General features: G+C 50.3%; 49 protein-coding genes and 15 pseudogenes (2 of these 64 only partly in view). 25 read left to right on the forward strand and 39 right to left on the reverse strand.

What is annotated here, in order from left to right:
• Window positions 1-771 carry the 3' portion of an ISNCY-like element ISKpn21 family transposase gene (locus tag CDA56_RS29360; RefSeq protein WP_004883460.1) on the forward strand. It extends 633 nt beyond the left edge of the window, so only the last 771 of its 1,404 coding nucleotides appear in the window; the start codon falls outside the window, past its left edge; its stop codon occupies window positions 769-771.
• 28 nt (window positions 772-799) lie between these two features.
• On the opposite strand, the gene CDA56_RS29365 is transcribed toward CDA56_RS29360, so the two are convergent.
• A complete protein-coding gene (locus CDA56_RS29365) occupies window positions 800-1,432 on the reverse strand; it encodes a DUF6904 family protein (RefSeq protein WP_004883463.1) in 633 nt (210 codons plus the stop codon).
• A 213-nt stretch (window positions 1,433-1,645) separates the two neighbouring features.
• Here CDA56_RS29365 and CDA56_RS29370 point away from each other — a divergent pair, with 213 nt between their 5' ends.
• On the forward strand, window positions 1,646-2,053 hold the full coding sequence (locus CDA56_RS29370) for a helix-turn-helix domain-containing protein (protein ID WP_101827194.1): 408 nt from the start codon (window positions 1,646-1,648) through the stop codon (window positions 2,051-2,053).
• Window positions 2,054-2,115: 62 nt separating this feature from the next.
• Here CDA56_RS29370 and CDA56_RS29375 read toward each other — a convergent pair whose 3' ends face one another.
• Window positions 2,116-3,084: an IS110 family RNA-guided transposase gene (locus CDA56_RS29375; RefSeq protein WP_064407385.1), complete on the reverse strand. Its 969-nt coding sequence runs from the start codon at window positions 3,082-3,084 to the stop codon at window positions 2,116-2,118.
• A gap of 188 nt (window positions 3,085-3,272) precedes the next feature.
• On the opposite strand from CDA56_RS29375, the pseudogene CDA56_RS29380 reads away from it, so the two are divergent.
• From CDA56_RS29380 to CDA56_RS29400, 4 genes and pseudogenes are all read left to right on the forward strand, one after another.
• A pseudogene (locus CDA56_RS29380) lies at window positions 3,273-4,186 on the forward strand (IS3 family transposase); the annotation flags it as partial.
• Window positions 4,187-4,410: 224 nt separating this feature from the next.
• Window positions 4,411-5,487, forward strand: coding sequence for an IS110 family RNA-guided transposase (locus CDA56_RS29390; protein WP_032448228.1), 1,077 nt, complete (start codon window positions 4,411-4,413; stop codon window positions 5,485-5,487).
• A 16-nt stretch (window positions 5,488-5,503) separates the two neighbouring features.
• Window positions 5,504-5,782, forward strand: a pseudogene (locus tag CDA56_RS29395) (IS3 family transposase); the annotation flags it as partial.
• A 37-nt stretch (window positions 5,783-5,819) separates the two neighbouring features.
• A pseudogene (locus tag CDA56_RS29400) lies at window positions 5,820-6,599 on the forward strand (transposase family protein); the annotation flags it as partial.
• A 70-nt stretch (window positions 6,600-6,669) separates the two neighbouring features.
• Here CDA56_RS29400 and CDA56_RS29405 read toward each other — a convergent pair.
• The 3 genes from CDA56_RS29405 to CDA56_RS29415 form a co-directional block, all read right to left on the reverse strand.
• Complete coding sequence (locus tag CDA56_RS29405) at window positions 6,670-7,488, reverse strand: abortive infection family protein (RefSeq protein ID WP_023307220.1); 819 nt, start codon at window positions 7,486-7,488, stop codon at window positions 6,670-6,672.
• 8 nt (window positions 7,489-7,496) lie between these two features.
• Window positions 7,497-8,069: a recombinase family protein gene (locus tag CDA56_RS29410; protein ID WP_032676095.1), complete on the reverse strand. Its 573-nt coding sequence runs from the start codon at window positions 8,067-8,069 to the stop codon at window positions 7,497-7,499.
• Between the two features lie 287 nt (window positions 8,070-8,356).
• Window positions 8,357-8,776: a hypothetical protein gene (locus tag CDA56_RS29415; RefSeq protein ID WP_224250481.1), complete on the reverse strand. Its 420-nt coding sequence runs from the start codon at window positions 8,774-8,776 to the stop codon at window positions 8,357-8,359.
• Window positions 8,777-8,879: 103 nt separating this feature from the next.
• On the opposite strand from CDA56_RS29415, the gene CDA56_RS29425 reads away from it, so the two are divergent.
• The 5 genes and pseudogenes from CDA56_RS29425 to CDA56_RS29445 form a co-directional block, all read left to right on the forward strand.
• Window positions 8,880-10,000 (forward strand): IS3-like element ISSen4 family transposase gene (locus CDA56_RS29425; protein ID WP_085950818.1). Its coding sequence is split into 2 segments (ribosomal slippage): window positions 8,880-9,138 and window positions 9,138-10,000, totalling 1,122 coding nucleotides; the frame shifts between segments, so codons are not numbered across the junction.
• 28 nt (window positions 10,001-10,028) lie between these two features.
• Window positions 10,029-10,478: pseudogene (locus CDA56_RS29430) on the forward strand (peptidoglycan-binding protein); the annotation flags it as partial.
• Between the two features lie 556 nt (window positions 10,479-11,034).
• Complete coding sequence (gene tnpA, locus CDA56_RS29435; protein WP_004114613.1) at window positions 11,035-11,412, forward strand: IS66-like element accessory protein TnpA; 378 nt, start codon at window positions 11,035-11,037, stop codon at window positions 11,410-11,412.
• Window positions 11,409-11,756 carry an IS66 family insertion sequence element accessory protein TnpB gene (gene tnpB, locus CDA56_RS29440; RefSeq protein WP_080491487.1) on the forward strand — a complete coding sequence of 116 codons (348 nt, stop codon included), beginning with the start codon at window positions 11,409-11,411 and terminating at the stop codon, window positions 11,754-11,756. The genes tnpA and tnpB overlap by 4 nt, the downstream gene beginning before the upstream one ends.
• A 49-nt stretch (window positions 11,757-11,805) precedes the next feature.
• Window positions 11,806-12,064 (forward strand): annotated as a pseudogene (locus tag CDA56_RS29445) (IS66 family transposase); the annotation flags it as partial.
• 22 nt (window positions 12,065-12,086) lie between these two features.
• On the opposite strand, the gene CDA56_RS31620 reads toward CDA56_RS29445, so the two are convergent.
• Complete coding sequence (locus tag CDA56_RS31620) at window positions 12,087-12,515, reverse strand: EAL domain-containing protein (RefSeq protein ID WP_305955006.1); 429 nt, start codon at window positions 12,513-12,515, stop codon at window positions 12,087-12,089.
• A gap of 111 nt (window positions 12,516-12,626) precedes the next feature.
• Entirely contained in the window at window positions 12,627-13,631 is a 1,005-nt protein-coding gene (locus CDA56_RS29455) for an IS110-like element IS4321 family transposase (protein WP_000427623.1), read from the reverse strand.
• A gap of 586 nt (window positions 13,632-14,217) precedes the next feature.
• Between CDA56_RS29455 and lacI the strand changes: the two genes are divergently transcribed.
• From lacI to CDA56_RS29475, 4 genes and pseudogenes are all read left to right on the forward strand, one after another.
• The gene (lacI, locus tag CDA56_RS29460; RefSeq protein WP_004152286.1) at window positions 14,218-15,300 is read left to right on the forward strand and encodes a DNA-binding transcriptional repressor LacI; all 1,083 of its coding nucleotides are present in this window, start codon (window positions 14,218-14,220) and stop codon (window positions 15,298-15,300) included.
• A 121-nt stretch (window positions 15,301-15,421) separates the two neighbouring features.
• Window positions 15,422-18,496, forward strand: a complete 3,075-nt coding sequence (lacZ, locus tag CDA56_RS29465) for a beta-galactosidase (RefSeq protein WP_086817678.1) — start codon at window positions 15,422-15,424, stop codon at window positions 18,494-18,496.
• A gap of 51 nt (window positions 18,497-18,547) precedes the next feature.
• Window positions 18,548-19,801: a lactose permease gene (gene lacY, locus CDA56_RS29470; RefSeq protein WP_023158026.1), complete on the forward strand. Its 1,254-nt coding sequence runs from the start codon at window positions 18,548-18,550 to the stop codon at window positions 19,799-19,801.
• A 65-nt stretch (window positions 19,802-19,866) separates the two neighbouring features.
• Window positions 19,867-20,007, forward strand: a pseudogene (locus CDA56_RS29475) (maltose acetyltransferase domain-containing protein); the annotation flags it as partial.
• Between the two features lie 14 nt (window positions 20,008-20,021).
• Here CDA56_RS29475 and CDA56_RS29480 read toward each other — a convergent pair.
• Window positions 20,022-20,514: pseudogene (locus CDA56_RS29480) on the reverse strand (IS1 family transposase).
• Complete coding sequence (locus CDA56_RS31735; protein ID WP_263974516.1) at window positions 20,433-20,708, reverse strand: IS1-like element transposase; 276 nt, start codon at window positions 20,706-20,708, stop codon at window positions 20,433-20,435. Before CDA56_RS31735 ends, CDA56_RS29480 begins: the two are co-directional and overlap by 82 nt.
• A gap of 92 nt (window positions 20,709-20,800) precedes the next feature.
• On the opposite strand from CDA56_RS31735, the pseudogene CDA56_RS29490 reads away from it, so the two are divergent.
• Both CDA56_RS29490 and CDA56_RS29495 read left to right on the forward strand, forming a co-directional pair.
• A pseudogene (locus CDA56_RS29490) lies at window positions 20,801-21,166 on the forward strand (Tn3 family transposase); the annotation flags it as partial.
• Between the two features lie 78 nt (window positions 21,167-21,244).
• Window positions 21,245-22,249, forward strand: a complete 1,005-nt coding sequence (locus CDA56_RS29495; protein WP_000427623.1) for an IS110-like element IS4321 family transposase — start codon at window positions 21,245-21,247, stop codon at window positions 22,247-22,249.
• 275 nt (window positions 22,250-22,524) lie between these two features.
• Here the strand turns inward: CDA56_RS29495 and CDA56_RS29500 are convergent.
• Window positions 22,525-22,815 (reverse strand): annotated as a pseudogene (locus CDA56_RS29500) (NADPH-dependent FMN reductase); the annotation flags it as partial.
• Complete coding sequence (locus CDA56_RS29505) at window positions 22,812-23,144, reverse strand: ArsR/SmtB family transcription factor (RefSeq protein ID WP_001549890.1); 333 nt, start codon at window positions 23,142-23,144, stop codon at window positions 22,812-22,814. The pseudogene CDA56_RS29500 and the gene CDA56_RS29505, both read right to left, overlap by 4 nt.
• Window positions 23,145-23,397: 253 nt before the next feature.
• On the opposite strand from CDA56_RS29505, the pseudogene CDA56_RS29510 reads away from it, so the two are divergent.
• From CDA56_RS29510 to CDA56_RS29520, 3 genes and pseudogenes are all read left to right on the forward strand, one after another.
• Window positions 23,398-23,859, forward strand: a pseudogene (locus CDA56_RS29510) (amino acid ABC transporter ATP-binding protein); the annotation flags it as partial.
• Window positions 23,859-24,932 carry a Gfo/Idh/MocA family protein gene (locus CDA56_RS29515; protein ID WP_102780043.1) on the forward strand — a complete coding sequence of 358 codons (1,074 nt, stop codon included), beginning with the start codon at window positions 23,859-23,861 and terminating at the stop codon, window positions 24,930-24,932. The pseudogene CDA56_RS29510 and the gene CDA56_RS29515, both read left to right, overlap by 1 nt.
• Before the next feature lie 32 nt (window positions 24,933-24,964).
• Window positions 24,965-26,083 carry an NAD(P)/FAD-dependent oxidoreductase gene (locus CDA56_RS29520; protein ID WP_104011505.1) on the forward strand — a complete coding sequence of 373 codons (1,119 nt, stop codon included), beginning with the start codon at window positions 24,965-24,967 and terminating at the stop codon, window positions 26,081-26,083.
• A gap of 234 nt (window positions 26,084-26,317) precedes the next feature.
• On the opposite strand, the gene CDA56_RS29525 is transcribed toward CDA56_RS29520, so the two are convergent.
• Window positions 26,318-27,465, reverse strand: a protein-coding gene (locus CDA56_RS29525) for an IS3 family transposase (RefSeq protein ID WP_104011506.1) whose coding sequence is annotated in 2 segments (ribosomal slippage) — window positions 26,318-27,228 and window positions 27,228-27,465 — 1,149 coding nt in all. Because the reading frame shifts where the segments join, the coding sequence is not laid out codon by codon here.
• Window positions 27,466-27,502: 37 nt separating this feature from the next.
• Between CDA56_RS29525 and CDA56_RS30805 the strand changes: the two genes are divergently transcribed.
• The gene (locus CDA56_RS30805) at window positions 27,503-27,820 is read left to right on the forward strand and encodes a hypothetical protein (RefSeq protein WP_128320383.1); all 318 of its coding nucleotides are present in this window, start codon (window positions 27,503-27,505) and stop codon (window positions 27,818-27,820) included.
• Window positions 27,821-27,924: 104 nt separating this feature from the next.
• On the opposite strand, the gene CDA56_RS29530 is transcribed toward CDA56_RS30805, so the two are convergent.
• The 10 genes and pseudogenes from CDA56_RS29530 to CDA56_RS29575 form a co-directional block, all read right to left on the reverse strand.
• Window positions 27,925-29,106 carry a restriction endonuclease gene (locus CDA56_RS29530; RefSeq protein WP_101827224.1) on the reverse strand — a complete coding sequence of 394 codons (1,182 nt, stop codon included), beginning with the start codon at window positions 29,104-29,106 and terminating at the stop codon, window positions 27,925-27,927.
• Window positions 29,107-29,210: 104 nt separating this feature from the next.
• Window positions 29,211-30,338 carry a PD-(D/E)XK nuclease family protein gene (locus CDA56_RS29535; RefSeq protein WP_104011507.1) on the reverse strand — a complete coding sequence of 376 codons (1,128 nt, stop codon included), beginning with the start codon at window positions 30,336-30,338 and terminating at the stop codon, window positions 29,211-29,213.
• A gap of 103 nt (window positions 30,339-30,441) precedes the next feature.
• Entirely contained in the window at window positions 30,442-30,801 is a 360-nt protein-coding gene (locus tag CDA56_RS29540) for a hypothetical protein (RefSeq protein WP_029404312.1), read from the reverse strand.
• 173 nt (window positions 30,802-30,974) lie between these two features.
• On the reverse strand, window positions 30,975-31,730 hold the full coding sequence (locus CDA56_RS29545; RefSeq protein WP_101827226.1) for a M48 family metallopeptidase: 756 nt from the start codon (window positions 31,728-31,730) through the stop codon (window positions 30,975-30,977).
• A pseudogene (locus CDA56_RS29550) lies at window positions 31,727-35,010 on the reverse strand (type I restriction endonuclease subunit R). The gene CDA56_RS29545 and the pseudogene CDA56_RS29550 overlap by 4 nt, the downstream one beginning before the upstream one ends.
• Before the next feature lie 69 nt (window positions 35,011-35,079).
• Window positions 35,080-36,927: a cold shock domain-containing protein gene (locus tag CDA56_RS29555; RefSeq protein WP_242446382.1), complete on the reverse strand. Its 1,848-nt coding sequence runs from the start codon at window positions 36,925-36,927 to the stop codon at window positions 35,080-35,082.
• Window positions 36,887-37,570, reverse strand: a complete 684-nt coding sequence (locus CDA56_RS29560) for a YecA/YgfB family protein (RefSeq protein ID WP_071447948.1) — start codon at window positions 37,568-37,570, stop codon at window positions 36,887-36,889. Before CDA56_RS29560 ends, CDA56_RS29555 begins: the two co-directional genes overlap by 41 nt.
• Window positions 37,567-38,808, reverse strand: a complete 1,242-nt coding sequence (locus CDA56_RS29565; RefSeq protein ID WP_104011509.1) for a restriction endonuclease subunit S — start codon at window positions 38,806-38,808, stop codon at window positions 37,567-37,569. The genes CDA56_RS29560 and CDA56_RS29565 overlap by 4 nt, the downstream gene beginning before the upstream one ends.
• Window positions 38,798-40,321: a type I restriction-modification system subunit M gene (locus tag CDA56_RS29570; protein ID WP_021536933.1), complete on the reverse strand. Its 1,524-nt coding sequence runs from the start codon at window positions 40,319-40,321 to the stop codon at window positions 38,798-38,800. Before CDA56_RS29570 ends, CDA56_RS29565 begins: the two co-directional genes overlap by 11 nt.
• A gap of 349 nt (window positions 40,322-40,670) precedes the next feature.
• Window positions 40,671-41,368 (reverse strand): IS1 family transposase gene (locus tag CDA56_RS29575; RefSeq protein WP_228276620.1). Its coding sequence is split into 2 segments (ribosomal slippage): window positions 40,671-41,119 and window positions 41,119-41,368, totalling 699 coding nucleotides; the frame shifts between segments, so codons are not numbered across the junction.
• Between the two features lie 55 nt (window positions 41,369-41,423).
• Here CDA56_RS29575 and CDA56_RS29585 point away from each other — a divergent pair.
• Window positions 41,424-41,621, forward strand: a pseudogene (locus tag CDA56_RS29585) (IS1 family transposase); the annotation flags it as partial.
• 13 nt (window positions 41,622-41,634) lie between these two features.
• Here the strand turns inward: CDA56_RS29585 and CDA56_RS29590 are convergent.
• From CDA56_RS29590 to CDA56_RS29625, 7 genes and pseudogenes are all read right to left on the reverse strand, one after another.
• Window positions 41,635-42,687 (reverse strand): annotated as a pseudogene (locus CDA56_RS29590) (ISL3-like element ISCfr12 family transposase); the annotation flags it as partial.
• A 1,089-nt stretch (window positions 42,688-43,776) separates the two neighbouring features.
• Window positions 43,777-44,649, reverse strand: coding sequence for an incFII family plasmid replication initiator RepA (repA, locus tag CDA56_RS29600; protein WP_009653904.1), 873 nt, complete (start codon window positions 44,647-44,649; stop codon window positions 43,777-43,779).
• Window positions 44,642-44,713: a RepA leader peptide Tap gene (gene tap / locus CDA56_RS31740; protein WP_009653899.1), complete on the reverse strand. Its 72-nt coding sequence runs from the start codon at window positions 44,711-44,713 to the stop codon at window positions 44,642-44,644. The genes repA and tap overlap by 8 nt, the downstream gene beginning before the upstream one ends.
• Before the next feature lie 217 nt (window positions 44,714-44,930).
• On the reverse strand, window positions 44,931-45,200 hold the full coding sequence (locus tag CDA56_RS29615; RefSeq protein ID WP_032736837.1) for a replication regulatory protein RepA: 270 nt from the start codon (window positions 45,198-45,200) through the stop codon (window positions 44,931-44,933).
• 137 nt (window positions 45,201-45,337) lie between these two features.
• On the reverse strand, window positions 45,338-45,880 hold the full coding sequence (locus CDA56_RS29620; protein ID WP_032736899.1) for a phospholipase D family nuclease: 543 nt from the start codon (window positions 45,878-45,880) through the stop codon (window positions 45,338-45,340).
• Between the two features lie 102 nt (window positions 45,881-45,982).
• A pseudogene (locus CDA56_RS31445) lies at window positions 45,983-46,063 on the reverse strand (hypothetical protein); the annotation flags it as partial.
• Between the two features lie 35 nt (window positions 46,064-46,098).
• A pseudogene (locus CDA56_RS29625) lies at window positions 46,099-49,076 on the reverse strand (Tn3 family transposase).
• A 174-nt stretch (window positions 49,077-49,250) separates the two neighbouring features.
• On the opposite strand from CDA56_RS29625, the gene CDA56_RS29630 reads away from it, so the two are divergent.
• From CDA56_RS29630 to CDA56_RS29640, 3 genes are all read left to right on the forward strand, one after another.
• Window positions 49,251-49,649, forward strand: coding sequence for a RepA family replication protein (locus CDA56_RS29630; RefSeq protein WP_001325170.1), 399 nt, complete (start codon window positions 49,251-49,253; stop codon window positions 49,647-49,649).
• Between the two features lie 863 nt (window positions 49,650-50,512).
• Window positions 50,513-50,842 (forward strand): type II toxin-antitoxin system RelE/ParE family toxin, encoded by a 330-nt coding sequence (locus CDA56_RS29635; protein WP_000493286.1) that lies wholly within the window; start codon window positions 50,513-50,515, stop codon window positions 50,840-50,842.
• Window positions 50,823-51,104, forward strand: coding sequence for a helix-turn-helix domain-containing protein (locus CDA56_RS29640; protein ID WP_000780222.1), 282 nt, complete (start codon window positions 50,823-50,825; stop codon window positions 51,102-51,104). Before CDA56_RS29635 ends, CDA56_RS29640 begins: the two co-directional genes overlap by 20 nt.
• A 429-nt stretch (window positions 51,105-51,533) precedes the next feature.
• Here the strand turns inward: CDA56_RS29640 and CDA56_RS29650 are convergent, their stop codons facing one another.
• From CDA56_RS29650 to CDA56_RS29695, 10 genes are all read right to left on the reverse strand, one after another.
• Window positions 51,534-52,238 (reverse strand): IS6-like element IS26 family transposase, encoded by a 705-nt coding sequence (locus CDA56_RS29650; RefSeq protein WP_001067858.1) that lies wholly within the window; start codon window positions 52,236-52,238, stop codon window positions 51,534-51,536.
• A 36-nt stretch (window positions 52,239-52,274) separates the two neighbouring features.
• Window positions 52,275-52,601 carry a hypothetical protein gene (locus CDA56_RS29655; protein ID WP_104011510.1) on the reverse strand — a complete coding sequence of 109 codons (327 nt, stop codon included), beginning with the start codon at window positions 52,599-52,601 and terminating at the stop codon, window positions 52,275-52,277.
• Window positions 52,602-52,653: 52 nt separating this feature from the next.
• Entirely contained in the window at window positions 52,654-52,977 is a 324-nt protein-coding gene (locus CDA56_RS29660; protein WP_009651959.1) for a hypothetical protein, read from the reverse strand.
• Window positions 52,978-52,997: 20 nt separating this feature from the next.
• On the reverse strand, window positions 52,998-53,156 hold the full coding sequence (locus tag CDA56_RS29665) for a hypothetical protein (protein ID WP_223240703.1): 159 nt from the start codon (window positions 53,154-53,156) through the stop codon (window positions 52,998-53,000).
• Between the two features lie 671 nt (window positions 53,157-53,827).
• On the reverse strand, window positions 53,828-53,947 hold the full coding sequence (locus tag CDA56_RS29670; protein WP_223156217.1) for a type I toxin-antitoxin system Hok family toxin: 120 nt from the start codon (window positions 53,945-53,947) through the stop codon (window positions 53,828-53,830).
• On the reverse strand, window positions 53,892-54,044 hold the full coding sequence (locus tag CDA56_RS31450) for a DUF5431 family protein (protein ID WP_269567326.1): 153 nt from the start codon (window positions 54,042-54,044) through the stop codon (window positions 53,892-53,894). The genes CDA56_RS29670 and CDA56_RS31450 overlap by 56 nt, the downstream gene beginning before the upstream one ends.
• A gap of 158 nt (window positions 54,045-54,202) precedes the next feature.
• Complete coding sequence (locus CDA56_RS29680) at window positions 54,203-54,529, reverse strand: hypothetical protein (protein WP_038992719.1); 327 nt, start codon at window positions 54,527-54,529, stop codon at window positions 54,203-54,205.
• The gene (locus tag CDA56_RS29685) at window positions 54,526-55,254 is read right to left on the reverse strand and encodes a plasmid SOS inhibition protein A (protein ID WP_047727561.1); all 729 of its coding nucleotides are present in this window, start codon (window positions 55,252-55,254) and stop codon (window positions 54,526-54,528) included. Before CDA56_RS29685 ends, CDA56_RS29680 begins: the two co-directional genes overlap by 4 nt.
• Window positions 55,251-55,682 carry a conjugation system SOS inhibitor PsiB gene (gene psiB / locus CDA56_RS29690; RefSeq protein ID WP_038992715.1) on the reverse strand — a complete coding sequence of 144 codons (432 nt, stop codon included), beginning with the start codon at window positions 55,680-55,682 and terminating at the stop codon, window positions 55,251-55,253. The genes CDA56_RS29685 and psiB overlap by 4 nt, the downstream gene beginning before the upstream one ends.
• A gap of 44 nt (window positions 55,683-55,726) precedes the next feature.
• On the reverse strand, window positions 55,727-57,671 hold the 3' portion of the coding sequence (locus tag CDA56_RS29695; protein WP_040196882.1) for a ParB/RepB/Spo0J family partition protein. It continues 56 nt past the right edge of the window; the window shows 1,945 of its 2,001 coding nt (coding positions 57-2,001); its start codon lies off the right edge, out of view; its stop codon occupies window positions 55,727-55,729.

Genomic DNA, 57,671 nt, shown 5'->3' on the forward strand with positions numbered 1-57,671 from the left:
AAAGCTGGTGTTTTTCGTGTTAACAATAAACACGCCACAGGCGGAGACGGACATACTCAGTTTGGGCGAGCCATGCATGAACTGAACATCCAGACTATCTGTGCAGAAACCAGCCCCGCCAAAGGGCGTGTAGAACGTGCTCACCTGACTTTACAGGATCGTCTGGTAAAAGAACTGCGGTTACAGGGCATTTGCTCAATGGAGGCTGCAAATGACTTCGCTGAGGCCTATATGGCTGACTATAACCGCCGTTTTGGCAAAGTACCGCGACATGATTTTGACGTACACCGTGCTGTAGAACATGATGAAGACTTGGAGCTTATTTTCACTGTTCGTGAAAAACGTAAAGTCTCAAAATCGTTGACGATACAATATGATAAAATGTTGTACCTGATTGAAGACAGCGAGCTGAGTCGCCGTGCAATAGGTAAATATATCGATGTGTATCACTATCCTGATGGCAGAAAAGAGCTGCGCCTGAACGGTACGTTACTTCCCTACTCTACTTACGACCGACTGTCAGAAATCGACCAGGGCGCGATTGTCGATAACAAGCGTCTTGGCCGAACCCTGGAGTTTATCAGTCTGGTGCAGAGCAAGCGGGATAACACGCGCTCTCAGTCAATTCCCGCTGGTGATGGCCCTTCCCGACGACGGCCAAAGCAGGAAGGGAAGAAATCCCAGCGCTCACTGGATAATGATGACATGCTCGAAGCACTCAAACAGCTTCAGTCACGTTCAGAGGATATTTTTGGTAAAAGAGCCCGCTGATGGTACTCACTGACCGGACGGTTGTTGCTCACCAGTTGATATTGTCCGGCCAGACCCATGATGTATTATTCATTTCGTTCAGCATCTTTATGTCCTGCTTTTCACGGGCATACTTACCCCATAATGAATCAAAAGAGCGAACAATACTGATTAACTGCTTTTTTCTTTGCTCCGGAGATAAGCTGATAAAATAGCAGCACCTGCTGTCAATATTATCCTCAATGAAATTAAAATCAGAGTCTGATGCATATTTTGCTGTTTGCATAATATCATTCGACGTTGTTCGGTCAGACTCTGTTAATGCTGATTCTATCAGGTATTCAAAGGCATACATGACAGACAGCTGGTTTTTGTCTGTCTGAATATAACCCATTGAGTTTCTGAGTATTGAGGACTGAACCAGGACCAGAGGCCATAAAATCTCAACACCATAAAGCTTATATGTATCATGTTGATCATACTGATGTTGCTCAACACGACGATTACCTTCCCGCGCTTTACGAATATCATAGGCAAGGGATAACATAAATCCGTCTTTAACTTTAATCAGTGGGCTTTCATCCACGATGTAATGAACGAGTTCGTGCAATTCATTCAGGGCTTCTGAATCTCCCCACAGTATAAAACCTGCATTGTTCGGCGTTAACTCGTATCGAAGCATGAGATCAATCATCCTGTTGTTTCAGTCGAAGGAAAGTCTATCAGCAAAGAGAATCTGAGATCAAAGTGGACATTTTAATTGAGCCGGATAAAGGACATTTCAATTGAGCTTTGACAGGCTTTGTCAGCACAAAGCGTTATTGTCGTCTCAGCACAATTCACACGCGTCGTGTACGCTAAGCCTTCATTTTGCTCAGCACAGGACCGCGATCTTATGTTGGTGACTATGACAGACAAAGAACTTTACCGGCTTGGCATTATTCAGCGAGTATTTGACCGGGCTTTGCTTCAGCGCGACGCAGCAGACATACTTAAGCTCAGTGTTCGTCAGGTGCAGCGTCTTGTGCGCCTGTACCGGACAGATGGCGCAACCGCGTTTGCATCTTCCCGCCGTGGACGTCCTGCAAACAACCGGATCGATGAAGAAACACGCTGTAAAGCCCTGGATTTGATCCGGTGCCACTATTCAGATTTTGGCCCAACGCTCGCAACCGAAAAACTGGCTGAACGCCATCATATTCATCTCTCTGTTGAAACCGTCCGTAACTGGATGACAGCCGACGGTCTCTGGCGTCCTCATTCCCGCCGGCGAACCCGGGTTTACCAGCCACGCTTGGAGTGACCCCGAGCCCGTAGACAAATCTGCCCTATAGTTTGAGCATAGCAACTGTCTTTCGAGCGCGGCTACGAAGCATGCTGGTGATACATCGGATCCCATGCTTCATTCTTTTTCAGCATTGCGTTCAGGATGGTCAGCAATTTTCTGATGCAGGCCGTCAGTGCAACTTTTTTAGGTTTTCCTGCGGCAACCAGGCGTGTATAGAACTCTTTAATTACAGGGTTGTGCCTCGTCCCAACCAGGGCTGACATATAGAGAGCTGTACGGACTGAAGCTCGCCCTCCGAATACAGTTCGGCGACCGCGCATCGTACCGGAATCCCTGTTTACTGGAGCAACCCCAATAAGGGCACTAATTTCTCGTCGTGACAGTGAGCCAAGTTCTGGGACTTCTGCCAGTAGTACGGCGACTGTCGCAGAGCCAACTCCTTTAACTGCGTTCAGAAGCTCGGATAATTCACTGAAATGCTCCTTGATGTGAATCGCCATTTCACCTTCAATACGCGCCAACTCGCCCTTCAGGGCCGAAATAATTGATTTGATGCTTGCATGGCTCAGAGGATGCGAGGGATGTAATCGGTTTCGTTCGGCTGTAAGCATGATCGTGAGCTGTCTGCGTCTGACCACCATCGCAGCCAGAATCTGCCTGTGGGCATCAGGTAAGGGACGAATGTATCTTTCCCGTTCTGGGTGCTGGTTAATAACTTCCGACATCTGAAGCAATACTCTGGCATCTATACGATCAGTCTTCGCCAGATAGCCCATTGCACGAGCAAAATCTCGAGCCTGGCGGGGATTAATGACGACAACGTCAAACCCTTCTGATTGAAGATAACAAGCTACACATGACTCCAGACCCCCTGTCGCCTCCATGAGGATCAACCTTGTTTCATTTCGCTTTAACTCTCTGAGAACTTGAGTAAAACCGTCAGTTCTATTTGGTACAGTGAACTGGCTGGCAATATTGCTGATTGCAATATCCAGAGTACCTTTTGAAACATCTATGCCTGCACAACGTTGATTTGACACGCTCATCTATACCCCTCCTTGCAAATACGATTTGAAGTTCGGACAACTGTTCGGGCTTCAGATGAACGGCTCAGCCTGTGCGTCAATCGCTATGCTGCGGGCTTTAATAACCCCGGGAGGAATCGGACTACACAGGCCTTGCCAAATCTAAGCCAGATCATAGTAATCCACTTTTGAGATACAAGGAGGAGTCTATGGGCACACCACGTTTTACCCCTGAATTTAAGGAAGAGGCCGTCCGCCAGATCACCGAGCGGGGCTATTCTATTGCTGAAGTATCTGAACGGCTCGGCGTGTCGGCGCACAGCCTATATAAATGGCTCCGGGCTGTTAAGCCTGACAACAGTGGACAGCAGGCACAGGATTTACTGGATGCCAGAACAGAAATTCTCAGGCTGAAAGCACAGCTTAAACGCACTGAGGAAGAGCGGGATATTCTGAAAAAGGCAGCGCGGTACTTTGCAAGGGAGCCCGACTGAAGTATCGCTTTATCAACGATCACCGTGAAATCTGGTCGATCGTTACAATGTGTCGGGTCCTTAAGGTTGCCCGTGCCGGATTTTATGTCTGGCTCCACAACCCTGTATCTGCCGGAGAAAAGGATAACCAGCGACTGCTGGAACTCATCCGCGACTCCTATACGCTGAGTGGTGGAGTTTACGGTTATCGCAGGGTTCATGGCGATCTTCGCGAAATTGGCGAAGTGTGCAGCAGAAACCGGGTTGCCAAAATCATGAGGAAAAACAGGATTCAGGCTATACATGGTTATAAAGTGCCACGCGGGAGTCGGGGACGACCGTCACTGATAGCGCCTAATCACGTGCGGCGTGAATTTACTGTAGTGAAGCCCAATCAGGTGTGGGTCACCGACATCACCTACATCCGCACCTGGCAGGGCTGGCTGTACCTGGCAGTGGTTATCGATCTTTTTGCCCGTAATGTGGTGGGCTGGTCGATGAAGCCGACACTGTCGCGCGAGCTGGCACTGGATGCGCTGCTGATGGCGGTCTGGCGACGTAAACCTGAAGAAAACGTCATTGTGCACAGCGATAGTAATAATGCCGATGTCAGTCTTTACCACCACTTAGTTTGCCGTTTAACCAGATTGGTGTGATTACTGATGCAGTGAAGACCTTCCCGCATCCTGACTCACACAGCGATCGACCTTTTGTGTCCTGCCCTGGACCCGTCGGTTGCCGGAAGCGCCTTCATGCGAGGCATCTCCTCACCGATGCGCGTGACTCAAGAAGGGCCTGACGGCTTGTCTCGTTACTGTCCTGTCCGGGTTATCTGTCTGGAGATTCAACTCTGTTTCCTCACAGGAGCTCTGTCATGGTTGATAAAGTTACCGAAGCTGCCGTTGTGGGTGGCGTGGATACACATAAAGATTTGCACGTTGCCGCTGTCGTAGATCAGAACAATAAAGTCCTTGGGACTCAGTATTTCTCCACAACACGACAAGGTTACCGGCAGATGCTGGCATGGATGACCTCGTTTGGGACATTAAAGCGAATTGGTGTTGAGTGCACAGGTACCTATGGTTCCGGTTTGCTTCGTTATTTTCAGAGCGCCGGGTTAGAAGTTCTTGAGGTGACTGCTCCAGACCGGATGGAGCGACGCAAACGGGGTAAAAGTGACACAATTGATGCTGAATGTGCCGCTCATGCAGCATTCTCAGGCATCAGGACAGTTACTCCCAAAACGCGTGATGGCATGATTGAGTCCCTGCGGGTATTAAAAACTTGCCGAAAAACAGCAATATCAGCCCGCAGAGTCGCTCTCCAGATTATCCATTCAAATATTATCTCTGCCCCGGATGAATTACGTGAACAGCTCAGAAATATGACGCGCATGCAGCTCATCAGGACCCTGGGTTCCTGGAGACCTGATGCCAGTGAATACCGCAATGTAACCAACGTTTATCGCATTTCATTAAAGTCCCTTGCCCGACGCTATCTCGAGTTACATGACGAAATCGCTGATCTGGATGTCATGATTGCGGCAATTGTCGACGAGTTGGCACCTGAGCTGATTAAACGTAATGCTATCGGATACGAAAGCGCTTCACAGTTGCTGATCACTGCCGGAGACAATCCTCAACGGTTAAGATCAGAATCAGGATTTGCGGCACTGTGTGGTGTCAGCCCGGTCCCCGTTTCTTCTGGAAAAACGAACCGTTACCGACTTAATCGTGGTGGAGATCGTGCTGCAAATAGTGCACTTCACATCATCGCCATCGGACGCTTACGAACTGACGCAAAAACAAAGGAATATGTCGCCAGGCGTGTAGCCGAAGGACATACAAAAATGGAAGCGATACGCTGTCTAAAGCGATATATCTCCCGCGAAGTTTACACGTTACTGCGCAATCAAAACAGGCGGATCAACAGTATCCCGATAACAGCTTGACTCTTAGAAGGGCGTCCAGGGCAGTCAGTATGGCAGTGATGACTGGCAGCGGTTCTGCCGGGCCAATAATCTGGTACCGAGCATGAGCCGTCGCGGCAACTGCTGGGATAATGCAGTGGCAGAATCGTTCTTCAGTTCACTCAAAAAAGAGCGCATCAGGAAGCGGATATACAAAACCCGGGACATGGCCCGGGCGGATATTTTCGATTATATTGAAGTGTTCTACAACCGGGCCCGGCGCCACAGTCATCTCGGCGGCGTCAGCCCGGAGGCCTTCGAAAAGGCCTCGCAGTGAGGACAGAAACTGTCTACCGGAGCGTGGTCACTCCAGTGAATATGTTGAGAAACATGGTAAGCCGCTGGCATTTTACAGCGACAAACACGGTATTTTTCGAGTAAATCATGCCGCCGGAAGCAAATCTGGAACTCAATTTGGTCGAGTCCTGCACGATATTGGTGTTGAGCTTATCTGTGCGAACAGCCCTCAGGCAAAAGGTCGTGTTGAGCGTGCCAACAAAACACTTCAGGACAGGCTCATCAAAGAAATGCGCCTCAATAAAATAAGCAGTATCGAAGAAGCCAATGCTTGGCTGGAAACGTTTATCGTAAACTTCAACCAGCGCTTCGCCAAAACGCCCAAATATCCAAAAAACCTTCATCGCCCTGTGGCAGAAACGATTGTGGATCTGGATGATATTTTCTCATGGCAGGAAACCCGTAAACTCTCGAAATCATTAACATTCCGTTATGATAAGATGATATATCTGGTTGAACCCACAGAAGAAAACACCCGAATTGCCGGGGAGAATATTAAGGTCTTTGATTACCCTGATGGCACCCTCGCCTTCAAATACGGCCACCGCGCCCTCTCCTATCAGGTATTCGATAAACTGGACTGTATCGATCAGGGGCAAATTGTCGATAATAAGCGACTCGGTGCAGTGCTCCGATTGGCTCAGGATAAAATGGATGAATTGGATCGTAACGGCAAACGTGAGCGAAGCACAAAGATGCCGAAGCGGCGTGCTCAGGCTCGTATACAGGAACAGTTACGAGCAATTAATCCAGTTCTGGTTAATCCAAAAGAATTTCGTGCGAGCTTGAAAAGATAATCTTATCTAAATTTGTAAAGGCATTATTATATTACAATGCCTTTATAAAAAGATAGAAACTCCAATCTAATTATATTTTATTCGCATGGATAACATCCATAATAAATACAACTAAGGTGTGAGATGCATTGACTGCGAGTCTAGCTTCGGCAACTACGATCTGCGGAGGGTTTTGACCACGCCCATGAGCACTCCCTATATGTGATCTGAATGCACCAATACCGTCAATTATTGATGAAATTCCTTTTAAAATTTTGTGCTGATCATCCGCTAACGTAGCGTCGGCATTAAGGTTCAAGCTCGGCTGCACGGCAGCCCAAAGAGGTGCTACATTCAATTTTTGTGGCATAGGTAAATCGAATTTTTCTATGTAGCATTTTAATGCAGATTCAATTATCGCACATGCTGCGGTGACTGATGCATGCGGATCGGTTTGAATATTCTCTACTGCACGAAGAAACTCATTTTCAATAGATGAGTAGTCGCCAGACTTCAGATAATCCTCTAGCGTTTTAGAAATCGGAGTCGAACCTGATTTAGTGATAAATCCATTGAGTCTGTAGACTAATTGGTTCTTAGATAAAGCATCGATTATTCTTTTTTGCCCATATTCGACAGTAGATCCAGCTCCAGCCCTAGAGTATGAATTCGGAGGTAAATCCATGTAATTCTGGATGATACTGCCTAATACTGAAATTGCATCTATCGAGTCGTCTTCATTGCAAATTTTCAGCCAATTACTGCATTTGGTTTCACAGTTTCCCATTGGCACCTCACCAGGTGCGCCTGATTCCATAAACAGCGAATTTAAAGACGTATGGCTAAAATAATGTTCACTAAGTACTGAAGACACCGCGCCAATGACATTGTTAGGTATTTTATTATTCATTTTATTCCTTAGTTATTATTCGATTGCTGATTTTTAATGTATTTTTTTAACCGAAAGTAAGTGGCCCGCGAAATGCCTGTTTTTTCCATAACCACTCTGGCTGGTTGTTTCTGATCAATAAGCGCCATGGCCGAGTCCGATTTCAGGTGGGGCTTACGTCCGAATTTCACACCGGACGCCATAGCAATCAACCGTCCCTCGTTGGTACGTTCCAGAATACGCTCCCGTTCAGCCTCAGCCACAGCAGCCAAAATCTGAATCACCATTTTCCCCATTGTCCCTTCGGTACTCAGGCCATTTTCAAGAAAACGGATGGCAATCCCCTTTTTATAGCAGGCATCAACGATATGGATCATATCTGCGGTATTGCGCCCTAGCCGGTCCATTTTGGTACAAATGATAATGTCGTCTTTTTCCGCCCGGGCAAGCAGCTGCTGCAACCCTGCGCGGTCGTCCGTGGCTCCCGACATCATGTCAGTAAAAATTCTGTCATCTCTAACGCCAATTGATTTCAGCTCTGTAATTTGCACTGTCAGCTTCTGATGGCTGGTTGATACCCTTGCATATCCCAGTAATGCCATAATGGTCTCACAAATCGATATTGATACTATGAAGTATCATTAGACATAAATCACGATTTCTGATACTACATTTGAAGTCGTTTTGAGGAGTCTCACAATTTATAACATTTGAGACGAAGGTATTGTTCGAAAATGAGCATGAAGCCGGTGCGTAGCAAGAAGATGGCTAAAAGACGAGCGCAAGCCGGGCTCAGGAACAACTCAGGGCCATTAACCAAGTGCTGGTGAATCCGGCAGAGTTCAGGGCCAGCCTGAAACGTTAACAACCCCCTATCCTACTTATCCTGTTAGAAATGGCTCTGACAGGCATGGCAATATTTGCTGCCGAAATGGGCATTAATCCCTGTGGCTTGCATCACTGAGGAAAGTTTTTTGGGAGAGCCTTCGTAGCACTTAGGACAGAAAGGACCATTTGGCTTTCCATCAACAGATGTAGTTCTGTAATAAAAACCATCCCGGAATTCTAATTCATCAACTGTACTGAGTTGGGCTTTGAGAGATGAGATTTCCCCCTGCAGAGAACTTATCTCCTGTTGAGCTTCAGCGAGATTCATTCTGGCATCGCTCAGGCTTAAGTATAACTCGCTGAGTTTTAATCGAAACTCTGCTTCATTGAACGCTGCGGTTGCATCCTTAAGGTCTTTTGCAATATTGAAAGCCAGCTTTACTGCATTTAGCCCTGCTGTAATTGAAGCCATATCAGCCATTTATCTTTCCTTTTGATTAAATTCACAGCACCTGACCTGCTCCCCGTTGATTAGTACACCCCGATGTTAGTAATGTCTTCATAAGCCACATGAGGACATCCCCATGAAGAAGCGTTTTTCCGACGAACAGATCATCAGTATTCTCCGCGAAGCCGAAGCTGGGGTACCCGCCCGTGAACTCTGCCGCAAGCATGCCATTTCCGATGCCACGTTTTACACCTGGCGTAAGAAGTATGGCGGTATGGAGGTGCCTGAAGTTAAGCGCCTGAAGTCGCTTGAGGAAGAGAACACCAGACTCAAGAAGCTGCTTGCCGAAGCCATGCTGGATAAAGAGGCGCTTCAGGTGGCTCTTGGGCGAAAGTACTGACGACAGACCAGAAGCGGGAAGCCGTGATGTTGATGTGTGATGCGACCGGTCTGTCGCAACGTCGTGCCTGCAGGCTTACAGGTTTATCCCTGTCGACCTGCCGCTATGAGGCTCACCGTCCGGCTGCTGATGCGCATTTATCAGGGCGCATCACTGAGCTGGCACTGGAGCGCAGGCGTTTTGGCTACCGTCGTATTTGGCAGTTGCTGCGCCGTGAAGGGCTTCATGTTAATCATAAGCGCGTGTACCGGCTTTATCACCTCAGTGGCCTGGGCGTAAAACGCAGAAGACGTCGTAAAGGGCTGGCAACAGAACGTCTGCCGCTGCTCCGTCCGGCGGCGCCCAATCTGACCTGGTCGATGGATTTCGTCATGGACGCACTTTCCACCGGTCGCAGGATCAAGTGTCTTACCTGCGTCGATGATTTCACAAAGGAATGCCTGACGGTCACTGTTGCCTTTGGGATTTCAGGCGTTCAGGTCACGCGTATTCTGGACAGCATTGCACTGTTTCGAGGCTATCCGGCGACGATAAGAACTGACCAGGGGCCGGAGTTCACTTGCCGTGCACTGGATCAATGGGCCTTTGAGCATGGTGTTGAGTTGCGCTTAATCCAGCCGGGCAAGCCAACGCAGAACGGATTTATTGAGAGCTTTAACGGACGATTTCGCGATGAATGTTTGAATGAGCACTGGTTCAGCGATATCGTTCATGCCAGGAAAATTATTAATGACTGGCGGCAGGATTATAACGAATGCCGCCCGCACTCCACGCTGAATTATCAGACACCGTCTGAATTTGCAGCGGGCTGGAGAAAGGGTCATTCTGAGAATGAAGATTCCGACGTTACTAACTGAGTGTTGTATCTAATCGTGGGGGCAGGTCACCCATCGAAGCCATAGTTCTCACCGATCATCATCAGGTGGCGGGTACTATGGTGGCAGCACTCCTTATTATCCAAAAACATACAGCTCACCAAGCTCATCTGAGTCTTCAAGTTCAGGAACAAGTTCCTCATCGTCCTCTTCCTCTGTGCGTTCGCTTCGTTCTAACGACAATAACAACTCTACTACTACGAATTCTGTTGGAACTACAGAAGCTAACCGTGCAAGTAATGGGCTGACTTCTGGTACAGAGAAGCGTAAGCGCTTAATCATGCGGGTTCAATTCGCTTTGCTGGACAAAGGTTATTACAACGGGAATATTGACGGCATAATGGGGCCTTCCACAAGGCAGTCCATAAAAAATTATCGCATTGCGAACGGACTACCAACACCTGCAACTGAAACGCTGGATACTCAATTATTGAACTCGTTAAATATTTTGGCTCGTTAAATCTCAGTGGGGCATAAAATGAAAAGTAATAAATTGCATTAGTCGCGTGCACACTATTGGTCACTAAGAGCAAGCAACGTCCGTGAACCACTCCCCATAAATTAAGATATTGCGATGTTATCAATGTCCGCTTCTGGCACAAAGCAGACGTTAAGACTTACAGCATCGGGAAACTTCTGGATGCCGCGTCAGCGGCATGGAGGCGCCAGATGAGGTTACATGTGTCTGTGGCGTCAAATGGCGCCGAAAGCCCGGCGTAGCCGGTTACCGGGCTATAAATTCTGCCACCCTACCCCCTGCCCTGATTAGCCTTAACCATCTAACAGCAATGAAGAAGTCAAAGTAATCCCTTTTAACCCCGGTGAGCGGGCTTTACGGCGTTTACGACGTAAAGGGCGTGATTTCCGGGGCCTTAGCGGCGGCAGCTTGCTGCTGACGCTTAGGGGGATGTTCTTCAGTTATTTGTAAGCGTACAGCGTGAACCGTCTGGTCATAATCTGAAGCATCCGACAAAGTGGTGTCCACCAAATAAGTAGTGGGAACCAAAGTGTCAGATATGCAGAAAAATATGACTCCCGGCAGGCGTAAAGGCTGCCCTAATTATTCTCCTGAGTTTAAACAGCAACTCGTTGCTGCCTCCTGCGAACCCGGGATATCCATCTCAAAACTGGCGCTTGAAAATGGCATTAATGCCAATCTGCTCTTTAAATGGCGCCAGCAGTGGCGCGAGGGAAAGCTGCTATTACCTTCCTCTGAGAGTCCTCAGTTACTTCCTGTGACTCTCGATGCCACCGCCGTACAACCAGAACCGCCCGCTGAGGACTCAGAGCTCAGCATCTGCTGTGAGGTAACGTTCCGGCACGGGACACTCCGCCTCAACGGCACTGTCAGCGAAAAGCTTCTGACTCTGCTGATACAGGAACTGAAGCGATGATCCCGCTACCAACAGGCACCAAAATCTGGCTGGTTGCCGGTATTACCGATATGAGAAACGGCTTCAACGGGCTGGCTGCAAAAGTGCAGACGGCGCTGAAAGACGAACCGATGTCCGGCCATGTCTTCATCTTCCGGGGCCGCAGCGGCAGTAAGGTCAAACTGCTGTGGTCCACCGGCGACGGGCTGTGCCTGCTGACCAAACGGCTGGAACGCGGCCGCTTCGCCTGGCCCTCTGCCCGCGATGGCAAAGTGTTCCTGACCCCGGCGCAGCTGGCAATGCTTCTGGAAGGCATCGACTGGCGGCAGCCTAAAAGACTGCTTACGTCCCTGACCATGTTGTAGGCCTCTTTATCCTGGTTGTCGTTGAATAAGCCTGGTAAAATGCGGGCTTATGAACAACACCTCCCCCTGACGACATCCTTCTGCTGAAACAGCGCCTGTCCGAACAGGAAGCGCTGAACCGCGCCCTGCTGGAAAAGCAGGCCGACCGGGAGCGCGAAATAGACCATCTGCAGGCGCAGCTGGATAAGCTTCGCCGGATGAACTTCGGCAGTCGTTCTGAATAAATCTCCCGCCGCATCGCGCAGATAGAAGCCGACCTGAACCGGCTTCAGACAGAAAGCGATACGCTGACGGGTCGGGTTGCCGATACGGGCCGGGCCCCGTATCGTTTTAACCCTGAATATTCATCGCAGATATTGTTTCGGGTTTTCCGGTATACCAGCCCTGAACTAGGTAACCGGGGCCAAGAGAACAGGCGAATTCAAACTGTCCTGGCGTTTCCACCCCTTCAAACACCAGTGGTTTGCCAGTACCACGTAACCCTTTCACCACAGAAACAAGTAGCGCTCGCTTCACCGGGTCATCAATATTGGCAATAAAAATACGGTCTATTTTTATCTCATCGAAATCCAGTACCGTCAGCCATTCAATATGGGGGCCGCTTGGAAAACGGAATCTATGGTCACTCCCGTTTTTGCAACACCGATTTTGACGACAAGTTGGCTTGCTTGAATCTATCCGGCGTCTGAATGGGATTTTATTCCCGCGCCTTGATGAGTTCCGCGCCTGATGAACCTCCAGAAAATATACGGCTTCAATGAGCCTTTCCGTTTTACAGGTTCCTCAACAGGCCGGTGGGCCGTTAGTATCATCAATATCAGTATTCGCAAAACCAGATCAGTAATTCTTTAAACCGGTGTATTTCTGCCGTTATGCTACATAAGTTTGCTGTCGTGCCGTTAGGGCCCAGGCTATTCTGGCCAGCTTGTTTGCCAGAGCACAAGTGACGACAAAGTTGCTTTTCCGGCACAGTAAATCCCTGACCCAATCGGCCAATTTGCCAGACTGGTGTTCCAGTTTTTGTATGAATACCCTGGCACATTGAACCAACAAAGTTCGGATCTTTTTATTACCTCGCTTACTAATTCCCAGCAATGTCGTCCTACCTCCCGTGCTGTACTGCCGAGGTACAAGCCCTGTTGCCGCCGCAAAGTCACGGCTGCTGGCGTACTGCTTCCCGTCGCCAATCTCAGTTGAAATAGTACTCGCTGTCAGTGTTCCGACGCAGGGAATGCTCAGCAAGCGCTGTCCAACCTCATCTTCGTCCAACTTTCGTTTCAACTGGGATTCCAAATCTTTAATCTGCTCAACAAGATAGTGATAATGCTGTTGTAATTTCAGCAATAACTGGCTGAGGTAAAGAGGCAAACTATTATCCTCAAGAATGGTACTCAGTCGGCTAATAACGGCAGCTCCTCGGGGAACGCTAATGCCAAATTCCAGCAGAAAAGCATGCATTTGATTGGTTGTTTTTACCTTATCCTGAACCAGGGATTCACGGACACGATGCAGAGCCCGCATTGCCTGCTGAGATTCCGTTCTGGGCTGCACAAAACGCATAGACGGACGCGATGCAGCTTCACAAATAGCTTCGGCGTCGACAAAGTCGTTTTTATTGCTTTTAACGAACGGGCGGACAAATTGTGGTGATATCAGCTTTGGGGAATGCCCCAACTCTTCCAACTTGCGTGCCATAAAGTGAGAACCGCCACAGGCTTCCATTGCGATGGTTGTAGCGGGGCATGTCGCCAAAAATTCGATCAACTTTGGCCGGGTAAATTTTTTACGGTAAACAGCCTTCCCGCGACGATCCTGGCAATGAATATGGAAAGAGTTTTTACCCAGATCGATACCAATGAGCGCAATGTTTTCCATGATAGTTCTCCGAATGAAAGCCTGTCCTCAGCATAGTACCGGGAAGGAGGGAGTGACCATCTCATTAAATATCCTACGTTAAGCCTGTTTTTTGAGCTGGCATGACGGGCAGCTATGAGCGAAGTATAGTCATTCGCCCTATCTCTTTTGTCGCACTTTCAACAAGGGGGTCGCTTGGAAAGCGGAACGAGGTCAGTCTCCGCCCGGACTGCTCAGCTCTTTAAACAGCAAAAGAGAGGCATTTTATGAGAAGGGATTGTTCAGTATGTCAGGGCAGACTGCTTTTTCATCCGCAGGTACTGAGGGTAAATGCTCAATTCCGGTACGATTCTTACTCTATAGCCAGACAGGGTAATGCTGTCAACCTGTTGATGACTATTTTAATCTGTAGTCATTCAATCCTTGTAACATCAGGATGATCCTGGTGTCAGTGAAAATACGAAATCAACACGTTGGTATCATTACCCACCTGTGAACTGACGTCGGCATTTTGAATCTCACTTCGGCGTGCCCCCTCCGAATGGCGCAAAACATTTCGTGGTATGGCATGATAGCACCCGAAGAGAGTCAATTCAGGGTGGTAAATGTGAAACCAGTAACGCTATACGATGTCGCAGAGTATGCCGGTGTCTCTTATCAGACCGTTTCCCGCGTGGTGAACCAGGCCAGCCACGTCTCTGCGAAAACGCGGGAAAAGGTGGAAGCGGCGATGGCGCAGCTGAACTACATTCCCAACCGCGTGGCACAACAACTGGCGGGCAAACAGTCGTTGCTGATTGGCGTTGCTACCTCCAGTCTGGCCCTGCACGCGCCGTCGCAAATTGTCGCGGCGATTAAATCTCGCGCCGATCAACTGGGTGCCAGCGTGGTGGTGTCGATGGTAGAACGAAGCAGCGTCGAAGCCTGTAAAGCGGCGGTACATAACCTTCTCGCGCAACGCGTCAGTGGTCTGATCATTAACTATCCGCTGGATGACGAGGATGCCATTGCTGTGGAAGCTGCCTGCGCTAATGTTCCGGCCCTATTTCTTGATGTCTCTGACCAGACTCCCATCAACAGTATTATTTTTTCCCATGAAGACGGTACGCGACTGGGCGTGGAGCATCTGATCGCATTGGGTCACCAGCAAATCGCGTTGTTAGCCGGTCCATTAAGTTCTGTCTCGGCGCGTCTGCGTCTGGCGGACTGGCATAAATATCTCACACGCAATCAAATTCATCCGATAGCGGAACGGGAAGGCGACTGGAGTGCCATGTCCGGTTTTCAACAAACTATGCAAATGCTGAATGAGGGCATCGTTCCCACTGCGATGCTGGTTGCCAACGATCAGATGGCGCTGGGCGCAATGCGCGCTATTACCGAGTCCGGGCTGCGCGTTGGTGCGGATATCTCGGTAGTGGGATACGACGATACCGAAGACAGCTCGTGTTATATCCCGCCGTTAACCACCATCAAACAGGATTTTCGCCTGCTGGGGAAAACTAGCGTGGACCGCTTGCTGAAACTCTCTCAGGGCCAGGCGGTGAAGAGCAATCAGCTGTTGCCCGTCTCACTGGTGAAAAGAAAAACCACCCTACCGCCCAATACGCAAACCACCTCTCCCCGCACGTTGGCAGATTCCTTAATGCAGCTGGCACGACAAGTTTCCCGACTTGAAAGCGGGCAGTGAGCGCAACGCAATTAATGTGAGTCAGCTCACTCATTAGGCACCCCAGGCTTTACACTCTATGTGTCCGGCTCGTATGTTATGCGAAAATGTGAGCGGATAACAATTCACGCAGGATACAACTATGACAATGATTACGGATTCACTGGCCGTCGTATTACAACGTCGTGACTGGGAAAACCCTGGCGTTACCCAACTTAATCGCCTTGCGGCACATCCCCCTTTCGCCAGCTGGCGTAATAGCGAAGAGGCTCGCACCGATCGCCCTTCCCAAGAGTCGCGCAGCCTGAATGGTGAATGGCGCTTTGCCTGGTTTCCGGCACCAGAAGCGGTACCAGAAAGCTGGCTGGAGCGCGATCTTCCTGACGCCGATACTGTCATCGTCCCCTCAAACTGGCAGATGCACGGTTACGATGCGCCTATCTACACCAACGTGACCTATCCCATTGCGGTCAATCCGCCGTATGTTCCCACGGAGAATCCGACGGGTTGTTACTCGCTCACATTTAATATTGATGAAAGCTGGCTACAGGAAGGCCAGACGCGAATTATTTTTGATGGTGTTAACTCGGCGTTTCATTTGTGGTGCAACGGGCGCTGGGTCGGTTACGGACAGGACAGTCGTTTGCCGTCTGAATTTGACCTGAGCGCATTTTTACACGCCGGAGAAAACCGCCTCGCGGTGATGGTGCTGCGCTGGAGTGACGGCAGTTATCTGGAAGATCAGGATATGTGGCGGATGAGCGGCATTTTCCGTGACGTCTCGTTGCTGCATAAACCGAGCACGCAAATCAGCGATTTCCATGTAGCCACTCACTTTAATGATGATTTCAGCCGCGCTGTACTGGAGGCAGACGTTCAGATGTACGGCGAGCTGCGCGATGAGCTGCGGGTGACGGTTTCTTTGTGGCAGGGTGAAACGCAGGTCGCCAGCGGCACCGCGCCTTTCGGCGGTGAAATTATCGATGAGCGTGGTGGTTATGCCGATCACGTCACCCTACGTCTGAACGTCGAAAACCCGAAACTGTGGAGCGCCGAAATCCCGAATCTCTATCGTGCGGTGGTTGAACTGCACACCGCCGACGGCACGCTGATTGAAGCAGAAGCCTGCGATGTCGGTTTCCGCGAGGTGCGGATTGAAAATGGTCTGCTGCTGCTGAACGGCAAGCCGTTGCTGATTCGCGGCGTTAACCGTCACGAGCATCATCCTCTGCATGGTCAGGTCATGGATGAGCAGACGATGGTGCAGGATATCCTGCTGATGAAGCAGAACAACTTTAACGCCGTGCGCTGTTCGCATTATCCGAACCATCCGCTGTGGTACACGCTGTGCGACCACTACGGCCTGTATGTGGTGGATGAAGCCAACATTGAAACCCACGGCATGGTGCCAATGAATCGTCTGACCGATGATCCGCGCTGGCTACCCGCGATGAGCGAACGCGTAACGCGAATGGTGCAGCGCGATCGTAATCACCCGAGTGTGATCATCTGGTCGCTGGGGAATGAATCAGGCCACGGCGCTAATCACGACGCACTCTATCGCTGGATCAAATCTGTCGATCCTTCCCGCCCGGTACAGTATGAAGGCGGCGGAGCCGACACCTTCGCAACCGATATTATTTGCCCGATGTACGCGCGCGTGGATGAAGACCAGCCCTTCCCGGCTGTGCCGAAATGGTCCATCAAAAAATGGCTTTCGTTGCCTGGAGAGACGCGCCCGCTGATCCTTTGCGAATACGCCCACGCGATGGGTAACAGTCTTGGCGGCTTCGCTAAATACTGGCAGGCGTTTCGTCAGTACCCCCGTTTACAGGGCGGCTTCGTCTGGGACTGGGTGGATCAGTCGCTGATTAAATATGATGAAAATGGCAATCCGTGGTCGGCTTACGGCGGTGATTTTGGCGATACGCCGAATGATCGCCAGTTCTGCATGAACGGTCTGGTCTTTGCCGACCGCACGCCGCATCCGGCGCTGACGGAAGCAAAACACCAGCAGCAGTTTTTCCAGTTCAGTTTATCCGGGCGAACCATCGAAGTGACCAGCGAATACCTGTTCCGTCATAGCGATAACGAGCTCCTGCACTGGATGGTGGAGCTGGATGGCAAGCCGCTGGCAAGCGGTGAAGTGCCTCTGGATGTCGCTCCACAAGGTAAACAGTTGATTGAACTGCCTGGACTACCGCAGCCGAAGAGCGCCGGACAACTCTGGCTAACGGTTCACGTAGTGCAACCGAACGCGACCACATGGTCAGCAGCCGGACACATCAGCGCCTGGCAGCAGTGGCGTCTGGCGGAAAACCTCAGCGTGACACTCCCCTCCGCGCCCCACGCCATCCCGCAACTGACCACCAGCGAAACGGATTTTTGCATCGAGCTGGATAATAAGCGTTGGCAATTTAACCGCCAGTCAGGCTTTCTTTCACAGATGTGGATTGGCGATAAAAAACAACTGCTGACGCCGCTGCGCGATCAGTTCACCCGCGCACCGCTGGATAACGACATTGGCGTAAGTGAAGCGACCCGCATTGACCCTAACGCCTGGGTCGAACGCTGGAAGGCGGCGGGCCATTACCAGGCCGAAGCAGCGTTGTTGCAGTGCACGGCAGATACGCTTGCCGACGCGGTGCTGATTACCACGGTCCACGCGTGGCAGCATCAGGGGAAAACCTTATTTATCAGCCGGAAAACCTACCGGATTGATGGAAGTGGTCAAATGGCGATTACCGTTGATGTTGAAGTGGCGAGCAATACGCCACATCCGGCGCGGATTGGCCTGACCTGCCAGCTGGCGCAGGTAGCAGAGCGGGTAAACTGGCTCGGATTAGGGCCGCAAGAAAACTATCCCGACCGCCTTACTGCGGCCTGTTTTGACCGCTGGGATCTGCCATTGTCAGACATGTATACCCCGTACGTCTTCCCGAGCGAAAACGGTCTGCGCTGCGGGACGCGCGAATTGAATTATGGCCCACACCAGTGGCGCGGCGACTTCCAGTTCAACATCAGCCGCTACAGTCAACAGCAACTGATGGAAACCAGCCATCGCCATCTGCTGCACGCGGAAGAAGGCACATGGCTGAATATCGACGGTTTCCATATGGGGATTGGTGGCGACGACTCCTGGAGCCCGTCAGTGTCGGCGGAATTCCAGCTTAGCGCCGGTAGCTACCATTACCAGTTGCTCTGGTGTCAAAAATAATAATAACCGGGCAGGCCATGTCTGCCCGTATTTCGCGTAAGGAAATCCATTATGTACTATTTAAAAAACACAAACTTTTGGATGTTCGGTTTATTCTTTTTCTTTTACTTTTTTATCATGGGAGCCTACTTCCCGTTTTTCCCGATTTGGCTACATGACATCAACCATATCAGCAAAAGTGATACGGGTATTATTTTTGCCGCTATTTCTCTGTTCTCGCTATTATTCCAACCGCTGTTTGGTCTGCTTTCTGACAAACTCGGGCTGCGCAAATACCTGCTGTGGATTATTACCGGCATGTTAGTGATGTTTGCGCCGTTCTTTGTTTTTATCTTCGGGCCACTGTTACAATACAACATTTTAGTAGGATCGATTGTTGGTGGTATTTATCTAGGCTTTTGTTTTAACGCCGGTGCGCCAGCAGTAGAGGCATTTATCGAGAAAGTCAGCCGTCGCAGTAATTTCGAATTTGGTCGCGCGCGGATGTTTGGCTGTGTTGGCTGGGCGCTGTGTGCCTCGATTGTCGGCATCATGTTCACCATCAATAATCAGTTTGTTTTCTGGCTGGGTTCTGGCTGTGCACTCATCCTCGCCGTTTTACTCTTTTTCGCCAAAACGGATGCGCCCTCTTCTGCCACGGTTGCCAATGCGGTAGGTGCCAACCATTCGGCATTTAGCCTTAAGCTGGCGCTGGAACTGTTCAGACAGCCAAAACTGTGGTTTTTGTCACTGTATGTTATTGGCGTTTCCTGCACCTACGATGTTTTTGACCAACAGTTTGCTAATTTCTTTACTTCGTTCTTTGCTACCGGTGAACAGGGTACGCGGGTATTTGGCTACGTAACGACAATGGGCGAATTACTTAACGCCTCGATTATGTTTTTTGCGCCACTGATCATTAATCGCATCGGTGGGAAAAACGCCCTGCTGCTGGCTGGCACTATTATGTCAGTACGTATTATTGGCTCATCGTTCGCTACCTCAGCACTGGAAGTGGTTATTCTGAAAACGCTGCATATGTTTGAAGTACCGTTCCTGCTGGTGGGCTGCTTTAAATATATTACCAGCCAGTTTGAAGTGCGTTTTTCAGCGACGATTTATCTGGTCTGTTTCTGCTTCTTTAAGCAACTGGCGATGATTTTTATGTCTATTCTGGCGGGCAATATGTATGAAAGCATCGGTTTCCAGGGCGCTTACCTGGTGCTGGGTCTGGTGGCGCTGGGCTTCACCTTAATTTCCGTGTTCACGCTTAGCGGCCCCGGCCCACTTTCCCTGCTGCGTCGCCAGGTGAATGAAGTCGCTTAAGAAATTAATGTCGGATACGGCGCGAGCGCCTTATCCGACCAACTTATCAGGACGGAATGTTAAAAATGAACATGTCGATGACAGAAAAAATAAAAGCAGGCAAGCTATTTACCGATATGTGCGAAGGCTTACCTGAAAAAAGACTTCGTGGGAAAACATTAATGTATGAGTTCAATCACTCGCATCCATCAGAAGTTGAAAAAAGGGTAATGACTCCAACTTATTGATAGTGTTTTATGTTCAGATAATGCCCGATGACTTTGTCATGCAGCTCCACCGATTTTGAGAGCGACAGCGACTTCCGTCCCAGCCGCTGCCTCAGATTCAGGTTATGCCGCTCAATTCGCTGCGTATATCGCTTGCTGATTACGTGCAGCTTTCCCTTCAGGCGGGATTCATACAGCGGCCAGCCATCCGTCATCCATATCACCACGTCAAAGGGTGACAGCAGGCTCATAAGACGCCCCAGCGTCGCCATAGTGCGTTCACCGAATACGTGCGCAAACCGTCTTCCGGAGCCTGTCATACGCGTAAAACAGCCAGCACTGGCGCGATTTAGCCCCGACATAGCCCCACTGTTCGTCCATTTCCGCGCAGACGATGACGTCACTGCCCGGCTGTATGCGCGAGGTTACCGACTGCGGCCTGAGTTTTTTAAGTGACGTAAAATCGTGTTGAGGCCAACGCCCATAATGCGGGCGGTTGCCCGGCATCCAACACCATTCATGGCCATATCAATGATTTTCTGGTGCGTACCGGGTTGAGAAGCGGTGTAAGTGAACTGCAGTTGCCATGTTTTACGGCAGTGAGAGCAGAGATAGCGCTGATGTCCGGCAGTGCTTTTGCCGTTACGCACCACCCCGTCAGAAGCTGAACAGGAGGGACAGCTGATAGAAACAGAAGCCACTGGAGCACCTCAAAAACACCATCATACACTAAATCAGTAAGTTGGCAGCATCACCCATTTTTGTGCATTACGTCGCATGTATATTCCTCGTTAAAATACAGGCGGGGCTGAATAAAGGTGAGGCTCGCAATGCCCTTGCGCGAGCGGTCTTTATGCATCGGCTGGGTGAAATCAGAGAGCGGGGGCTGGAGAATCAGAGCTATCGAGCCAGCGGTCTGACGTTGTTGACTGCGGCGATCTCACTGTGGAATACGGGGTATATAGAAAGAGCGATAGATTCTTTGAGACGAAAAGGGATCCCGATTAATGAGCAACTGATTACCCATCTGTCACCACTGGGATGGGAACATATCAACCTGAGCGGGGATTACGTCTGGAGAACGAACCTCAAACTGGGACAGGGTAAATACCGCGCATTACGCTCAGTGAATAGTAATATGTACAAAAAACAGGCTTAGCGTAGGATAATTAATGAGATGGTCACTCCCTCCTTCCCGGTACTATGCTGAGGACAGGCTTTCATTCGGAGAACTATCATGGAAAACATTGCGCTCATTGGTATCGATCTGGGTAAAAACTCTTTCCATATTCATTGCCAGGATCGTCGCGGGAAGGCTGTTTACCGTAAAAAATTTACCCGGCCAAAGTTGATCGAATTTTTGGCGACATGCCCCGCTACAACCATCGCAATGGAAGCCTGTGGCGGTTCTCACTTTATGGCACGCAAGTTGGAAGAGTTGGGGCATTCCCCAAAGCTGATATCACCACAATTTGTCCGCCCGTTCGTTAAAAGCAATAAAAACGACTTTGTCGACGCCGAAGCTATTTGTGAAGCTGCATCGCGTCCGTCTATGCGTTTTGTGCAGCCCAGAACGGAATCTCAGCAGGCAATGCGGGCTCTGCATCGTGTCCGTGAATCCCTGGTTCAGGATAAGGTAAAAACAACCAATCAAATGCATGCTTTTCTGCTGGAATTTGGCATTAGCGTTCCCCGAGGAGCTGCCGTTATTAGCCGACTGAGTACCATTCTTGAGGATAATAGTTTGCCTCTTTACCTCAGCCAGTTATTGCTGAAATTACAACAGCATTATCACTATCTTGTTGAGCAGATTAAAGATTTGGAATCCCAGTTGAAACGAAAGTTGGACGAAGATGAGGTTGGACAGCGCTTGCTGAGCATTCCCTGCGTCGGAACACTGACAGCGAGTACTATTTCAACTGAGATTGGCGACGGGAAGCAGTACGCCAGCAGCCGTGACTTTGCGGCGGCAACAGGGCTTGTACCTCGGCAGTACAGCACGGGAGGTAGGACGACATTGCTGGGAATTAGTAAGCGAGGTAATAAAAAGATCCGAACTTTGTTGGTTCAATGTGCCAGGGTATTCATACAAAAACTGGAACACCAGTCTGGCAAATTGGCCGATTGGGTCAGGGATTTACTGTGCCGGAAAAGCAACTTTGTCGTCACTTGTGCTCTGGCAAACAAGCTGGCCAGAATAGCCTGGGCCCTAACGGCACGACAGCAAACTTATGTAGCATAACGGCAGAAATACACCGGTTTAAAGAATTACTGATCTGGTTTTGCGAATACTGATATTGATGATACTAACGGCCCACCGGCCTGTTGAGGAACCTGTAAAACGGAAAGGCTCATTGAAGCCGTATATTTTCTGGAGGTTCATCAGGCGCGGAACTCATCAAGGCGCGGGAATAAAATCCCATTCAGACGCCGGATAGATTCAAGCAAGCCAACTTGTCGTCAAAATCGGTGTTGCAAAAACGGGAGTGACCATAGATTCCGTTTTCTGAGACGACCCCAGAGAACCAGCTCCCGCAGCTCAGCCACTTTCGGGTGCGTCTCCGGCGCATCATCGGGCAGTGGCAGGCCGGACGGGTTGAAAATTTTCACCTCCGCGCCCATGGCCGTCAGCAGCCGGGCACCTTCTTCCGTTGTCAGCCGGCTGTAAGAGCGCGCCCGCAGCGAGCCGTAGAGCATCAGGATGCGGGGCGGATGCGTTATCTCTCTGGCCTTCAGCTTATCTTCCGTCAGCGGCGCGTCCAGGAGGGCCGGATCGATATTTTTCAGGGCATCAGTCAGGTTGTTCACAATGGGGTCTCTTCGGGAGTCTTTGCGGGTGACAGACTGCAGCTGCCGCCTGCGCAGCATTCTTCTGTCAGAAAGGCCATCAATTGCTCAAGCTGCGCATAGCAGGGCCTGCAGAACAGGGTACGACTCTGCCGTTCCTGGCTTATGAGTCCAGCGGATATCAGCGCTGAAAGATGATGGCTGAGCGTGGAGGCAGGAATCTCAAGGTGCTTCTGCAGTTCGCCAACCGGCAGGCCTTCATGACCCGCCCTGACCAGCTCCCGGTATATGCTGAGACGTGTCGGGTGGCCCAGTTCTCGAAGTGCGTTTGCAGCAGTGTTTAAATCCATAATACCTCCTTTATCTATATTTCCAGAATAATAGAAATATAGCCTGCGTCAATCGTTTCTGCCGTGAGGGTACCGCTTTCCCAATCATGCTCTGTCCGCCAGGTTATGGGGGCAGAGCCAGAGCACTACCGAAATCCTTGCGAATACCCGTGCAGGGAATAATTTCCGCCCCCTTTATGGCCGGAAAAAAAACTGATAAACGTCGCCTTTTCAGAAGGTTGCTTTCTTAACGTGGTTTTTCGCATGGTTGGACCTCAGACCCCATCATAGCGCGCTGGAAAACGTGGCGCTGGCACCGTGGAAAGTGAAAGGCCTCCCGAAAGCCGAGGCTCTGGAGATTGCCCGCCAGCGGCTGGCCGAAGTTGGCCTTGCTCAGCGAGCCGATCACCGTCCGCGCGACCTCTCGGGTGGCCAGCAACAGCGGGTGGCGATAGCACGTGCGCTGGCGATGGAGCCGGAAGTGATGCTGTTCGATGAAGCAACCTCGGCACTCGATCCTGAGCTGGTGAAAGGTGTTCTGACGCTAATGGCTGATTTGTGCCAGCGAGGCATGACCATGGTGGTAGTGACGCATGAGATGGGCTTCGCCCGGCGCGTGGCAGACCAGGTAGTGTTTATGGATGAAGGCGAGATTGTAGAAGCCGGCACACCAGAACAAATCTTTGACCGCCCGCAATCTGCACGCCTGCAGCGTTTTCTGTCGGAGGTACTGTGATGACACATCAACAGGTTAGAGGCCCAATCCGCACGGCTCTGGTGGGTTTTGGCGTCGCCGGCAGTGTGTTTCATGCGCCGCTGATTGCCCATAACACCGACTATCGTCTCGATGTCATCGTCACTGGCGATGCCCAACGCGTAGCGACGGCGCAGCAATGTTACCCAGAGGCGAGCGTGCTGCCGGACTGGCCGGCGTTGCTTAAGGCAATTGATGGAGGCGAGATTGGTATCGATCTCATCGTGCTGGCCACGCCGCCGGCGCAACATGGGGAGCAGGCTGTGCAGGCCAGCCTGCGCGCTATTCATCTGGTGGTGGATAAACCGTTCGCAGCGGATGTACAAGCGGCCGAAATGATGATCGCCGCAGCGCAGCAGGCCAATACCTTGCTCACCGTGTTTCATAACCGACGCTGGGACGGTGATTTTCTGACATTACAGCGCCTGGTGCAACAGGAAGTCTTTGGCACCGTAAGAAGTTTTGAGTCGCGTTTCGAGTGGTGGCGACCGCAGGGGTTTGGCAACTGGCGTGACAGCGTCACTCTTGCGCAGGGCGGCGGTTTGCTGCTGGATCTCGGTAGCCATTTGATTGACCAGGCCATGCAGCTATTTGGCCCGGTAGTCCACGCCACGGCGGAACTGGCGCGCCATTCCGGGCCGCAGTCGGACAGTGATGAAGACGGTTTCGTCTCATTGCTGCATCACAACGGCGTGCGTTCCCGGCTGTGGATGAATGGTCAGGCGGCATTGAATGCGCCGCGCTTCCACCTGCTGGGCAGCAAAGGCGCTTTCACCCACTGGGGGCTGGATAATCAGGAGCCGCAGCTGGCGGCTGGCATGTCGCCCACCGATAGCCAGTACGGCGTCACGCCGGCAGGTAATTTTGCCCGGGCCGGCACGGTCGGGGCAACCACAACGGTGCCCATTGAACGTGGCCACTACCCCGCTTTCTATCAGCTGTTAGCCCACGCGCTGTTACACGGCGGGCCGCCGCCGGTTGATGCACGTGAAGCGCTCAGTGTTTTACAGCTTATTGAGCAACTCCATCGGCAGCATCGCGTACGTATTGCCTGAGGGCGAACATTTTTTAACAGAAGGAATAAATGATGTCTGACAAAACCGTGGCAAAAACCGTCATCGTGCTGGGTGGCGGCATTCTCGGAGTCTCAACCGCCTGGCAGCTGGCGCAGGCGGGCGCGCAAGTCACACTGGTGACGGAAGCGGCGCTCTGCTCAGGCGCCACCGGCCGTTCCCTCTCCTGGCTCAACTCAGCTGGTGAGCGTTCGCAGCCTTATCATGCGCTGCGGATGGCGGGTATTGACCGCTATCGCACGCTATTTGCCCGCCATCCACAGCTTGACTGGCTGCGTTTCGATGGTGCTATTTACTGGGCCGCAGACGATGTCGCGGGCACCAAAGCGCGTCATGACTATGAAAAAGCGCAGGGCTACGACTCAAAGCTGATCAATCACGCCACGGTCGGTGATGTCGATGCGCAGGTGAATCCGGCCAGCCTGAGTCAGGTCGCGATTGCAAATCCGGGTGAAGGCTGGGTCAGTCTGCCGCATCTGGTTGAGCATCTGATGCAGGCATTTCGTGCGCTGGGCGGAGAAGTCGTTGAGCACGCTGGTAAAGCCAGCGTGATAACCAAAGACGGCCGGGCCAGCGGCATTCGCAGTGAAAAATTCGGTGAGCTGCAGGCCGATCAGGTACTGGTGGCGTGTGGCCCGTGGACGCCGGAAGTGGTTGCCCCACTCGGTGTGAAGATACCCAATAGCTCTCCGGTCTCAATGCTGGTGACCAGCCAACCCTGCGATCACGCACTCCAGGTGGTCTTGAATACACCACGCGCTGCGGTCCGCCCTAACCCTGGCAACACTATCGCCGTCGATCATGACTGGTATGAAGAGCATATCGTCGCTCAGGCTGACGGGCAGTACAGCATTGATACATCTGTCATTAACCAGTTGATGGCGGAAGCGGGTAGCCTGATAGGTGACGGCGAGCCGTTAACAGCCAACAGCTGGAAAATTGGTCTGAAGCCCATTCCAGGAGATGGCGAACCAGTGGTCGGCGAGTTGCAGAACGTTCCCGGCTGTTTTGTCGTTTTCACCCATTCCGGCGCCACGCTGGCGTTAATCCTCGGCGAGATACTGACGCAGGAGATACTCACCGGCGTCAAACACCCGATGCTGGCGACCTTCCGCCCGGAAAGATTTAGCTAACATTATTGCCAGCGCCACGATGTCGGTGGCGCTGAATACACTCCCTTTTGCCTGTCACACACCGCTCATTTCCCCGATATAATCTATGAGCGGACATTTACTGCAGACTACTTAATATTTTCATCATTTTAAACATAACATCACTGTTGTAAATCAATTACCTACCAAAGTATAACATCCCATCAGGTCTAAACTAGTTAACTTAATTTAGCTACTTGAATCGCCACGGATAATCTAGACACTTCCGAGCCGTTGATAATACTGGTTTTCATATTCTGTCGGTGACATCTGTTCGCTAGAACCATGCCGACGCTTACTGTTATAAAACATTTCGATGTAATCAAAAATATCACTGCGGGCTTCTTCCCGCGTTCCGTAGATCTTTTTCTTTATCCGTTCACGTTTCAACAACTGGAAAAAACTTTCTGCAACCGCATTATCATGGCAGTTACCGCGACGGCTCATGCTACCCTCCAGGCCGTGTGATTTCAGGAACGACTGCCACTCATGGCTTGTGTACTGACTGCCCTGATCCGAATGAACCAGCACCTGTTTTTCGGGATTACGCCGCCATACAGCCATCAGCAGTGCGTTCAGGACAATGTCCTTTGTCATCCGGGATTGCATGGACCAGCCGATAATTTTGCGTGAGAACAGATCAACAACAACGGCAAGATACAGCCAGCCTTCGTGGGGCCTGATGTAGGTTATGTCCGTTACCCAACGCTCATCAGGAGCATCCGGATTGAACTGTCGCTGGAGCCTGTTGGGTGACACGATACTGGCCTCGCCTTTACGTGCCCGCGGGCTTCGGTATCCGACCTGAGCCTTTATTCCGACACGTTTCATCAGTCTCCAGACTCTGTTTACTCCGCACTGTTGCCCGCTGTCACGCAGATCCAGATGGATTTTGCGATAACCATAGACGCATCCCGATTCCAGCCAGAACTGTTTAATCTGTCCTGTCAGTCTCAGGTCTGCCTGATGGCGTTGTGAATGCGGCTGCTGAAGCCAGGCGTAAAAACCACTGGGATGAACATCCAGCACCCGACAGAGCAGGCGAACAGGCCAGCAACAGGAGTTGTCACGGATAAAGGCGTACCTCAGTCGGACAGCTTTGCGAAGTACGCCGCGGCTTTTTTTAATATGTCCCGTTCGTCGGTAACCCGTTTCAGCTCTTTCTGGAGACGGCGGATCTCGGCCTGAGCATCTGACTGTTCTTTATTAGTGGAAGGATCCGGACCGTACTTCTTTATCCAGGCATAAAGGCTGTGGGTGGTGATATCGAGACGTGTTGCAACGCTGGCAACAGAATAACCGCGATCAACAACCTGTTTGACTGCTTCAGTTTTAAACTCTTCGGGATAACGCTTACCGCTCATGGGCACCTCTCTTTAAGCCATCTTAAATGACTCTGAGGTGTCTGTTAAACCCGTGGCGATTCACAGTTCAATTTGTGAGAATCTCATTAATGAAGAAAAATATAAAAATCGCCAAGTTGATAAAATTATCGCTGACTTAAAGGGTTATGTTAAAGAATGCGGAAATGAATACTCAACAATAACTGACATAACGGATAACTTACCTGACTGGAAAGTCATCGGTGGAATCATGTATTCTGTTATGGATGATAATATATCAATAGAAGAATTAAAGAATTATCTTGAAGAACACTCCGGACGGTGTGACACGGATTTCAGAAAATTATTATGTCTTTATGATTACTTAGCATTTTAAATGTTCGATTTTTTTACTAAACCGCCTTTAAGGCGGTTTAGTAAATTAAAGTTACCAACGCAAAACCTGCCAGTACTTACCATCAATGCTGCAATGTTTAAACATTATGAGTTCGACTGAAAATCTTCGATTATCTTCTGATTGTAATCATCCAGATACTTTTGCAGTTCATCCCTGTCGATCAGACGTACCAAGGCTGATTCAGCTAACTCTTTCGCAGAGCGTGTGAAGTAGGAATTAGTCACAACCATCGCCTCATCACAACCATAGAATGTTTTAGCAGAGATCACCTGCTGCACCGCCGAGTTACCTACAGAACCAGAATAATTTTTCGCCTGAATAACCATATCCTTACCAAATCGAGTGACGAAGAGATCTGCCCCCTGATCTTGCGTTCTCTTGGTTTCTTTCACGTCATAGCCCATAGTCTGGAATACTTCCACAAGGAAATCTTCAAACTGGAAACCGTCCATTGCATCAACTAAATACATGGTGACGAATTTGTTAGGGTTAAAATGTTCGAGCCGTGTAGCTAATCTATCAACCAGAATATCAAAATAAATATGTTCGCACACAGCTAAGTATTTTTTAACTTCATCAAATGAAACTAAAGGAACACCAGGCGTAGCCTCCGCTTTTTCATTGAACTCTACTGATGAGAACTCTATTTTATTGCTCCATATATAGAATAGAAACAATGAAAGATCTGCCCTAAAAGTGGTACCCGCTTCCTCAATCCATGACTTCAAGGATTTAGTAAGTGTGGATTTAATATGCCGTTTAACTTCCTTAGCGAAACCATAATAAAGAGCGTTAAATGACGTGGTAAGGAGTAATTTATCTAATAGCTCAGGTAACTGCTCAAGCTCATTGAACCCTTTTCTGACCAACACCTCACGGAAAAGTTGTAATTCGGAGTATGTACCATTATCTGTTGAGTAATCTGCTTCCGATTTATTATTATGTGAGAATCTGGAAGTGTAAATGAAGTTAGTAAAATATGGATCTTTTAAACTGGAGTATTTTTCGAGAACATTTTCAAGCAATTGATTAAGCTGAGTTTGCTCTTTCTTTTTCCCAAATAGATCTTTTAGAACACCCTTTGAACGATACTGAAATTCGGGATAAAACGATGGATTCAATGGTGTCATACGTTGTATGTCTATTGCTTGTGCGGTCGATGATGCTGAACCCCATGCAGACGTTTTTACAGGCGAAACTCCACTACACCAGGGACAATTAACCTCAAAAGTCGTTCTACTGCAAGTATCACACTGATAAATCATTTGAATATTCTCCTTTTATTCCAATATCTGTCTATTCGGCGCTTCAATTACCAGCCTAATAATCCACAATTTAAAAAAGATCGTCATCACTCAGTCATATTACTTTATATTCTTATTTTTGAGTCCATCCACTTAGTCATATCCTTAAGAAGAACCAGTGCATCTTTTTTGCTTCTCGTATTCCCCCAAAAACTCAGTTCAAGCACTTTCCCCTTCCCAGTAATTGATACTTCATAGTCCTCAGGGCTAGCTGTTGGAATGAAATCTCCAGCACTTAAAGCAACTCTTATTTCTTCTTTTAGTGCATTAACTTCAGGGTAATCATCTGAATGTATCCATCCATATACGTAGAACTCAGCTTCATCTCGTCCATCCTCTGAAGGGCGATAAACTAACGTAATTCCTGTTTTACCTTGCCCCCAGCATCCCGGCATCAGATGAATTGCTTTATAGTAACCCTTCCAGTTATTAATACCTGTTGCAATATGAATATCAGGCAATACCTCTGAGACAACCGATTTAGCTTCCTCGGTGATAGCATTTTGGTACATTTCCAGCAGTTGAACCGATTTTATCAAAGCTGAGAAATTTTCAGTGACAAACTCCACATTTTTATCAGATACCTTATCCATACTAACCTCACTCAATTTTTTAAGATGACTTAAAAACTCCTGATAAAAAACAGTCCACTTGCTGAACTCTTGATTCATCATCTCCAACCCCAGACGTCGAATGGCGGTTTCCAGCAGCAGTGAATAATTGATCAGTTGCCAACCGTCTACGCCTTTAGCACTGTTACCGTCAGGCTTTAATATACAGCGAAATAGATTTTGATTGTTGCCGCCGTAACTATCAATGAGACTTACATAGCTGGGAAAAGGATTATATGTATCAGCCAAAACTTTATGCTCAATACCTATGATGAATTCATCATGTCTGATAAGAATATCAAGATATTTCCCATCCTCTGTTCTGGCCTCTCTCATTAATTCCAGAGAGGTGAAATCAATTTCATCAACATCGAGGGAATCATCCAGGCAACATAACAATGCTTTTAGCAACCATGGCGGCACCATTTTCTGGGCTCCCATAAACAAAGCCATCAAATCCGTTGTTGGGTTTTCGAGATATCCGGAACCTCCCAATTCAAAAAAATTGAATTCAACATCATCCTCAACCGAGATGCCTTTCAGTTGTTCAATAAATTCGATAGCCAACGCTTCGGAATGCAATTCAACCTCCCTTTAACAATCATGTTTACTATGCCATTTGTTTGATATTTTAGTTATTGAAAACTGTCACTGTTAATCAATATCAATGCAGAAAACTCAAACATTATTCATTAATCCTCTTGCGGGCAATATCTATCTCTATCGCCATTTTAATTTCATCTTTCTGGGATTCTATAATCCTGATATCTTTTTCCATACTTTCAATTAAAGCATTAAGTGTTTTTCTTTTTTCAGGGTCACTTTCATATTTTAACTTTACCTCCGGCTCAATCATTTTCATTCTTATTGCATGAATTTGTTCGTTAAGAGGTTTTGTTTTTTCATTTATGATCCTGTTTTTCTCATTGAACCAGTGCATGCCTTCATTAAAACGTTCCAGCCCGACATTTGTATCATTGAGCACCCTGGCTACAACATTTGATACTTCTCCTGATTTACTCTTTCTTTTACCGAGAAGTTTCATTAATAATCCAGAAACAACAATCACCGGAATAGCCACATAAGTTAAATAGACACCAACATAGCTGACAGTTAGTAATGTCAGGACATAAAGAATCAGAGTGGTATAAAAAACATACTTTGATACTGAATACATAACTTCCCCGATTAGTTTCTAAATTAGAATAAGCCCCAAAATCACATATCAGTCAACAACATCGCCGCCATCCCATCCAGTCGCTTCTTTACCTTTTCCCACCCCGGCATGACCTGCCCCATCAGACGGTAAAACTCTTCGCTGTGGTTGTGCTCAGCCACATGGCATAACTCATGTAGCAATACATAGTCGATACATTCTGAGGACGCTTTCACCAGCCATGGATTCAGAGTCAGACAGCCTTTTGCAGAGCAGTTACCCCATTGCGTTTGCATCGCCCGCAGACGTATCGGCGGACGCTCATTAATCCAAAGGGTCTGCGGTATCAGTAAATCAAGCCTGCGTTGAAAGACATCTCTGGCGCGTTCCCGATACCATTCGGCCAGCAACGCTTTAACTTTTTCTGCCGATTTGTGCCTGACCGACACTTCCAGTCGCCCACGCAACATTTTCACTCGTTGCGGCTCCGTAGCGTCTTCTGTCACTTTCAACTGATATTGCTTGCCAAGATAGTAATGGCTTTCTCCGCTGACATACTGACGCGGAACAATGTGTGTCTGCTGCTCCCTGAAATCACGCAGTTGCTGATAGATCCAGCGCCCACGTTTTTTCAGCGCAGACAATACCTCGTGCTCCGGTGTTTCAGGCGGTACAGAGGCCACAACCCGGCAGTCCGGATAAACCTTGATGAGCACCCTGCCCTTTACGACCTGACGCGGAACACACTGTACGGTGATGACCTCATCACCATAAACAATGCGTAACGTTTTCATTGCTGGCGACTCTTTTTCACTCATGATTTCATCAAACCAACACGCAGGATCTGGATGATGGTTTCCACGATACGGTTTACCTGATTCATTCCGGCACCCATCTCCCGGCAGGCCGTAAACAGCAGCGGCAAAAGACTTGTCTTAACGGCTTTTTCAATATCCTGTGGGTTCAGGGAGTTTTCTGCCACCGCTTTGACGATAATGCTGTCCACTTCAAAGGCCAGCTTCGTCCACTTCTCCTGCACCTGATCGTCGTTTACCGCAAAAACCTCAGGTAGCTCTTTTTTAAATACACCGTAATACGCCTGAGCATGCTTGTTTACCGCCAGTGCCTCCGGAATATCGCTGAGTTTACGGGCTTCCACTTTTTCCGCAAATTCACGGAACAAGAGATACTGTTTCAACGGATGGTCGAACAGTTTTTCAGCCTCTTCAATAGCCATACGCAGGAGTTTTGAAAAGGCTTCCTGAGCATACGGGTCATCACGCAGCTCCTGCTCAATCATCTTTGTCACACGGGTTTTAATGATGTCGGTTTCATTGCGGGTTTTATTGTTGTCCCACTCTTCGGGCTTTTCGCTCTTGCCCATTTTACCGACTTCATACACGCCATCCGGTTCACGAACCTCAACGCCGGTGACATGCTTATCCAGCAGTTTTTTCACCTGCTCAGCGTAGTCGTCATAATTGACCTGCTCTCCACTTACCTGCATCGCCCACTGGCGCAGGCTGGACATCTGTTTTACGGTTTCTTTATAGAGATTTCGGTCTTGTTCCGTAAAGCTCTTGTCGGTGAAGAAGGTAGCGGACTGCAGCGCCACTTTCAGGCATCCGGCAAAGGCCGTTAACGCCTCGAAGAAATTATCACGGGTTTTCTGATGGATATCGACCATCTCTCCGTCACGTTCTTCCATTTTAGGCACCAGTACCGCACGTAACTGCTCAGTATCATTTTTGTTTTTAACACCGGCAAATATGGCCCACAGCTGGTTATACAGATGCGGTAGACGCTTGTATTCAGAGCTCATGGCGCTGTACAGCCCGTCAATATCCTTGATGTCGTATCCTCCCTGCGTTCGGGAGGCGAGGTCCTGATATTTGCCGATAGTCGTGTCCAGCTCAGCCAGAATACCGCGATAATCAATCAGCAGACCGAACTTTTTTAGTGGATGCAGTCGGTTCACCCGCGCAATCGCCTGGATAAGGTTGTGGGACTTAAGCGGCTTGTCGATATACAGCACGGTATTCTTCGGCTCATCAAACCCGGTGAGCAGTTTATCGACGACTATCAGCAATTTGAGCTTCTCATCGGTATCGAAACGACTGATGACATTACGGGTATACACAGACTCATCCTGCGTGCCGACATTATCCTTCCACCATTTCGTCACTTCCGGCAGTTTGCTTTCATCCACTTCGGTATTCCCTTCCCGGGTATCCGGCGGGCTGATAACTACAGCTGACTCAAACAACCCGGCTTCATCAAGATACTTTTTATATTTGATGGCGGAAATCTTGCTGTCGCAGGCAAGTTGGCCTTTCAGCCCCTCATCAATATTCTTCGAGAAGTGTGTGGCGATATCGAGTGCGATCAGCCGGATGCGGTCATCTGCACTGTAGACCTCACCTTTACGGGCATATTTACGTTTAAGGTCGGCTTTTTGCGCTTCGCTTAACCCATCGGTAATACGGTCAAACCAGGCATCTATTGCCCGATCGTTAACCTCAAGGTCGGGAATACGTTCTTCATACAGCAAAGGTGTAACGGCTTTATCTTCTACCGCTCGCTGCATGGTATAAGCGTGGACAATCGGCCCGAATTTATTGGTGGTCTTATCTTCTTTCAGCAATGGCGTACCGGTAAATGCCACAAAGGCGGCATTCGGTAGGGCCAGTTTCATTCGCACATGGTTCTCACCACCCTGGCTACGATGACCTTCATCAATCAGAACGATGATGTCGGGGCTGGTATTTACGCATTCGGGGAGTTTTGTCGCTGAGTTAAATTTCTGGATAAGGGTAAAGATTATACGTTCTTTACCTGAACCAATCTGCTGTGCCAGTTTCTGGCCAGAGGTCGCCATCGCTTTGGCCTTATCATCCTTCCCGGCCAGTTCTCCACCAGAAGCAAAAGTACCGCTGAGCTGCCCTTCAAGATCGACACGGTCCGTCACCACCACAATGCGACACTGCTTCAGGCTGTCATGAAGAATCAGCGCCTTGCTGAGGAATACCATGGTGTAAGATTTACCTGACCCCGTGGTATGCCAGATCACCCCACCTTCCCTGCCCCCGTCTGGTCTGCGGGTACTGATGCGTTCCAGCAGTCTTTTTATCCCGAACACCTGCTGATAGCGGGCAACAATTTTTCCGGTTTTTTTATCAAACAGGGTGAAGAAGCGGGTCATCTCCAGCAGACGTTCCGGTGAAAGCAGACTGATGAGCAGCTTATCCTGCCCGCTGACTGCCAGTTCCCCCCATCGATTAACTGTTGATACCATTTGAGATCGACTGAAGGACGATGATCAAACAACGCATGAATTTGTTCAGTCGATAACTGATGGTTGCGCAGCGCATACATCTGCGGATCGGTAATATCTTCTTCGCGCCATGCCGCCCAGAATTTCATTGGCGTATGGCATGTACCGTAGCGCCCGTCATGACCGTTAATCGAAAGTAATAACTGGCTGTAGACAAACAGCTGCGGGATTTCATCGTTGAACTGGTTGCGGATACTCTGGGATATCCCCTCGTCAATGGTTGGCCCTTTCTTGCCATGACCAGCCGGGCTTTTCGCTTCAATAACAGCCAGCGGGATACCATTAACAAAGCAGACAATATCTGGCCTCCGGGTTTCAACACCACCTGACCGCAATACCGTAAATTCTTCAGTAAAATGGAACTGGTTATTTTCCGGATGTTCCCAGTCGATCAGCGCAATGGTGGGGTTGACCTTCTTGCCATCGACAAACTCCGTGACGGCGATACCGTAGAGCAGATGGTTATACATCCGTTCATTGGCTTTGAGCAGCCCTTCATTCAGCGCCGGAGAACAGACCTGTGATATCAGGTTATCCAGTGCTTTTTCCGATAACTGGCAGGTTTTGCCACCCGCCATAAAGGAACGCTTCGACAGCTCTTCACGCAGAACCGGACGCAGCACCACCTCATCCTGTTTATAGCCCCGGTAATCCATAATCTGTTTCGGAGATAAAAACGTCCAGCCGAGGCTGGTCAGTAACGTCAGTGCCGGAATTTTGGCGCTGTATTCTTCCTGGAATTTAGGTTGGTAGTGCTTATCCACCCGGTAATCCTTCTTGGCTAAGAGGTGAAACTGTATGTCCTTACGGACATACTCAAAATGAACGAAGACTTATGATGAAAAGAACGGCGAGTCCCGATAAAGGCGATTGTACTTGACCTGTTCTGTTTCGCCCTTGTTTACATTACCAAATTTCTCCTGATGCGTCGTACAGCAGGAACCACAGGATGCACAAATAAATCGTCCTTCTGAACATTTTTCATGCAAATCCCTGGCGTCAATTATTTCGCTGCATTTGTAACCAATACAGTGATTAATGTAATGCCCGATACCAAACTGTTCGCACGAATGACTGGCACATTTAAAGACGGTCAGGCGATACGCGGCCTGGAAAGGTTTTTTCACAAATCCTTTCGACTTTGTATCCCAGACGCTGACTTCGACACGAGCATATTTCATATCTGGAACCATCAGCACCCCACAACTTCGGCAATGCAAGCGGGAATGTAATTCTCTGATACGATTGAAATACCCAGCCAGTTTAATTGGGAAATCCCGCTTAGAAGGTTCGCCTGCAATCAGATAGGTCATGCCATAGTGGGCAAGCCAGTCATAAATAGTGAAGTCGATGTAATCCCGACTGAGGTCGGGTAGTACCTGCGGATCATGGCAGATTTTCGAACGACAAAGGAATTTTTTCTCTATCGTTCCGTCAGGTTGTTTTGCATTCCAGTGAAACGCCTCACAGGATAATTCTAAACTTGGGAAACGAATTTGTAATGAACTACATTGTGGGAACAATTTGAAAACAGAAGGATGATTTACCGGAATTTTACCCGACAATACTCCGTGCCATATCTCATGCAGGATAATACTCAGAACGGACTGTTCATCGTTGCGCCCAAGCAACGGTAACAATTTACTCAGAATGAAGTATTCAGGATCAGAAGAAATTTCAGTATTCGACTCGATATCATTAACAAAACTGAAATCTTTCCTGAACATCTTCTGTTTAATCAAATACGTATTGATAAAAGGACTAATCACGGAATGTTTATAAAATTGCTCTCTCGATGAGAATTTCTGCTGATAGGCATCACGGACAAATGGTTGTATATCCATTTTATTTTTTGTGAAACTACGTCGAACAAAATTCTCTATATCATCATGCCGATGTTCAAGAATCCGCTCGCTGCTTATACAATCGTAAAATGCCAGGTAGAGAATAGCACTTATAGATATATGGCTGAGTAATTCATTGATGATGTCCGATGTTGAAGCCCCCTGGCAATCCGTAGCCGCAGAACACCTTTTCACCCAAACAGCGAACTGATCAATGTTATTATCGATAAATGACGAAGGCATGACCGCAGGAGATATTTGTTGTGCGGTCAAATCATCAAAATTCTTATCAGAGGCGAAAAGTGCAAACTGGTTATCGTAGTTACGTGATTTAAAAAATAGCGGCAAGACTTTTGTAGCAGCTATATCACTGGTAACTAACCGAATTATAGCCCTTTCGCCAAAGGACTGAGTGAGGAAATTAATAACGCAGTCACGATAACGCCAACGAGCGAAATGAACGCCCTCCTCAATAATAGCCCGGAGATATTCAATAAGGAGCTCAGCCGTCTCATCATCTGTTTTATCAAGAATGTGAACATTAAAAGCCGTAGGCTTACCATTTTTACCTGTACCTTCCCTGAACAGCACCGGTGTATTGTCAGCGGGTGTATAGTTCCGGCTTATCTCATTCTTATGAAAAAACAGCTCATTACCATTCTCTGATAAGAGAAAGCCAAAGTTATTCTCCCGATCCGTTTTGCTGTTGTAGCCTCCGAACCAGAGAACATTTCCCATGTACCACCGGGAACGATCCAGATTGTTCACTGCCATGAGCAAGCCCCCTTCCGCTTTGTCAGTGCAGGCAGCACTTTTTAAATTTTTTACCGCTGCCACACTGACACGGGTCATTACGACCGGGCAGTTTTTCTGCCCCCTTCACGGGAACAGGCCGGGATGATGCCTCTGACATTCTCACCGACAACCAGTGCTGATAAAGCGCCAGTGCCGCAGGCTGAATGAGAGTAATACTCTGTTCAAATTGAACAGGTGACATTTTCTCAACCACTGGGAAGTTCTTTTCGATACCATGAAGGGCTATCGCCTCCAGCGAGGGACGTAAGGCCTCTGGCAAGGCTGACCAGTCATCCAGAGACCGGCCTTTCATATACCCGAAACACCACTCTTCGACGATTGTATATGTCTTCCCCTTCACCTCACGTCTATTGAAAATCGGTTCAAACTGTTCAGGGGCCTCATACAGGCAGCCAGCGATATCGTTCATATGCTGAAAACACAGCCCCACAAAACGCGTCATCTCTTTTTCAGTGGTCCAGCGAGGGTGGTAATCACCTCGCCCCCAGATAGCACTGAGCCAGGTATTAGGGGAAATCGTATTCGGGCCAGAGACAATCGCCGTCAGAAAGCCATCCAGCTCAGAGAAACAGAGCACAGAGTCATCATTGCCGTATTTCATCAACACCTCTTCCAGCCAGTCGATTTCCCGGTCAGTCAGTGGACCACTTTTCGTCAGTTTCATGCGGCAACTGCCTCATCGACCTTAACACGACGTTTGCCGGTCAGTAACTGCTGCATCAGGGCTTTTTTCTCGTCTTTCAGGCAGGCGAGTTTTTTCTCCAGCGTGGAGATTTCGGTGTCAGCAGCGGACAGCACGGCGGCGATTTTTTGTTGCTCTTTAATAAATGGGCAAGAAAAGCTTAAAGTTTCAAAATCTTTCTTGGAAAGTTCTAAAAATGTTGAGCCAGATGATTTTTTGATCATCTCATTTGTGTTCATTTGCAACAAGTAATAAATAAATTCGATATTAAACCCTTCATTCGGAATGATGTTTTTAAAACCTTGATTGGTACAAATTTCCGATGTCGAAATTGCTAAAGCACCAATGGTAGCTCTTGTACATACCATCAAACTACCTTTTGGCAAAAGAACAGCTGAGCTATTTAGTAATCCAGCAGGAGTAATTTTTCTACTAGTATTGCTAACGAACCTACCCGTTAATGCAGTAACATCAGTTGGGGTAAGCCATAGAATATCGCCTTCCCAATACATGGCCATGTTTGTATCAGGTGTTCCACCGGATACAACTTTGCCCATTTGTATTAGTTTAGTAATTTTCCACTCCCCACTAAACCTCACCCCATTCTCATCCAGCAACCGTTTATTCCCGGTAAGCAATTGCTGCATCAGCGCTTTTTTCTGCCGCTGACTATTGGCGAGCAGCTTTTCCGTCACCGAAATTGCATTGTCCCATGTTAACAGGATTTGGGCGATTTTTTTTTGTTCACACAGCGGTGGTAAATTAATTTTCAGTACCTGATAAGCACCTACATTCAAATGTTTTTGTGCCATACCACCTTGAAGGTCTAAAACCTGGCTTTTCCCAATATGGCTATTTGTGTAGGCGCAAAGATATTCCGGAATAATTTTATCCATATCTGGCCGAGCAATAACTATATCTATAGCATTTGAGCCTTCAAATTCAGGTGTAACAACACATGCTGTACCGGGATAACCTGTACGGACAATCAAAACATCGCCAGTCTTTAAGTGGCTTTTTTTATTAATTGCATGCCCTTCATGCGAAAAATAAACCCAATCGCTATCGTTAATAAATCCTTCCCTGACATTTGCAGAGCGGAAAGCTTTTACCCCATATCCTTCAGGGACATAATATTGTGTGGGTTTTATAACAACCCCAACGGAAATTGACTTACATACGTCTTGTGCTTGAACTGATGACCAACCCTTAGGCACCATAACCCAACTCCTTCAGATAACCCGCCATCTCAACTTCCAGCTTTGCCAGTTCCACCTTCAGTTGCTCACGCTCTGCTCGCACCGCCACCAGGTCAATCTCATCCTCTTCTTCAAAGGTATCGACATAGCGCGGAATATTGAGGTTGTAATCGTTGTCCTGAATTTCCTTCAGGCTGGCAAGATAGGCGTATTTCTCGACGTTATCGCCATCACGGTAGGTCTTGACGATTTTCTTAATGTTTTCTTCGCTAAGCTGGTTCTGGTTTTTACCTGCCTTGAATTCACGGCTGGCATCGATAAACAGCACCTTGTCATCAACTTTCTGCTTTTTGAAAATCAGAATCGCAGCCGGAATCCCCGTACCGTAGAACAGTTTTTCCGGCAGACCAATTACCGCATCCAGCAAATTTTCGTCGATCAGTTTCTGGCGAATTTTACCTTCGCTGGAGCCACGGAAAAGCACACCGTGTGGCACAACTACGCCCATACGGCCAGTTCCCGGTTTCAGGGTTTCGATCATATGCGAGATAAAAGCGTAATCTCCTTTAGTCTTCGGCGGTACACCGCGACGAAAACGGCCAAACTTATCGTTCTCGGCCTCGTCATGGCCCCACTTATCGAGGCTGAACGGTGGGTTAGCGGTCACGATATCAAACAGCATCAGGTCGCCATTTTTATCGAGCAGCTTCGGGTTACGAATGGTATCGCCCCACTCGATTTTATGGTTGTCTTCCCCGTGCAGGAACATATTCATTTTCGCCAGCGACCACGTAGAACCGATCGCTTCCTGACCGAACAATGCATAGTTACGACTATCATGCCCGGAGACAATTTTACGCCCACACTTCATCAATAATGAACCGGAACCACAGGCTGGATCGCAGATGGTATCACCCGGTTGCGGATCGAGCAGTTCTGCAATCAGGTCCGAAACTTCCGGCGGGGTATAGAACTCCCCGGCTTTCTGCCCACCGCTGGCGGCAAAGTTTTTGATCAGGTATTCGTAAGCATTGCCGATAACGTCCAGCGTACCGACACGACTCGGCTTCAGGTTGAGATCTTCACCGGCGAAGTCTTCCAGTAGCTGACGCAGGATGGTGTTTTTCTGTTTTTCTTCGCCAAGACGATCGGTGTTAAACGAAATATCCTGGAACACGCTTTTCCCGGCATCTTTCAGTTTGGTTCCGTTGGCTTCTTCGATTGCATGCAGAGCCTGATCGATACGCTCACCGTTACCCGGCTCATGGCGGCGTTCGTACAGCGCATAAAAGCTGGCACTTTTTGGCAGTACAAAACGCTCGTTGGCCATCATCGCTTCAATCAGTTCCGGCGCATCGCCATACTGTTCTTTGTATTCGTCATAGTGATCCTGCCAGACATCTGAAATGTACTTGAGAAACAGCATGGTAAGGATAAAGTCTTTATAGGTATCAGCACTGATGGTGCCACGGAACGTATCACACGCGGCCCACAGGGCTTTGTTGATCGTGTCCTGGCTGATTTTGTCGTTCATGAATCATCCTGGTCTAAAGAAAAAGCTAGCGATGCAGGGCTTTGCATCTTAAAAATTGCGGTAAATGATACCGTAAGATGCCTCCCCTGACACGCCAATATCGCAGCATTCAGGTTTGCATCATCCCCGTAATATCGACATGAGACAGACTGACACAACCTGGGTCGTCACTCGCTAAAAACCAATTATCTTAGTAAGATAGCATCCATATTAGCCATGGTGTAAAACTGCCGTTGGGGTAATGATGATCCATATATCACCCGTTCTGGTGTGTGAAGCTGACATCATCCATAATCGGCAACGTTGATGCCCTTTGATAGTAATGATGACCGTCGGTAATGACTCCAACTTACTGATAGTGTTTTATGTTCAGATAATGCCCGATGACTTTGTCATGCAGCTCCACCGATTTTGAGAACGACAGTGACTTCCTGCCCAGCCTTGCCAGATGCTGCCTCAGATTCAGGTTATGCCGCTCAATGCGCTGCGTATATCGCTTGCTGATAACGTGCAGTTCTCCCTTCAGGCGTGATTCATAAAGCGGCCAGCCATCCGTCATCCATACCACGACCTCAAAGGCCGACAGCAGGCCAAGAAGACGCTCCAGCGTGGCCAACGTGCGTTCACCGAATACGTGCGCCACAACCGTCCTCCGTATCCTGTCATACGCGTAAAACAACCAGCGCTGGCGTGATTTAGCGCCGACGTAACCCCACTGTTCGTCCATTTCCGCGCAAACAATGACGTCACTGCCCGGTTGTATGCGTGAGTTTACCGACTGCGGCCTGAGTTTTTTAAGTGTCGTAAAATCGTGTTGAGGCCAACGCCCATAATGCGTGCACTGGCGCGACATCCGACGCCATTCATGGCCATATCAATAATTTTCTGGTGTGTACCGGGCTGAGAGGCGGTGTAAGTGAACTGAAGCTGCCATGTTTTACGGCAGTGAAAGCAGAGATAGCGCTGATGTCCGGCAGTACTTTTACCGTTACGCACCACGCCTTCAGTAGCTGAACAGGAGGGACAACTGATAGAAACAGAAGCCACTGGAGCACCTCAAAAACACCATCATACACTAAATCAGTAAGTTGGCACCATTACCTGGCCGCTGTATGAATCACGCCTGAAGGGAAAGCTGCACGTTAACAGCAAGCGTTACACTCAGCGCATTGAGCGACATAACCTGAATCTGAGACAACATCTGGCAAGGCTGGGACGGAAGTCACTGTCGTTCTCAAAATCGGTGGAGCTGCATGACAAGGTCATCGGGCATTATCTGAACATAAAACACTATCAGTAAGTTGGAGTCATTACCGTTTTTTGATGGTTTTCGCTGCGTTTTTCATCATCGGCACATCACATTGAGACGCCAGCGATATCCACTGCAACCAGTCATTCCTGCGTTCTGTGCTCCAGGGGCGATCCCAGATATTTTTGGCCAGCTCTTTCAGTGTCCAGCACTGGCTTGTCTGCTGCATCTGTTCCCGCAGCCACATCAGCTTTTCCTGCCGGGACTCAGTCATCCATTTGTCGCTGTACTGCCACAGGAAGCGGGTACCTTTGGCCTGACGGCGGCTTTCAACCGGAAGACGGGGATGTTCATTCTGGCGGGTTTTATCCACCACCTCACCCAGCTGTTTCGCTACGTGGAAGCGGTCAAAGGCGATTTTATCAACTGCACACGGTAAGTGGATGCGCGCGGCTCTTATATAGCCCGCATTCATGTCCATTGAGAGCGTTTTAATGGCCTGCAGCTGTCCGTCAGTCAGGGTTCTGAGGTAACCGGCAAGACTTTCCTTACCTCGATCATCCGTTAAAGCCAGCGCCCGCCCGTCACGATCGGAGATCACCGTTATATAACGATGTCCTTTTTTAAAAGCGACCTCGTCCACATTCATATGCCGGGCTGCTAACGGCTTTTTTATGCGTGCAAGACCTCGTTTAACCGCGCGGGTCATAATGCCGTCAACGGCATTCCAGCTCAGTTTGAGTTGTTTCCTGACCGCATCAACAGTGCTGATTTTCAGCCATGAAAGCACGAATGATTCGAACAGCAGCGTATACCGGCTGCCGGGCCCCGCCCACGGAACAGGCAAAGTCTGGCATCCATGCTTCGGACACATAACACGGGGCACACTGGCTTCAACTATCGTGGCGAACTGGCAGGTATCGAGGTGGCGCCATTTACGATGCCGGTGATCGTGAACGGGGCAGGATTTCCCGCAGGCTGGACAGGTTAACTGAGTATTTTCAGCGATTCCGACAGTAACGGTAACAGAAGCGGCATTTTCATCGAGAGAAAGAGACTTTACCTGCCACGGAGCTGACAAGTTGAGGATATGTGCATAGAGGGACTTTTCGTCCATGGTGGTGACCTCTGGCGATTTAATACGCCATTATCATGCCTTCAGCCACCACAACAAGGGAAGACCCGCATATAAACAGTATATACAGTTTTATCGAAGGGGAAAGGTGGGGCTAAGGTACGTTGTCACACGGCTTACTTGACCGGGCCATCTACCCCTGACTGGCGAGCAGTGCGCAGGCAGTCTTCTGAATGCCGCTTTGCGGCATGGAGGCGCCAGCAGGAGTTAAATATAGCTCTGTTGGTGAGTGGCGCCGTAGCCCGGCGAAGCCGGTTGCTGTTTTGATAGGTTCTGCCTATCCCATCCCTTACCCTGATAAGCCAAACTTCTTTAAAGCGGCTCAGGCGTTCTTGTGCGCGGTCGGAGTGGTCACGGCGCGGCGAAGCCGCAGTCGTGGCGTATCTCCGCGTTAGCGGGCCGTTAGGGCCGCTTACGAGCGTGTACTCCAGAGCCTATCGCGACATCACTCACAGCAATGAAAATTTCTAGTTACAACATCCATCATTAAAAGCGACACTACTCCCGGCCTTCGGCCGGGGGCGGCGGCGCTTTTCAGTGGTGGGGAGGGGCTTGTGGTTGCAGAACGCCGCCGGGGTTTGTTTTAAAAAAGGGATCTATTGAATGATGTAACTAATCTGTGTGCAGGTTATATGCCCGCCGCTTGTCGGCGGGAGGTACTTCTGGATCTGAGCGGCGCGGGCGCTTGCGACCGCTGTTAGCGAAGGCCTCATTGAGACTGTCCACAGGACAGACGACGAACAGGTTTTCCTTTGAGACGAAAGATATTCAGATCTTTAAAAGAAGTACAGAGCAGGTCTTTAAAGGGAACCATGCGGTCTGAAACCTCTGCGGCAGGCACCCTGACACCCTGTCGGCTGTAGCTTTATGAAAAGTTCCCATGCAGTTAAGTGTGTATAAGTAAAACCGGGCAAAAAAACCGGCACCGGAGCACCGAAATATCATCAACCAGGTGGGGGGAATGCGTTGCCAATCGGTGTGGCCATAACACTATCGGTCAGAAATCAGCCAGGCTCAGCAGACGGATGTGCGAAAGTCTCCGGCGCCAGCCGGATAACAAAAATGAGAAGGCTATACTGGGTCGGGGTACGGCGCCAGGCGGGTATAGTTATTGCCCCGTGACAGCAGCATACGCTCCGTCACGCGTCGCTCAACTTCACGTTTGAGCGCATCACGATCGCCTCTGAAGCGGCCGGTGGCATATTCACGGGTCAGCTGCTGACGAACACGCGTCTCGATGTCCTTCCGTTGGCGCGAAGCATCCCGCCGCGCGGTTGCTCGCTTCTGGCCATGAGATTTACGCTCAGCCTGATAGCTGCGGAAACGCTCGCGTACAAACCGCCAGGATTTGGCGATCAGTTCATCCATCCCCAGCTGCGGCAGACTCTGTTTTTTGCGCTGTTTATTTTCCCACTCCACGCGACTCCGGCGCGCGGCCACGACGGCCACATCTGACACATCCAGAGCCTGAAAAAGGGCTGGCGTGAACGTCATATCCGTCGGAATATTGCAGCCAATCTGCGGATCATATTCCGTTGTATAGGTGATCAGACCCAGCTCAGACATAAACCGCAGCGCGCGGGTCGCCCGTGAGATAGACAGGTTGCCACTGGCAGATTCCGTGGCCAGCCCGCACTCAATGGCCATATTGGTAATCGAGCGCTGCACGCGATTGGCCAGCGGATCGTAATGGAAACACATTGCCTGGAGAAGCGCATCAATCGCACGCCGGCGAAGGAGAGGAGGCATACGCCGACGCTTACCCAGTGAGCGGGCAAAGGCGACATGAATTGAAAAATCAAACGTGGAGGTAAAGCCTTCGGCTTTAGCCATCAGCTTACAACAAAACGGCAGTGTCTTTTTGCCTTCCCGCGCCATAAAACGCGGCTCAGCATTTTTCACTTGCACGTAATGGAACGAGTTTTTTGGATTCTGTTCAGTCACCGCTTCCTGCGCTTATGTTGCGCCGAAGGAGTAAGCACAGAAGGTATTGAACTTTTCTGAGCATGAATCTATACTCCCTGCATAGAGCAACAATCTCTATGCAGTTTAGTTAAGGGCCCCGATAATCTTCTAGAGTCGCCAAACTTGGAAAGATTATCGGGGTTTTTGCTTTTCTGATTCCGGAAAAAACCTTTTTACAGAATCAGTTCCCTGCCACCTTACGGCGTGGCCAACCAAGAATCTCTAAACGATCAGTAATCTAGCACTCATAGCAGGTATGATCAAGAATGTGACGTCGTTACGTCAATTCCAAGTTTCGCAGATTCTCTTTCAATCAGCCTTTCAATCATTTCTGCCTGAGTAATTCCTTCATTCTCACACATGATTTGAAGCTGGTTTTTAAGCTTGTCTCGCACAAATACTCTCACCTCTTTGTGCGTCGCTTTTTTTCGGGCAACAGCTTTCTGCTGACGTTCTGCCGCAGAAACAGGATTGCCCTTTCTGTAGGGACGTTTAGATGAGGAAGTAACTGCGTTTACGACCTGTGACATCTCTGCCTCCTCAAGCATATAACTGAATACTTGAACAAAGATACTACATGTCTTTATAGGCAGCGAGAGCGCACATTAATTTAATGTAAAATACATTTTTTTCTGTTGGCGCAGAAAAATTGTGGGCAGTGTGATCGTTAGTACGATGAACGCCAGTCAGTACCGACATCCCACCTGGATTGCCAGTGCTGCAGATAACGTTGGGCAACTGTCGGGTCATCCCATACAACCAGCACATTCTCTGAATTCGAACGGTCAGCTGCACGGCTGAAATTGAACGACCCGGACTCTGTATTGCGCCCGTCCGCGACGATCACTTTGTCATGCATAATTTTGTAGGCGCTGACCGTACGAACCGGAATGCCCACGCTGGTCAGCAGGTTCATGGCGGCCTCGCTGGCCGTTCCGGTATTTGCCTTCTGATCCAGAACCACACGGACATCCACCCCACGTCGTTTCGCCTCGATGAGCGAACGAACCACCTCCGGGGAGGTGAAGGAATACCCCATCAGCCGGATTTCCTGTCGTGCGGTCGCGATGGTTTTCAGAACCAGCCGCAGGGCAGTTCCTTCCGGGGAAAACCCGGTATCGATGCTCGCGGCATAAACGATCGGTACGGGTGTGCACAGACTCAGAGTGACCAATGCAGGCAGACACCATCTGCTGAGAGTACGGTTTATTTTCACACTATTTCCTTCACTGTATTTTTAAGAAACGCCGGGAGCGGGGGAGACTGGCTTTTCCCCGTTACCGGGGTTGGACAACGACGCCATGGGGAGGCGTCAGGCTTTTGTCGTCTGACGGAACCAGTAGCAGACTGGCCCGTCGCCGGTATCGTGGACGGAGCCCAGGAACCAGCCATCATGGGGTCAATTTGGATATCGAAAATTATTGTACGTTAAGGTCGTTTTTTGACCTTCCTACTTTAGCTGGCCGCAGCCGACGAAACTTACCGGAAGCCGGTATCCGGTTGCTTTTCCAGATATAATCGCCTGTAAGATTGATGTGTTCCCAGCCTAGCGGGGACAAATGCGATAGCAGTCGCTCGTTGATCTTCATCCCTTTACGCTTCAGGGCATCGACCGCTCTTTCCATATAGATGGTATTCCACAGCGAGATAGCTGCCGTCAGCAGCGTCAGTCCGCTGGCGCGGTAGCTCTGATTTTCCGGTTTACGATCCCTGATTTCACCCAGACGGTGCAGGAATACCGCGCGCGCCAGCGCGTTACGGGCTTCTCCTTTATTCAGTCCCGCCTGTACCCGCCGACGAAGTGCCGGATCGCGGAACCAGTCGAGCATAAACAGCGTTCGTTCAATACGGCCAATTTCCCTCAGTGCTTTGGCAAGTCCGTTTTGCTTGGGGTAGCTGGCAAGCTTTTTAAGCATCAGGGATGCCGTCACGGTTCCCTGCTTTATCGAGGTTGCCAGGCGCAGCACTTCACGCCAGTGAATTTCGATCTCTTTCAGATTCAGGCTGGTTGTTGATATCAGTGACTGAAGCGCCGGGTATTGGTCTGCTTTCCCTTTGATAAACAGCTTTTTGTCGTGGAGATCCCTGATTCGTGGACAGAACGCAAAGCCTAGCAGATGCATCAGGGCAAAGACATGATCGGTGAAACCAGCTGTATCGGTGTAATGCTCCCTGATTTCCAGGTCGCTTTCGTGATACAGCAAACCATCGAGAACATGGGTTGAATCCCTGACCCGACTTATTATGCAGGTGTAAAACGGGCTGTATTGATCCGAAATATGGGTATAAAACTGACGTCCAGGTTCTTGCCCATATTTCGGGTTAACCTGCCCTGCGTAGCGGCCTGAGCTGCCTGTTCTGAAATTCTGTCCATCTGATGATGACGTTGTTCCGTCTCCCCAGAATGCCGCCAGTGGTCTTTTTCCCTGCGCATTTACCAGCTCAGCAAGCGCGGCTGAATAGGTTTCGTCGCGGGTATACCATGCCTGAATATCTTCGAGTGATGATTTGGTGCTCCCGGGGCAGGCTTCTGCCATTTTGGTCAGGCCAAGATTGATGCCATCCGCAAGAATGGTGGTGAGGAGCTGGCGGGTATCGGGACGGGTAATGTCATTTTTTATATGCGAAAAATGACGGGTAAACGTCGTCCAGCAGTTTACCTCGTCGAGAATTTCCGTGATTTTAGGTCGCGGTAGCATGCTGTAAACCAGTTCTGCCAGCGGTGAAACCTGTGCCGGAACGCAGTTATCCAGCGGAGAGACTTTTACGCCCTTGTCGGATATTTCCACATCGGGCAGTTCACCAAGGGCAGCCATGGCATTGACCTCTTCAAGTCTGGACTGAAGCAGAGTCATACGGCTGGCAATGTACTCATGATAATCAGCAGATACGGGCAGTGGCAGCGCCGGTGTGAGTTTGTCAAAGTCCTTTTCGGGAATGAGGTAATCATCAAAATTTTTGTAGCGGCGTGAGCCTTTAACCCAGATGTCCCCGGAGCGCAACGCTCCCTTAAGCTCGCTGAGCGCACAAAATTCATAATACTGCCGGTCAATACCCGCAGGTGTAATCACCACCTTGCGCCAGCTTTCAGGGACAAACTCAAGCGGCGCAGTCGCCGGAACTTTACGTGACTGCTTCCGGTACATATCCTTGATCACAACCAGCGCATCAGCCAGAGGTTGTGCTGCCGGGGTTGCGACTAACTGTAAAGCGGACAACATGCGCGGGGCATATTTCCGTAATGTGCTGTATTTCTCAGTAATAATATGCAGCGGGTCAAAATTATTTTTTCTGGCGAGATGGCGTGTTTCCTCCAGACTGGCGACAAATTCAGGCCACGGGAGTATGTTTTCTATTGCGAGCCATGGATCGCCACCGGAGTCGCGGGCATCAGACAGCGCCTGACCAACATCGATGTACTGCCTCAGTTTGGACTGGATCAGCTTTCCGGTCTGCTGAAGGCGCTCAGCCTGTGTTCTTTTGGCTTTGTTGAAAAGGCTGTTCAGCATTCGTTCATGCAGCTCAATCACTTCGTCTGTCAGTGTGGCTCTGGCTTCTTCCAGCACGCAGACCAGGATCGCATGACGGCGGGCTGCTGAAAATCGGGTCAAATCCCGGCTACTCATCTTTCGGCCTTCCCGCGCCAGTTTCAGCAACCGGTTCTGGTGAATGGTACGATCTATACCTTCAGGTAATGCCAGCGATTCAATGCTGCTGAGCCGATCAAGATGTTGCAGTACGTTCTTACCATTGATTTTACCCGGCGGTTGCAGAAGCCATGTCAGCCTGGAAGGCTGATTATCTGATGACTCAAGTAAACGATCCAGGGCATCCCGGTGCGCCGGAGTTAACGGGGCATTCAGGGTCTGAAATACGATTTTATCTCCGCCAGCCATGGCCTCCGCACAGGTCCGCTCCACGACATCAATCGCGGGAATTATCACGTTGTTCTGCCGGAGCCAGACCAGTAACTCTTCGGCCAGGAGAATACCTTTATCGGTGCGCGTCGCCATCGACAACAGGTGCGTAATACCGTCCTGCTGTATTTTGCCGGTGAACGCCTTTACGCCAAGATAGCGGTACAGTTCGGTTAAATGCTCACGCCGGGTCGTATCCCTGCCGGAAAGGTAAGCAGGCCAGAGATCCCCGGTAAGCTTTAGCCTGCTGGCGATATGCTTCAGCAGCGCATCAGAGGGTGGGATTTTTTTATCCGGAGCAAAGCCGACATTTTTCAGGTAGCAAAGAAGGACGGCAAAACCAAAACGGCTGGCAGGTTTACGGTGAGCACTGATAAGTGCCAGATCATGCTCACTGAAATAGGCCATTCGGGTCAGCGTTAACTCATCATCTGGCAATGCCAGTAATGATTCTCTTTCCGACAGAGAAAGAATCTGCCTCCTTGCCATATAGTTTCCCTCATAAATTATTTGATGCGGAATTTTTAACAAAAATGGTATCGCATAAGGGTACACCCTATTGCTATAGGCAAGCCTGTTCAAAAAACAGGCTTGCCGTACAATAATTCTCTATATCCAAACTGACCCCTAAGAGACTGGCAAACCATACATAACCTTGAAACGTTGGCCGAACGCGCCGGGCTGGCGACGCGCAGTGATGCGGGTCACAAGTCGATTTCTCGTGCCAGCCGGGGATGTGATCGCCTCTCCTGGCTTAATGCCATCATCTCGGAAAAAGCCCCTTTCAACCCTTATGACGCCCGTTGCGCCTGCAAGCACATTGAGGTTACAGAGGATTTCTTCGCCATTCTCGGCATCCCGCTAAAACAGGTTTACCGGGAACGCGCCAGGCTGCTTAAGGCCAACCCGGAAGAAATCATATCCTCCGGGGATGTCCGGTTAATCGCTATCAAGGTTGAGAACTGGACGCGTAAGGCCGCTGCCGGGTTAGCCAGGATGAAAGCGAAGCGTGAAGTGGCTCGCCAGCGCAAACAGGAATACTACTCCCTAACCTTTGCCTGATCCCCGCCTACTACCGCCTTAGCTGGCGGGGATTCTGCACGTCTGCAATAAACCTCAGTACAAAAAACAGCCTTAACGTACAATAATTTTCGAAATCCAACCCATCCCGCCTACAGGAATGACGGATTTTTCGGCGGTTCCGGCGTAGACCCACCACAACTGCTGTATAGCTTGTGGGTAAGTGATAATGAAGTGCAAACGAGATGGCGCAAATACTCTTTTGGTTTATCTTTTAATTACTTACGTATTAAAAGATAAACCAAAAAATAAAAGACATTACTGTTATCCCCTTTAAAAAGTGGATAACCGAACAGCATCGGCGCGAGCGCCTCAAAAGTAGCTCCCCACGCTAAAGCGCGGGGCATTCAGAACGGAATCCCTCGATGGCTAACAGGCGAGCTGTTAGCCATCGAGGGATTGGACAAATCCGGCCACGCCGGATACGTCAGCAAATATCGCTGAAGAATTAGCTTACACGCTCGTAAGCGGCTCTTACGACCCGCTAACGCGGAGATACGCCCCAACTGCGGCTTCGCCTTGTTGTGACCACTCCGACCGCGCACAAAAGCCTCTGAGCCGCTTTTAGCGGAATATGGCTTTGCAGGGTGAAGGGATGGATAGGCGATCCCTTTCGATCCCTCACTGGTATCGGCGGCTAACCCTCGGTGCTACCTGTCATTTCATCCTGCCGCCTTACATGCGCTAACGCGCATAAATCCCCGTTCCTCAGTGGAACGAAAACTCACGCTAACAGGGTAGTGACCGGGTAGCCACGATAACTGCCAACAAAATTAGCTTATAGGTTAATTCTACCTTGTCTGAAATTAGCCTATAGGTTAATATTAATAGAAATGGGAGGTCACATGTTTAGCGTTGTTTATCACCCGGAAGCCAGGGAAGAAGCCACAGCATTACCCGTAAAAATCAGGGTGAAGTTTGACCGTCTCATCGGCAAACTGGAGTATGACGCCCGATTACTGCGGGAGCCGGACACGAAGCCCCTGGGCGATGGACTTTTTGAGATCCGCACGATGGGGACGGACATAGCCAGGGGAATCTGGGTATACCACAAAGGCAATACCATCATCATGCTCCGTGTTTTCATCAAGAAGTCACAGAAAACGCCAGCGAAAGAAATCGATCTCGCCAAAAAGCGGTTAGCGGAGGTACTTAATGAAACTGGTAAGCCATAAAGAACTGCATAACGAGTGGATGCAGGACGATGAATATCGCGCTGCATGGCAGGAAGAAGAACGTAAGGAAAAGCTCAGGGAGCTGCTTGCTGAATGGCGCAAGCATGACAACCTGACAAAAGCGCAGGTTGCTGAACGCATGGGGGTTACACCTCCGGTTATTTCTCGCCTGGAAAACAACATCACCAAAGCCAGCATCGACACACTGACCCGCTACGCTCACGCCTGCGGCATCAAGAAACCTGTCATTGCCCTGTACTGAATAGCCAGCCCTCCGGGGCTGGCCTTTTTGTTTCGGTCAGTCCCAAAATTTTGTTAAAGCAAGTTTAAAATGTCACCTGTTTCTCCAAAGTTGAAATGTCACTTCTAAGCCAATCTATTTATACATAATCTTTACATCTTTCCCCGGTGACAAAGTGCTAATTGGTCTGTAATGTTCAATGTGTGGCAGGCAAGCCGCCGGTGACTTAGGCATAAGTTGCTGATGGGTCGAAAAGAATCTCCGAGACTGCCTTGTGGGCAAACTTGTCATTGGCAGGGCCGATGGTGAGGGTTGAAGGTCGTTCTGGAAAGCTCGAAACGTGGGAACAATACCGGTTACGTAAACCACGAACTGTCCAAGGCTGCGGCAGTATAAATGGCACTGTTGCAAAGTTAGCGATGAGGCAGCCTTTTGTCTTATTCAAAGGCCTTACATTTCAAAAACTCTGCTTACCAGGCGCATTTCGCCCAGGGGATCACCATAATAAAATGCTGAGGCCTGGCCTTTGCGTAGTGCACGCATCACCTCAATACCTTTGATGGTGGCGTAAGCCGTCTTCATGGATTTAAATCCCAGCGTGGCGTTGATTATCCGTTTCAGTTTGCCATGATCGCATTCAATCACGTTGTTCCGGTACTTAATCTGTCGGTGTTCAACGTCAGACGGGCACCGGCCTTCGCGTTTGAGCAGAGCAAGCGCGCGACCATAGGCGGGCGCTTTATCCGTGTTGATGAATCGTGGGATCTGCCACTTCTTCACGTTGTTGAGGATTTTACCCAGAAACCGGTATGCAGCTTTGCTGTTACGACGGGAGGAGAGATAAAAATCGACAGTGCGGCCCCGGCTGTCGACGGCCCGGTACAGATACGCCCAGCGGCCATTGACCTTCACGTAGGTTTCATCCATGTGCCACGGGCAAAGATCGGAAGGGTTACGCCAGTACCAGCGCAGCCGTTTTTCCATTTCAGGCGCATAACGCTGAACCCAGCGGTAAATCGTGGAGTGATCGACATTCACTCCGCGTTCAGCCAGCATCTCCTGCAGCTCACGGTAACTGATGCCGTATTTGCAGTACCAGCGTACGGCCCACAGAATGATGTCACGCTGAAAATGCCGGCCTTTGAATGGGTTCATGTGCAGCTCCATCAGCAAAAGGGGATGATAAGTTTATCACCACCGACTATTTGCAACAGTGCCCTCATGGCTCAGGTTGCACACATCCCGCAGCCGGTAATATCTGGCTCCGTAGCGGGCGTAAATCTCTGTCACGTCCCCGCAGACCATTTCCTGCAGCATGAACGTCTCCCAGCTGCCGCTTTCGCTCGTTGACCAGTTGAGCGGGTACATCAGGCCCAGCGCATCATGGAAGGCGTGGACGTCTATTTCAGCGGGGGCTTTTACCGCCGTTTTCTGGCGACTCAGCCAGTATTCGCGTTCCGCTTCAGCAGTAGCCTGCATTCCCGGAACGGCGGAAGATTCAGTCAGGTGTAAGTACATATTTTTCTCCTTCGGGTTAAGGGAGGCAGCAGCACGCCGCCCCCGTGCTTATTTATTCGTTTGCCGCCAGTTCGCTCATCAGCACATCTTTTGCTTCCAGCGCGTGCTCTTCTTCCGAAAACGTCAGGATGTAACCACGCTTTGCCGCCGCGCCCATGAGTACAGGGCGGTCTTTCAGCGGCAGGGCGTCCAGATAATCCAGCGCATCGCCCAGCACACGCGCCTGATACAGTTCGAAGTGCATACCGCAGCAGCGCCCCGCCTCTTTCTCGATACGTGCCAGCACCACATCGGCGCGGATAACATCGAACGGGTTACGGGAGTGAATGTTGCGCACAAAGCCGTCAGTGCGGAGGTTCATATTTCGACGGTCCATAACAGTTCTCCTTCAGTGGGTTACTTCACACCTAAACGACGAAACATATCTGCGATAATGTTTCGTCGTGCATATGACGCACCGACAGCTTTCAAATCAGCCAGGACATTAAATGCATAGCTGGCGCTCTGTCCGTGAAATGCCAGCACCTTTGCTGCGATCGGTTCCGGGCAGGCCATAACCCATCTTTCGGAAGATTCTTTGGTGGCGGTTTTGACGTTGACGTTGTGTGTGTTCATTCTGCTTTTCCTCTTGTCTGGTGGTTAATCCATCTCTCGGTGAGTTCCCTGGCGGCAAAGGGCAAAGGAGCGACGTCGCAAGGAGGAAGGAAAGGGGCGGAGACAAAAAGTTTTTGCGGTCCGATGCAAAAAGTTTTTGGCGGAGTTCATTTACCTCTTGGATGACGACGCGACGGTGCTACGACCAGCCCTCCGCCGGGGAACGGACGAGAGATGACTCACCAGGGGAAGGGATGAGAATGAACACACCCGACACGACGGAACGGCGTGGCGCCATCAGAGTGCCGGCAGCTTTATCGCCGGCACGGTGAAAGCGGCGCGACCGGAACGGACGCAGCAAGCGCGCCGTTGACGTCAGCCATCAGACACTAGCCGAATGGCCCGAAACCGCCCCGCGGGTTCGGCGGAGCTTACCGCATCATTTCGCGGTTAGCGGAGTGTGGCTCGACGACTGGACGCGGAGCGACCGGGAGCCGAAGGTGGCCAGATGTTATTAACTGAAAGGAAAAAGGGGCTACCGGCGAACCGGCAACCCCTTCATAAAGGCGCTTCAGGTATGTCCAGACAATTTCAGCCCCTGAGTGGCGGAGGTTTCCCTCCGCCGGGGTTAGCTACTTAGCGGATTCGTAAGCCATAAAAGCCGCCACCTCCCTGTTCGTGTCCCTGTACCGGATTTCACAGAGTGATTTCCGGGTCAGATAAGTGAATATCAGCAGTGTGAGACACACTATTAATACGCACCCGAGCAGAGTGTTTCGCGGCAGTTTCATGGCCTTCTTCTCCTTGCCTTGCGGCATCTAAGAGGCTATCCTGATGTTGTCTAGGCATACAGGTGGCCTCGTGGGTTAATGAAAATTAACTACGGGGCTTTCTGCTTTCTGCCACACAACACGGTAACAAACCACCTTCACGTCATGAGGCAAAAAGCCTCAAGCGCCACCGCCAGTATACCTTACCCGCTGCCAGACTGACCAGGCATCGCGCCATCATCGTTCTGATTTGCCGCGAAAATACCCGGGTCTGCTCTCAAGCTCCCGCTCGATCAGCTCGTCGGCAAACAAGGGCGCAATCCTGTTGATGCGGCGCACCAGATTCCGGTGGCGGGCGGCGGCTTTCCGCTCGTCGCTCCAGCGCTTAATCTGCCTCTCGTCCAGAAAATCCACGCATACCGCATATCCCGCGCCCGCTACCCAGCAAGACATCACTTCTTCAGGTGCCGCCTGCCCTGCCTCCACGACAACGGAAACCAGCTCCTGTGGACCCGGGCAGGGCCTGTGCGGCAGTTTCCAGCGCAGGGAATAGCGCCACTTCATCCGTGGCTCCGGTGTGTCAGCTTGTTCGGGACCTGCCAGCGTTCTGCCTGACGCACAGACTCCGGCGTCTCTCTCACAATGAAGCTGATTTCATGCATGACACCATACAGCGGCTCCCCGGCATCCCGCAGCCAGTCCAGAGAGGCCAGCGAGGCATATCGCGATCGCCAGTGCCAGAAGGCAGGGGCAAGCTCACGCGCGTCAAACTCACCGGCCCACCGGCGGTACCAGCTGATGACCGTTTCCGGTGACTGGAAATTCAGCTCCGTGACGGCCTGTCCCAGCAGGTTCTGCCGTAATCGCCAGTGATGCACCATTGCGCGTTCTTCCCGACGCATCTTACGGGTAAAGGCGAGGCTGCTGCGCTGTTTCCGGCGCTCAGTCCGGCTGTGCTGCACCTCGGGGAACAGTTCGGCCTGAACATCAACCGGCAGCGGCAGCGGGCAGCACTCCCCGTGACTGGCAATCAGTGCATCGAGCGCCTCTTCCACCTGTTTAAGACTGCTCAGACGATGTTTCGGGTCCCAGTTCAGGCCGGGAATGCGCAGCGCCACGGTCGTGTTCATACGGCTGTTCCCGGTCAGCAGGCGCAGGAAAGTACGCACGTGTGGCGCTGCAGACAGACGAGCACCGCGCTGGCGGGCATTCTCCACGGTCATGATGGCCTGCAGCGCAGCCTGCCGGGCAGGCTGCAGGGTGACAAGGGAACGGGACGAAGGGATCATTGTGCGCCCTCCTGTTCCAGCGTACTGATGATACTGGCGCAGGAATATCCGTCAGTATCGAGACACGCTATCAATGCTAGCGTGTGGGAGATCAACTCCGGGTTAAATGCTTCCATGCTGCGAACAACAGAGAACGGCTGGCCACCACGTGTCACAAAGACGATCATCCAGCGCTCACTCAACTCTCCGGGGCTGCAGACAGCGACATCAAAATGGCAATGGGCCGGAGAAAAGCGGATCTGAACCGGGAAAAAACCGCCAAACTCACTGCGATATTCACCGTTCACGGACCAGCCTGACGGCAGATGCAGAACACGCATCACTGCATGGGTCAGCTCACGGCGAAAATCTTCACCCGCAGCGCGGTAATCTTCCAGCTCGTCGATGGACATGGTTTTGAGGACGTCCAGAGTCAGTAACGTTTTCATCTTCAGTCTCCTTATCGCCGCCCCGCAGGGCGGCGTCTCCGTTATCAGGCTGCGTGTGAAGTCGGTTCGTCAGTGTCAGGGGCAGCATGTGCATCGTCCGGCTTTGCGGCATCCGGGGACTGCATCCAGCCCGGTACCCAGCGGGAGCCGGAGAGCCACTGTTCCGCATGGCTGGCAGCATCACCCTTCTTCATTTTTTCGGCATCCGAGGCGGCTCCGGTCAGCCCGGCCTCCTTCAGCGCCGCCACAATCTGGGCCTTGCTGAGCAACCCGAGGAAGTTATCCGCTGTCGGCTGCCACCAGTCGCGCAGATGAAATCCCAGCGCCGCCTCCACGCCATCGAGGTCACTGCGGCCGGTATGTCCACATTCACGGGTCTGAACACCGTCGACGGAACAGGCAGCACAGAAGGCCATCAGCGACATCAGGGTCTGCCCGTCGAGGGTAAAGAAGGTGGTGAAATCCTTCTGCCACCCCTCCGGCAGCAGGGCTTCCAGACGGGCTTTCTCCTGCATCAGATACCGCCATGCCTGACCTTCCTCTCCGGTCGGGGCTTCACTGGTCAGGCCGCTGTGATGCACCTCAAGGCGCAGGACGAACGGATGCCGGGTGGTGGTGCAGTAGTCAAACACGCAACTGCACAGCCGCCAGGCCATCAGGGCCACGGCTTTCTGTGGCTGCTTAACCAGTTCGGCCTGAACCGCCAGTGTCCTTTCTGAAGACATTTTTTTCAGCAACGGCATGCTGATGCCTTCTGCCGCATCAGGGATACTGCGGGTGACCACATGTACGGCAGCCTGATCGCCACCGTGTTCCCCGACGTCAGAGACCGCCGTCTGGATCTTCTTCTGGACACCACGCTGGACGCAAAGCTCACCGTCATACAGACTGACCACCACGCCACAGGCCGCTTTCTGCTCCGGTGTCCACGCCCGAACTGACGCCGCATTTTCAATCTCATCAATCAGCACCTGAATCGCGGCTTCATCCTCAAAGGTTTCCGTTGCCTCCAGCGTGGCGTACAGTTCATCAAGACGCTGTAGCTCCTCAGCGCTGAATTCCCCCTCCGGCGCCGGCAGCACCAGATAATGCTCGCGGTCATCGCCGTAGTTTCTGACGGAGCCCTCACGAGCCAGTGACCATGACCAGCCTTCCTGTTGTTCGATGGCCAGCGCAGCCGCCGCCAGCTTCTCCTGAACCAGACGCTCAACCAGTACCCCATCAGCCGTTCCGTCTCCCTCCTGGGCGCTGAACAGATCCTCACGCACCACGCCCCCGGCGGCCTCATACGCTTCACGACCGATAAACACGAAGCGGGAGTGGGTTACGGCGATTTCCGTATCCGTGATGGCCCGCTTCAGCAGGTGAGCGGGTGTGCTGCCGTATGAGGTTTTCACCTGGTCATACACCTGCACCTGACGTGCCGGGTCGCTCTCCAGACTCAGGGCCTGACACTGCTCCACGTCGAGTTTGTCCTCTGCCAGCAGGGTGATCAGTTCCGGGGCGAGGTTTGCCAGCTTCAGCATCCGCTGAACGTGACGGGCACTGTAGCCCAGCAGGTCCCCGATTTGAGCCGGGGTTTTCCCCTCTTCTGACAGGGTGCGGAACCCGCTGATTTGCTCTGCCGGATGCATGGCCACCCGCTGGTTGTTCTCGACCATCGAGGCAACCATCGCCAGGTCGTCACTGACACGCTTGGCGACAACGAGATACCCGGCATCGATGCGCTGCTCGCTGAGCAACTGTTGCAGGGCGGCAAGACGGCGGCCACCTGCAGCCACCCCTGACATACCGTCCGGCAGCGAGTGAACCACCAGATTCTGGATCAGGCCGATCGCCATGATGGAGTCAGCCATCTCCCGGACACTGTCAGCCGGATAGGGGATCGTGCGAACGTTCAGCGGGGATTTGACCAGCGCCGACAGCGGCACCATCTCAACCTGAGCAGCCTCAAGCGCGGCTTTCAGGGCGGCGGATTCGGCAGGGTTC

This window comes from Klebsiella michiganensis, assembly GCF_002925905.1.
GTDB lineage: Bacteria > Pseudomonadota > Gammaproteobacteria > Enterobacterales > Enterobacteriaceae > Klebsiella > Klebsiella michiganensis.

Coding starts and splice junctions, on each gene's coding strand:
- CDA56_RS29365 (WP_004883463.1), bottom strand. CDS start 1,432: ATGCTTCGATACGAGTTAACGCCGAACAATGCAGGTTTTATACTGTGG.
- CDA56_RS29370 (WP_101827194.1), top strand. CDS start 1,646: ATGTTGGTGACTATGACAGACAAAGAACTTTACCGGCTTGGCATTATT.
- CDA56_RS29375 (WP_064407385.1), bottom strand. CDS start 3,084: ATGAGCGTGTCAAATCAACGTTGTGCAGGCATAGATGTTTCAAAAGGT.
- CDA56_RS29390 (WP_032448228.1), top strand. CDS start 4,411: ATGGTTGATAAAGTTACCGAAGCTGCCGTTGTGGGTGGCGTGGATACA.
- CDA56_RS29405 (WP_023307220.1), bottom strand. CDS start 7,488: ATGAATAATAAAATACCTAACAATGTCATTGGCGCGGTGTCTTCAGTA.
- CDA56_RS29410 (WP_032676095.1), bottom strand. CDS start 8,069: ATGGCATTACTGGGATATGCAAGGGTATCAACCAGCCATCAGAAGCTG.
- CDA56_RS29415 (WP_224250481.1), bottom strand. CDS start 8,776: ATGGCTGATATGGCTTCAATTACAGCAGGGCTAAATGCAGTAAAGCTG.
- tnpA (WP_004114613.1), top strand. CDS start 11,035: ATGCAGAAAAATATGACTCCCGGCAGGCGTAAAGGCTGCCCTAATTAT.
- tnpB (WP_080491487.1), top strand. CDS start 11,409: ATGATCCCGCTACCAACAGGCACCAAAATCTGGCTGGTTGCCGGTATT.
- CDA56_RS29455 (WP_000427623.1), bottom strand. CDS start 13,631: ATGGAAAACATTGCGCTCATTGGTATCGATCTGGGTAAAAACTCTTTC.
- lacZ (WP_086817678.1), top strand. CDS start 15,422: ATGACAATGATTACGGATTCACTGGCCGTCGTATTACAACGTCGTGAC.
- lacY (WP_023158026.1), top strand. CDS start 18,548: ATGTACTATTTAAAAAACACAAACTTTTGGATGTTCGGTTTATTCTTT.
- CDA56_RS29495 (WP_000427623.1), top strand. CDS start 21,245: ATGGAAAACATTGCGCTCATTGGTATCGATCTGGGTAAAAACTCTTTC.
- CDA56_RS29505 (WP_001549890.1), bottom strand. CDS start 23,144: ATGGATTTAAACACTGCTGCAAACGCACTTCGAGAACTGGGCCACCCG.
- CDA56_RS29515 (WP_102780043.1), top strand. CDS start 23,859: ATGACACATCAACAGGTTAGAGGCCCAATCCGCACGGCTCTGGTGGGT.
- CDA56_RS29520 (WP_104011505.1), top strand. CDS start 24,965: ATGTCTGACAAAACCGTGGCAAAAACCGTCATCGTGCTGGGTGGCGGC.
- CDA56_RS29530 (WP_101827224.1), bottom strand. CDS start 29,106: ATGATTTATCAGTGTGATACTTGCAGTAGAACGACTTTTGAGGTTAAT.
- CDA56_RS29540 (WP_029404312.1), bottom strand. CDS start 30,801: ATGAAACTTCTCGGTAAAAGAAAGAGTAAATCAGGAGAAGTATCAAAT.
- CDA56_RS29545 (WP_101827226.1), bottom strand. CDS start 31,730: ATGAGTGAAAAAGAGTCGCCAGCAATGAAAACGTTACGCATTGTTTAT.
- CDA56_RS29560 (WP_071447948.1), bottom strand. CDS start 37,570: ATGAAACTGACGAAAAGTGGTCCACTGACTGACCGGGAAATCGACTGG.
- CDA56_RS29565 (WP_104011509.1), bottom strand. CDS start 38,808: ATGGTGCCTAAGGGTTGGTCATCAGTTCAAGCACAAGACGTATGTAAG.
- CDA56_RS29570 (WP_021536933.1), bottom strand. CDS start 40,321: ATGAACGACAAAATCAGCCAGGACACGATCAACAAAGCCCTGTGGGCC.
- CDA56_RS29615 (WP_032736837.1), bottom strand. CDS start 45,200: ATGTCACAGGTCGTAAACGCAGTTACTTCCTCATCTAAACGTCCCTAC.
- CDA56_RS29635 (WP_000493286.1), top strand. CDS start 50,513: ATGTTTAGCGTTGTTTATCACCCGGAAGCCAGGGAAGAAGCCACAGCA.
- CDA56_RS29640 (WP_000780222.1), top strand. CDS start 50,823: ATGAAACTGGTAAGCCATAAAGAACTGCATAACGAGTGGATGCAGGAC.
- CDA56_RS29650 (WP_001067858.1), bottom strand. CDS start 52,238: ATGAACCCATTCAAAGGCCGGCATTTTCAGCGTGACATCATTCTGTGG.
- CDA56_RS29655 (WP_104011510.1), bottom strand. CDS start 52,601: ATGTACTTACACCTGACTGAATCTTCCGCCGTTCCGGGAATGCAGGCT.
- CDA56_RS29660 (WP_009651959.1), bottom strand. CDS start 52,977: ATGGACCGTCGAAATATGAACCTCCGCACTGACGGCTTTGTGCGCAAC.
- CDA56_RS29665 (WP_223240703.1), bottom strand. CDS start 53,156: ATGGCCTGCCCGGAACCGATCGCAGCAAAGGTGCTGGCATTTCACGGA.
- CDA56_RS31450 (WP_269567326.1), bottom strand. CDS start 54,044: ATGCCTAGACAACATCAGGATAGCCTCTTAGATGCCGCAAGGCAAGGA.
- CDA56_RS29680 (WP_038992719.1), bottom strand. CDS start 54,529: ATGAAGTGGCGCTATTCCCTGCGCTGGAAACTGCCGCACAGGCCCTGC.
- CDA56_RS29685 (WP_047727561.1), bottom strand. CDS start 55,254: ATGATCCCTTCGTCCCGTTCCCTTGTCACCCTGCAGCCTGCCCGGCAG.
- psiB (WP_038992715.1), bottom strand. CDS start 55,682: ATGAAAACGTTACTGACTCTGGACGTCCTCAAAACCATGTCCATCGAC.